Origin of the sequence: Halobacillus campisalis (assembly GCF_030345335.1) — a bacterium.
Classification (GTDB): Bacteria; Bacillota; Bacilli; order Bacillales; family Halobacillaceae; genus Halobacillus_A; species Halobacillus_A campisalis.
The window spans coordinates 1-57,041 of record NZ_JAPVRC010000012.1; the positions used below are offsets into that span (position 1 = coordinate 1).

The window sequence follows — 57,041 nt, forward strand, 5'->3', positions numbered from 1 at the left end:
GAGCGTTAGCTCGAGGAGGCTCACTGCGCTCCCACGGAAAGCGAGTGATTTCCCGGAGCTCTCAACGCTGTCACTCATAACGGAAACAGCCCGAATATCTCGAATCTGAGTCTTCCACTAAAGGGAGTTTTTGCTTGTGAATAGAGTTTCGCCGGTCTTAGCTTCATTAAAACTGTCCGCTATACCAGGAGAAGTAGCCGAATTTCACTGATACTGCTATGAGCAGACCTAGCATAGAAAACATGATGATAGGAAAAATCCAATCTTTTTTTGATATCGTGATTGGGCGGTAGTAAGTTCTATTCCGGTCACCGGTAAAACCCTTGGACTCCATGGCGACGGCTGTTCGCTCGGCTTTACGTATGGCACTGGCCAGCAGTGGTATAGCAAACCTTTTAAATTGCTGAAGTTTGGCTGGAAGGGAGGCCGCCTGATTCATTCCTCGTATACGATGCGCTGACCGTATATGCTGGAATTCATCTTTCATCATAGGTAAAAAACGATAGCCTGCTAGTATTCCATAAGCTAGTTTTGGTGGAAGCTTTAACTGCTGAATTAAACTGAGGATAAATAGAACCATATTCGTTGTGAAAACGAAAAGCAGTGATAGTGTCGCAAAGACTAGTATTCTCAGCGAAAGTGATATGGCTACGAGCAGGTCTTCTTTAGGTACCTCCCAGCCCAGAATCATAACTTGATCAGTTGGATTGTTAGGAACATCTGCAAATATAACTGTGCTCCAAAGCATTCCGAAAGCGAATAGGAGAAAAGAGAGAAAATAGATGATGTAATATTTTTTCCGAAAAGAGCCGAATAAAAATGTAATTAGCAGAGTCCAAGCAATATAGATTAATGGTGTAATCGGGTCAAAAAGAAAGGCGAGAACAAATACGAGACCTACGATCGTTAAAGCTTTTACACTAGGATTTACATTATGAAGGTACATAGGAATCCTTCCTTTTCTCCAGCATTCGTGCAAGATCAATGCGATTAGGATAGGTTAATTGAAAATCTCCAAGGTCGCCGCGTTCCCATAGCTCAGCTGGACTTGCTTCTACTGCAATACGTCCTTCATCCATTACAAGAACTCTTGTGGCAAACTGATCAACGAGATTCATATCATGAGTGATCATGACAATCGATGTTCCTTTGTTGTACTTATTCATTAATAGTTCCATAAGATTGTCTGTAGAAGCGGCATCCTGTCCGAATGTAGGCTCGTCCAGAAAGAGAAGGGACTGATCACTTGCGAGCATTGCCGCTACGCTTAGCCGCCTTTTTTGGCCTTGACTTAAAGCGAAAGGATGGTGATGTTTCCATTGTTCTAAATGAAATTGTGAAAGAACCTTTTCCGTTTTTCGTTCTGCCTCCTGGTTATTTGGGTACTTAATGCGAAGTCCAAAAGCTATTTCTTCATAAACTGAATCAGTTATGAACTGGTGCTCAGGATTTTGGAAAACGTAACCAAGCTTCTCGTATAAATGACGTTCTTTCCACTGGGAAAGAAGTTTTCCTTGAAAGGAAATTTTTCCTTTGGACGGTTTAGCGATACCGGCAAGTAAACGGGAAAGTGAGGTTTTGCCACTTCCATTGGCACCGACAATAGCGATAAACTCATGTTGATGTATTTGGAGAGTGATTGATTTGACTACTTTTTTCCATGAAACATTGTAGGCTTCTAAAAGCACGTCTCCTGGTTTATGCCGAGAAGCTGGATGACTCACATTTAATACCTCAGGTTTGTTTACATTAACAAGCTCTTCTAAATGTAAGGGAAGTCTGTGAAAAGCGATTTTTTTCTTTATGGCGGTCTGGGCAGCGAAGGGCATCCATATTCCCTGCTTTTGCAGCGATGCAGCATGAAGCTCCATCCCTTTACGAAGCGGTCCGTCATAGAGACAGGTTCCATCGCGTTGTAAAATAAACGCACGTTCTAATAAAGTCACCCAGTCGTCAAGCTGATGTTCAATGACAATCAGAGCGAAGTCCCTTTTGCGCTTCAAAGCGGATAATGTGACTACAAAGTCTTTTGAGGCAACTGGATCCAGGTTAGCTGTTGGTTCATCTAGTATAATTACTTCTGGCTCCATTGCTAATATACATGCCAAGGCCAGTTTTTGCTTTTGCCCGCCAGAAAGTTTGGAGATCTGTGCCGACTTGAATTCGAATAACCCTACTGAGTGTAAAACGTCATCGATTATAGCTTCCATCTCTTGCACAGGAATCCTTAGATTCTCTAGTCCAAAAGCAATTTCGTCTTCAACGGTCAGCATACAAAACTGGGTCTCGGGGTCCTGGAATACCACACCTACATGCTTACTTGCTGCGCCTGGTTGGAAATCTCGTGTGCTTTTTCCGTTAACGGTTACACTGCCTTTCATCGTCCCGTCCAGTTCTCTAGGGTAGAGACCGTTGAGACATTGGATCAATGAGCTTTTCCCCGAACCACTGGGGCCTAGAATCAGTACATTCTCGCATGCATGAATTTGAAAAGAAAGATTTATGAAAACCGGTCGTTCCATTTCCTCATAATAAAGGGAAAGGTTCTCGGCTCGAATAATTTCCTTGTTCATGCTGCATGCTTCCTTCGTTTTTCTTTTCCAAGAGCAAAGCTCGAAAGCACACCCGTTTTCGCTAGTGCATCACTCAGCCATTTCCCTAAAAGACCAGCTATCAAAGCACCACTAATCATACGGGTGAGAAGCATGGCGAATACGTAAGATGAGGTTAGTGCAGCGAACCCTGAAGTGAAATATCCCCAAACAAAGCTGAAAAGTGCAGCCATAATTCCCGCGAGCATGAGCACTTGTAGGTTGTAATATTTGTAACGGGTCAGTGCGAATGCCGATTCAGCCCCTAACCCCTGAATAATACCGCTTATGATCAACATAGGTCCTATAGCATTCCCGAGGAGTACTTCGACAGTGGCAGCAATCGTTTCTGATAAAAAAGCTGCTCCAGGTTTGCGTATGATATATGCAGCAATGATTGAGACGATAAACCAAATACCGAAAATCAAATCGTATCCGATAGGTCCAAATAAGCCGGCAAGAATTTTCCCTACAGGTAAAAAGGCTAGATAGACGACAGCAAAAACGACTGATAGCGCTGACATGACAACAATTTCTTTCAACCTCCATTGCTTCATGATGCATCCTCTTTATTCGATGGACTGTTCGCGGAAACCGTGACGGTCATGACCGTGTGAGACGAACCGCTCTTTTCCGTTTCTCTAAAAACATCTTCAAGCCCTGTGAAAATACTATGCGTATCGCCATCGAGACGAGTTGAATAGTGTGCTCTTGAAACGTCCACCCCGTTAGCTTCCATTCTCTCTATTTGACTGTAAATGGTGTCCATATAATCTCCGCCGCCCATTGGGTAGAGGGAGAACTTGGCTGCAATCTTTTGGTCAATTGAAATAGAATTGAGTTCATTCATCCGTTCTCTCGACTCCGTCATGAACGCATCACCCGAAGAATCTCCAGGACATCCTATCGAATACGTCCCTTGAAAAGCAACATGTACACCACGGTCCGCAATCGTAAGCAGGATAGCTTTAGTAACATCAAAAACATGCTCTATTCTTCCTCTTACGGTTGTGGTGACATCGTCGGTTTCCATCCATACTTTCGAAGTATCCACGTGTTCTAGACTTTCCAAAATATGTTCGATAAATTGATCGGACATCGGATGAACCGAAAACGAGCATCCGGCGATCCTTAAATTTCCACATTGTTCATTCATACTGAACCCTCCTTCGATTTTAAAACACAAAAAAACTGCACCCCATGGGAATGCAGTCTCCAATCGAAAAAGGTATAGACCTTCTTAGTTTCATTGAGAGTCGACTGCACTTCCCCACGCTAGTATTATCTAGTTCGGGTAGTAAGGGTCGGAGAATTCTCCTCTCAGCCGCATGATGCAGCTCCCCTAGTGCTTGACGTAACGTTATGCAGTTCGTGTTTCTTCACTATATCATAGAGTAAGTTTTTATTTTTGTAAACCGGTAGAAGGGGACTCATCTGAAGAATAGCCACGAGACATCACAACTAATGATGTTGTAATTTTCTGATTAATCCGTATAATTCTACTAAAATACAACTTGAAGGAGATAGACATATGAACACAACTGAAAACTTATATGAAGAATTACGAAATGCATTGAAGGAGCATCAAGTTTCTAAAAATGAGACTCTGATTGAACAACATAGTCATGATGAGTCTTACCATAAACCAAGTGCACCGGATCTTGTAATTTATCCTGAAAGTACAGAAGATGTCCAATTGGTTGTCAAAATTGCAAGCGTTTACGAAGTTCCTGTTGTGCCCTACGGACTAGGTACAAGCTTGGAAGGTCACACGATTCCATATGACCGCGGGATTACCATCGACTTTTCAGAGATGAATACTGTGATTGAGGTCCGTGAGAGTGATTTTCTCGTCAAAGTACAGCCGGGGGTGACAAGGTCACAGCTCAATAAAGAACTAAAAAAGTACGGCCTGTTTTTTTCTGTCGACCCAGGAGCAGACGCGACGCTCGGAGGGATGGCAGCTACAAATGCAAGTGGCACGACTTCAGTCAAGTATGGGGTCATGCGGGACCAGGTGCGAGATTTAGAGGTAGTTCTTGCTGATGGAGAGGTCATACATACAGGAAGTTTAGCTCAGAAATCTTCTTCCGGCTATAACCTGAATAGTTTGTTTGTTGGTTCTGAGGGCACTCTGGGCTGCATCACTGAATTAACTTTGAAGGTGTATGGCATTCCTGAGCATACAGTAGCGGCTAGGGCCTCCTTCCCGACCGTAGATGATGCTGTAGAAGCAGTGGTTTCCATACTGCAGGCTGGAGTTCCGGTGGCCCGGGTTGAACTTGTGGACGAGCCTTCGATGAAGCAGGCGAACATGTTCAGTGCTACCAATTACAAAGTGAAGCCTACGTTGTTTCTGGAGTTTCATGGCAACGAGCCCGGTCTAAAGCATGATGTTGAATTTACGAAAGAAATCGTTGAGGATCACCGTTGTGATGATATTCATTTTGAAGAAGATAACGCAGCGAGAAATAAGCTGTGGGAGGCGAGACATAATCTCGCTTATGCTTATGTACATGGCAACCCTGGCAAAAAGCTGATGGTGACCGATGTTTGTGTCCCGATTTCCGAGCTGGCTGGAGCTATTAAACACGCAAGGGAACAAGTAGACAAGCTTCAGCTGAACGGTGGAATCCTTGGCCATGTAGGGGATGGGAATTACCACATTCTACTTATGATGGACTTAAGTGACTCACAAGAAGTAAAGAATGCTGAGCATTTAAATGAGCAAATTGTAGAATATGCATTAGCGCGAGGAGGCACATGTACTGGAGAGCACGGTGTAGGGGTAGGCAAGATGAAATATCAGCAGAAGGAACATGGTCATGCTCTACAAATCATGGAAAAAATTAAACTGGCGCTTGATCCCGGCCAAATACTTAATCCGCACAAACTCGTCCATCAGAGGAGAGAAAAATCATGAAAATACTAGGGGCGGTCAGTAATGCAGCAGGCAAGTACTTTGCTTTCTGGGTTATTGGAGTTGCGGTTGTTGCTTATCTCATTCCTGATCCATTCCTGTTTTTAAATGGTTACATCACCATTTTATTAGGGGTTGTCATGTTCGGAATGGGGCTGACGTTAAAGCCGGTAGACTTCAAGTTGGTTCTTAGCAAACCACTTCCAGTCATTATCGGTGTACTGGCCCAATATTTGATTATGCCATTAATCGCCCTTGGTATTGCTTACGTATTAAGACTCCCTGGCGAACTAGCTGCTGGATTGGTATTACTAGGTTCAGTGCCGGGGGGGACCGCGTCAAACGTCATCGTATATTTGGCGAGAGGAAATCTGGCACTCTCTGTAGCGATGACCTCACTTTCTACTTTGCTCGCACCTATAGCAACGCCATTTATTCTACTGGCTCTTGCTGATCAGTGGCTGCCTGTTGACCCTTTAGCTATGTTCCTCTCTATTGTCAATGTCATTATTTTACCTATCACGCTGGGTATTATTATTAGAAGGTTATTTCCTGCAGCTGTTGATAAGAGCACTACGGCCATTCCCCTTATTTCTGTGGTGGCGATCATTGTCATCGTTTCAGCTGTAGTTTCAGCTAATGTTGAAAGCATCGCAACATCCGGGTTACTTATATTCACAGCGGTAATGCTTCATAATCTTTTAGGTCTGCTTCTTGGTTATACAGCGGCAATGCTGATGAGACTGGATGAGAGTAAACGCCGAGCTATATCAATTGAAGTCGGTATGCAGAATTCCGGACTTGGGGTAGCTTTGGCAACGGCTCATTTTGGTCCATTAGCAGCGCTGCCAAGTGTAATAGCGGCTGTCTGGCATAACATTTCAGGACCGATTTTAGCGACGATATGGTCAAAGAAACCTGTTGAAAAAGAGGAGGACACCCCGGTAAATCCGATTGTACCCAACGTCAGAAAAACTGGGAGTAAGTAAATTATATGACGCATCTTCTTATATGTGAGGAGATGGAGCTGTATTAATAATGCAGCAAAGTGACAGGAAATAAAAAAACAGACAAGTTTATACACTGTCTGAGGAAATTTAGCGAAATATAAGGAATGAGAGAAAAATCCCACAAAAAAAGACGGGGTTACCGTCTTGTTCTTACTAAAATTAGTAAGTAATTACCAATACTAATTCATCAATTTTCTGAAAAATGGAAATAATTACACATACTATAATGAACTTGTGCTATACTCTAATCGCAGGTCCTGTATCAGAATGAGTTAAACCTCTTAAAAGGAGGTGATCGCCTGTGAGCCCGTTTGAAGCAATAAGCGTAATGTTAAGCTTTGGAATGCTGATAGCGGTTTTAATTCACCACAAGCAATAGAAAGTATCAACTCATTCTGAATCATCCCAAGGTGTGAGGGCACCTTGGTTTTTATTTTTCATAACAATTATATCTTTAATTCTACATGATATCAAGTAGCTCAAAGTTCATAATTGAAATACATTGATCTATTCTGACTATTATTGAAGCTTGAAGTTGTGATGGATTCAGAGTCTTTGTCTACAGTAATAAGATATGAAAGAAAGTAAGAAAAATACCTATTGTACATAAAGTCTCGAAGAAAGGAGCTTTTTATGCAAGGGGTCATAGTTTCATGGAGCGGCGGAAAAGACAGTGCATTAGCTCTTTATAAGTTATTGAATTCCGATGAATATCGAGTGGAAGGTTTGCTATCCACTACTTCTTCAGAAAGTGAGCGGTTACCTGTTCACGAAGTAAGAAGAGAATTGATTAAAAAGCAAGCAGAATCCTTAGATTTACCGCTTTTTGAGGTCCAATTACCATCAAACGCTGATAATGAAACATACGAACATACTCTTTCTCAACAGTTCGCTAAGTTTAAGGAACAAGACATAGAAATGATCGCTTTTGCCGATTTATTTTTGCAAGATATTAGAGAGTTTAGGGAAAAGCTTCTGGAGCGTTGCGGCATGAAGGGGGTCTTTCCTTTATGGGGGATTGATTCAAGCGACGCAGCTTCTGACATTATTGAAGTAGGAATTAAAACGGTAGTTATTACCGTGGACACAGAGAAGCTTTCACCGAAAATGTTGGGCAGGTCTTATAGCGCCGGTTTTCTTAAAGAGCTTCCTGATGATATCGATCCGTGCGGAGAGAATGGGGAATTTCACACGTTCGTTTATGATGGGCCACTGTTCAATGAGCAAATAAATGTTATTGCAGAAAGCGTGTTTGAAACAATGAACGGACGTTTTGCTCACATAGAATTAAGATACAGGAGTTGAGCTGACTATATCTTGTCTTCATACATTTAGTGTGGTAATATTTTTCCAATAGAGGTGTGTACATTATGAACAAATTGAGAAATTTATCCGTACAATCACATCATCATATCCATTAGCCTTGCTATCCGATTGAAATTGAATCGTTTATAGGAAGGCTATTTATAATGAACCGCATGAATGGAGTTTTAACTCTTAATTCGTGCGGTTCATTTTTTATTTGCAGAGCTCTGTTTAATGAAAGCTATTTTTAAGAGGAGGAATGGAAATGAAGAAGATGGACTATCAAAATGTAAAAGGGACTAAGGATTTTTTGCCGGGAGAAGAAATCGTAAGAAGAAAAGTAAGAAGAACACTGGAAGATGTGTTCATACAATATGGCTGTCAGCCGCTTGAAACACCGATCTTAAACTATACAGATCTCTTGGCTTCTAAATATGCTGGAGGGGCAGAGATTTTAGAAGAAATGTATCAACTGTCAGATCGAGGGGAGCGGGAATTGGCACTGCGATACGATTTGACCGTTCCTTTCGCAAAAGCAGCAGCCATGAATCCCTCTTTGAAGCTGCCGTTTAAGAGGTATGAGATAGGTAAAGTTTTCAGGGACGGCCCTATCAAAACGGGAAGACTTCGTGAATTCACTCAATGTGATGTAGATATAGTGGGAGTAGAAACACAAATGGGCGAAGCAGAGTTAATGATGATGGCTGCAGATTCATTTAAAAAATTGGAAATGAACGTAACGATCGAATATAACAACCGCAAGTTGCTCAATGGACTGCTGAGTTCTTTTGGAATCCAGGCAGACGATCGAGAATCCGTTATTCTCACGCTTGATAAATTGAACAAAATAGAAGTGAAAGGAGTAATAACTGAGTTAAAGGAAAAGCAGGTTTCACCACAGGCCATATCTAAAATTGAAAACTTCTTGAATACAGAAGATAATAAAGAGGTTGGCTACTTTGAGTCTTACACTGGTTTAAATGAAGAACTTGACCAAGGTATCAAAGAATTGAAGGAATTAAAAGGCTTTATCGAATATGCGGGCTTACAAGGGCAATGTATATTCAACCCTTTTTTAGCTAGAGGATTAGAAATTTATTCAGGGACCGTGTACGAAATCTTCATACAAGGTTCAGGATTCACCTCGAGTATAGGCGGAGGCGGCAGATATGATAATGCCATAGGTGGATTAATCGGTACAGAAGAGACTTTTTCTACAGTAGGAATTTCGTTCGGGTTAGATGCTGTTTGTGCCGCAATGAAAGAAGGAGCTTCTTCGGGTATCACGAATGTAGCAGTCATTGATAGTTATGTTATCCCTTTGAGCAGAGAGAAAGAAGCTTTGTTAGTCGGAAGGAATTTAAGAGAAAAAGGTGAAAATGTTGAAGTCGATCTATCAGGGAAAAAATTGAACAAAGCCATGAAAAGAGCGAACGAACTTAAGGTACGTAAAGTAGTAATCGTTGGGGACGATGAAGTACTTAAAAAGCAAATTAATATAAAGGATATGGAGAGTGGGGCAGAGAGAACTGAATCATTTTCCTTTTGAATGAGAGTGAAAGATTCAACAAACCAGAATAGGAAACTTTAGAAGTCCAAATTTTTGAATTTAATAAAAAGGCATGAACCTATAGGCTTCTCTTCATAATAAGAGGGAAGGGAGGCGTAGTTATGGGAAAAGACCGACAAGAGAAAAAGCTGAAGAAATCCAGAAAAGTGGAATCGGATCGCGACCAAAGTATAGCGTATCCAGGGGCCACTAAGATGGAGAGTTCTGATGAAGAGAGAAAAGAAAGGTAACTGAAAAGAGCGGCCTCTACATCACTAGAGGCCGCTCTTTTTAATTGTTTTGTATAGGACAAACTCGGGGCGGGAGATGCTAATGTGTAAGGAGGGATTTCTCATCATGATGGATATTTCTGATGCTTTAACGATAATGATTAATTTCAGCATATTAGTGATTGCCATTTTGAAGTTCCACGACCATGATCAAGGGTGATTAGTGAAACAGCCTGTGCTCCCCATTATCACATTATTATTTAGATTTCGTCCCACCATTTTATTGTTTTTAATTTTTTCTTCTTTGACGGTAAATGAAGTTAGCAATCAAATTAGCAGGTAATATGATATGGTTTCCTTGTAAATGAAAATGAGTCAATTGTGTTCCTAAGGGTTTATCATCATAATATTCCTGCTGGCTCTTCTCACCCACATCCTCCGATAGGTTTTTTTAGTAAATGTATTGTACTGGTATAAATACTAAATTAATAAACCCGAAGATCGCTAAGAGCATTCCGACGACAAGTAAAATAAATAACACTCCTTTTATTCTTAATATTCCCTACAGATGACCAGTATTGAACGTTTCGGTTTCTTATTTAAAGTTCCATTATATTGAACACTCAATTTCGAGACTTTTGCGTGCAGATATGGTGGCTTTAGGAACCGGATCGTTTTCCGTGAAAATGTGGTGAGATCCTGTAAAGCTAAGTCCGAGGAAGCTCACTGCATTTCCTAAAACCACTGTTCACTTATTACGATCACGAAGCTGGATATTATTGAATTTTAACCTTCAATTATTCGGTCGTATATTTGAAAACTCTTTTGTGAAGTCATCATCAACGATAAAAAAAGACCTCCCTGAAAACTTTCAAGGAGGTCTCTTACATTATTTATTCATCATCAACAATCGGGTAAACCCCGTTTTCATCATGAGTTTCTGTACCAGTGATCGGCGGATTGAATACGCAAACCATGCGCATGTCTGTATTTGCACGAAGAAGATGCTCATCATTTTCGTCCAAGGCATAGATTTCGTTGGCTTTGATCGGCCACACCTTTCCGTCTTTTACTGTTTCTACTTCGCCGTCACCCTCAATGCAGTACACAGCTTCAAGGTGGTTTTGATACCAAATGTGAGTTTCAGTTCCTGCTTTGATTGTTGTGTCATGGACGGAATATCCCATACCGTCTTTTTTAAGCAATAAGCGACGGGACGTCCAGTTATCGCCTTTAACTTCGTTCTCTGTACCTAGTACATCTTCTAGTTTTACGACTTTCATGAATATAGCCTCCAATTCCTGTTGTATGGTTTATTGTGATTTAAATTAGGATGATACTAAATCTTTTTCTTTTGCTATAGATTTTACAGATTCTTCAATGATGGTAAATCCTTGTTCTAATGCTTTTTCATCAATATTGATCGGTGGGAAAAGCTTGAATACTTCATCATCTGCTCCAGCTGTTTCCATAATCAAACCTTTTTCAAAGGCCAGCGCGGCTACCTTTTCTGAGAATCCTTCTACAGGAGAAGAAATTCCTTGCATGATCCCGCGTCCTTTACGGTACCCTTCCATTTCAGGATATTTTTTCACTAAACCCTCTAGAAATTCAGTGATTTTCTCTGCTTTATCCTTAATGCTTTTCTCGAAACTTGGATCATCCCAGTAGTTCAGAGCTTCAGTTGCTGTAACGAACGCCATATTGTTTCCGCGGAATGTTCCATTATGCTCACCAGGAGCCCATACATCATGCTCTGGCTTGATCAGTGTAATTGCAAATGGCAGTCCGTAACCTCCGATTGATTTGGATAGACAAACTACATCCGGAGTAATGCCAGCAGGTTCAAAGCTGAAGAACGTACCCGTACGGCCGACACCAGCTTGAACATCATCAATAATGAGGAAGATGCCCCAGCGTTTACAGATGGTATCAAGCTTCTTCAGCCATTCATTACTTGCTGTATTCAGGCCTCCTTCTCCTTGGACCGTTTCTAAAATTACAGCTGCTGGAATTTCCACACCGCTGCCGCCATCTTCAAGGTAACGTTCCAAATAATCGAGAGAGTCGGAAGTTTCATCCATATAATGGTCATAAGGCATAGTTACCGTATTGTGCAATGGTATCCCTGCGCCTTTACGCTTGAATGAGTTTCCTGTAACAGAGAGCGCACCGATCGTCATACCGTGGAACCCGTTCGTAAAGCTAATCACCTCGGTACGTCCAGTCACTTTACGTGCTAATTTAAGAGCTGATTCCACCGTATTTGTACCCGTCGGTCCAGGGAACATTACTTTATAATCCAAATTACGTGGTTTTAGAATGACTTCATTTAGTTTATTCAGAAAGTCTTTCTTGGCTGTAGAAGCCATATCAAGACTATGGGTAATGCCATCATCCGTAATATATTCAATCAGTTTCTTCTTCATGTTAGGGTCGTTATGGCCATAGTTCAATGCGCCAGCCCCACTGAAAAAGTCTAGATATTCTTTTCCATCTACGTCCCACATCTTATGGCCTTGAGCTTTGTTAAAGATGGTTGGAAAGCTGCGGCAATAAGAGCGTACCTCTGATTCAAGTTGTTCAAATACGGTTAAATCGTTTTTCATTTCAAAAAAGCCTCCTTGATTCATTAATTGAATTTTTCCGAAGTTCTATTTGGAAAATGGTCCGATTCTATACGTCAATTCTTCTTCATGTTCATCACCAGGGAAAAGGTCTTCTGAGAAACACTCAGAGACGTTACACTCTGTATCGTGGTCTCTGGCTAGTCGTTTAAATAGTTTTTGAGAAGCTTTATTGGTTGGTGTAACGGTTGCTTCTACATATTGGACATCATTACAGCTCTCTCGCTTCAACAGTTCATTCAATAAGCGAGAGGCAATGCCTTTTCCACGCTGTGATTCATCTGTACCAATCTGCCAAATAAACAATACATCACTTTTCTCAGGTGGAATAAATGCTGTTACAAACCCGACGACTTTCTCGTCTTCTTTGGCGACAATACATGTCTCTGCAAAGAATTCACACATCATTATATATTTATAGGGTGAATTTTGATCGAGGGATGAGTTGTCCACGAGCTCCCACATTGCAGAGCCGTCTTCAACTGTGGGTTTTTGGAAGGTTAACGTTTCATCAATTCTTGTGATTGTAGCTGTATTACGATTCATAGAAGATCACCTGTTTTATATTGAAAGTTTTGATGACAATGGCCTCCTTTTAATTTTCCAATCACATGACAATTATTCCAGACTCATTTTTAGCTAAATCTGGTAGTTGTCAATATTTATATAATAGTGTGGTCTGAGAATATTATCAAACCAGCTTAGTGTCTAAAAAACGGCTTTAAACCCGATAAATGGACTTAGCACACACTCTGCAGGTGTTCCTTCTAGTTTACTTAAGCATTGTTAAGTATCCATAAGATTTTAAATAAATTGGCAATTTTAATTTTTTCGAATTGTTCTACAACCCTATGTGTATCAACGGGTTTGGGAGATTGAGCGACAAAGCGCAGAATGAGAACATTGAAAGCGGTTTTTGGGCACATTCCAGTGTGAATTTAATTTTGGCAACATTCTCTGTGTCAAACATGCATTTAGATTGTATTGATAACAGGTCTGTAACCGCTTTATCATAGAGTTACACAAAGAAAAAACGAAACGAGGAGAGTTAACATGGCTGAACAAAGTCAAAAGTCAGGTGTGAGAGCCAAAAAGTTCGGTACTTTCCTTAGTAGAATGATTATGCCGAACATCGCGGCTTTCAATAGCATGGGGGATTATTACAGCATTATTTATAGAAACAGGCTGGCTGCCAAATGCCGATTTAGCTCAAATGGTTGAGCCGATTTTATTATATTTACTTCCTATTCTTATAGCTTTTACTGGTGAGGAACCGACTTACTTAGCAGAAGTAATAGCAGCAGCCCTGCAGTTTAATGATCCAAATGATGAAGAATCCCGTGAAATTCAGCAATCGATTCAGGAAATTGGTACGATTGATACATTGAAAAAAATCGCTGAACTGCCTGAAGGTCATGCAATTTTAAAACTTGTGGAAAAACAACTGAATTAGAATAGACAGCAAGGGCGGACTTCTCAGGCCCCCTTTGCTTTTTTATTATTTGCTCTATTAGTTGTGATTGTCGTTTTTCCTAAAAAAAGTTATTTAACAATATGGCAGGATAGTTGGAGACTTGAATTCGAGATATCCGGGGTTCGTTGCCATTTTGAGTCTTCAACATAAGGGAGGTTACGTGAATATCGAAAAGGGAAAATTATCAGAGCCTTATTATTTGAAATAGAAGGAAAATACATCATTTATAAAGAATGGTAGTAATAGAGAAGAAGGTAAGTCAATAGAATATAAATGTATAACAAGGTGGAGTACACGTGACAAAAATTGCAGTAATATCTGATATTCATGGAAACAAAACGGCATTAGACGAAGTCCTGAAAGATATTCGGAAAAGAGGAATACAGCGCATTTTCTGTTTGGGAGACTTGATAGGAAAGGGACCTCAAGGTTCGGAATGTATTCAAGCCGTAAAAAACAATTGCGATCATGTCGTCCGCGGAAATTGGGACGTCTTTATACAGGCACCGGCTGAAAATGATTTTATACAATGGTTTCAGGATCGACTGACTAAGGAGGATTATAAATACCTGGCTTCTCTTCCGTTCCATATCGATGTAGAACTAAATGACTGTTTAATACGACTGTTTCATGCTTCGCCCCGAAGTGAGTTTGAAAGGATCCTCCCTTTTCATCCTGTGGAGAAACAGCTCTCATTATTTGAAAATAGTGAACAGACAGGAAACACGAAGGCACCTGATATCGTTTTCTATGGAGACATTCATACGACATTTTTGCGCACCTATAGTCGCGGCATTTTGTGTAATCCTGGCAGTGTGGGAAATTCATTGGATTTAACTTCAGCTTCCTACGCCATTATAGATGCTTCATATGGCCATCCTGCAATTCAATTCATCAGGGTCGACTATGATCAGGACAAGGAACTGGAAATAGCCCGTAAAGCTGACTTACCCGACTATGAGAAATATAAAAATGAGATTGTACATGCTCAATACCGTAATGCTTGATTTCTTATTAAGAGAGCCAACAAATCTATCATATTCCATTCACTCTTATTCTTGGCAGGCACAGGACTTTTCATTGCTGCCATCAACCAGGATAATTTATTAATTATAATTTCGTCTATTTTGGTCATGCTGTCGGCCCTGAAAGACATTATTAGGAAATCGATTCAGAAAAAGGAACAGAACAACGAAGGAAATTATTCTTAGATTTCATTCAAATGGAGGGTGTTTCTATGAGGTTTGCCGTCAACTATTCACCAGAAGCCCAGCGACTAGCTGAAAAATCCTTGATTGATTTTGATCTCTTCAAATGCCCTGACTTTGATGACCAGCTTATTCAAACTGCTGAAAAAAGCAGGCCAGCTTATGTGCATTTTGACTTGAATGCAGGGGAAGATAAGTTAGGGTCGTCGGATTGGAATAAAGTAGAACGATTAGCTGAACAAACGAATACTCCATATATTAATTTACACTTGGTCGCTCATTCAAAAGATTTCCCATCCATTAGCAGCGGCAGTTTAAATAAGCAGGATACCAAAAAGATATTGAATCTAGTGACAAAAGATATAGGGCTGGCAGTAGATCGTTTTGGTGCAGAACGAATTATCCTTGAAAATGTGGTGTACCGCGATTTAAATAGTGATATGCTTCTTGCCATCGTCACTCCCGAGCTTATTTCTGACATCGTTTATGAAACAAAATGCGGCCTGCTTCTGGATATCGCCCACGCGCAAATGACCTGCCATTACTCAGGGGCAGATGTGTATGACTATCTTAGCCGTTTTCCTATGGATCGACTGAAAGAATTACATATTACAGGAATTCAAAAAAAGGACGGAAAATATAGAGATAGTATGCCGATGACAGAGGAGGACTGGAAGCTGGCTGAGTGGACTATGAAAAACATCAAACAAGGGTTGTGGGCGGAGCCATGGGCCGCCTCTTTCGAATATGGAGGGGTTGGTCCTATTTTTGAGTGGAGGACGAATGCAAAAGTCATAGAGGAACAAGTGCCGAGATTGTATGATGTGGTCAAAAAGTAAATCAACAAAATACCAAAAAACAAATACTCAAGTTGTATTTGTTTTTTTGGTATTTTGGTTTGAATGATCAAGATTTAGGGTTTAGTAAAGTATCTAGTTCAATCCCACTAGAAAACCGGTACATTCTTTCCATATTATTTGATGCATTAGTGGAGGAAGTTTGGTCTTATGGTGAAGAACGCGGCAAAGACTTTTTCTCAAATATCGTCGGTGATGCTGATTACCTGCAAAAAACAGGGAACCGTTTAATTACTTCCGGTCATGCATTTGAAGATGGAAACGAGCTGCACAGCCGTATCTTAGAAACGACAGATAATCAAGAAGCGGAAGTTGTTTATGAATTGAAGGTGACTGGTTTCAAAGAAGGTGAAAGCCGACAGGTGTATCGCTCGGAGCGTATGCCTCTTTATCCGGAAAATTGGGAGATCGAATGGAGTGAATGAATTATGTGAACGGAAACGGACGGAAACTTTACACCTTCCTGTTTCATGTAAATATTTACATGAAACAGGAAGGTGGTTAATAATGTGTTGTTAGTATATTTATGTAAGTTATTAACTGGAGGTGCAAATTTACATGAAAAATTGGCTGCTGAAACTAGGTACAATATTGTTTGCTATGAGTCTGCTTGCTGCTTGTGGGGGCGAAGATCAAGAAGATAATGATACGGAAGAAGATATGGAACAGGAAGACATGGAAGACAGCGAATCTGAAGAGGAGGAGGAAGAAGATTAATGATAAAGAAAAAGGACTTGAGCTTTGTATAGCTCAAGTCCTTTTTAATATTATTTGTTGTTCTCACGGTTATCCCATTCTTCATCGGTAGGAGGAGAGGTCCTCTTAATGAAGATGGATAGAATAATAGCGATGAATGAGAGAGCGGTTACGACTAGGAAAGCGACGTTGACACCGTGAATCTCAGGGTTTGAGACGCTTTGCTGCTGGGCAGTTGTTTGAGCGGTTGTCGTCATGACAGTCACTAAAATCGCTGTACCTATGGAAGCTGCGATTTGTCTCATCGTATTGCTCATAGCCGCTCCGTGAGGAATCAGCTTTTGCGGTAATTCATTCAAACCGGCTGTAGTAACCGGCATCATAACCATAGAAAGACCGAACATTCTAATAGCATACATTACGGTTAAGAAAGTCAGCGTTGTCGTCGTATCTAAAAATGAAAGTGCAAGTGACGCTCCCGTAATGAGAATCAGTCCGGTAATTGCCAGGAAACGGGCCCCTATCTTATCAAAAATACGGCCGGTAATCGGTGACATCAATCCTGAAATCACTGCACCGGGAAGTAGTACAAGCCCTGATTCAAACGCAGTGAAATCACGCATATTCTGCATATAGAGCGGAATCAGAGTTTCTGCACCAATCAATCCCATGAATACGATCATCGCTATAATCGTAGTAATCGTAAAGGTGCGTAATTTGAATACCCTGAATTCGAGCATAGGATGATGCATTTTCAGCTGGCGCAGGATGAAGAATAGCAATGTCACGATCCCGAGCAGAAGCACACTGACTGTTATTGGACTTCCCCACCCATTATTGCCGGCGCTTGTAAAACCGTAAAGCAGACTTCCAAAGCCAATAGAAGATAAAATAATCGAGAGAATATCCACTTTTGGTCGTTTCAGTTCAGTGACATTTTTCAAAATATAATAAGCCACGATGATAATGATAATAGCTAGCGGCAGTATAAACCAGAAGAGGTACCGCCACGTGTAATTAGCTGTCACCCAGCCGGATAGAGCAGGACCGATCGCTGGTGCAAAGGAAATAACCAGTCCAATATACCCCATTGCAGCCCCGCGTTTATGGACAGGGAATATCAATAGGAATACAGTTTGCATCAACGGGAGCATAACACCGGCTCCAGCAGATTGAATAACTCTTCCCAACAGTAAAAATTCGAAGTTAGGAGCGATCCCGCCAACAACAGTCCCTACCGCGAAAATACTCATTGCCGTCATAAATAACTGACGAGTGGTAAACCTTTCTATTAAAAAGGCACTGATAGGAATCATAATTCCATTAACAAGCATGAAAACAGTGGTCAGCCATTGACCTGTATTCGCAGATATATTCATTTCTTCCATAATAGGAGGGATTGCTGTAATCATTAAGGTCTGGTTCAGAATAGTGATAAATGACCCGGCAATAAGCAGCCCTGCTATTAGTACTTTATTGTAGTCTTGTGACATGAACAAACCTCCTTTTCAATGTATTCATTTATTGAATGTATTCTTAAATTTAGTTAGAAACCTAATGAAAAATTATACGCCTGCCATAAGCAGGATACAACTATGTTGATTAGAAAAATCATAGGTTCATAGATTAGGAGCTTGAGTGCAGGAATCGTAAAGCGCTGAAACGAATGTTTATATAAATAAGAGGTAGATAAGGAGTGTTCGTGTGGAGTTCTATGGACCAGCTGCATATGAAAATAATAATTTCTTTCAAAACTATTTAAGACGAAGGAATCGCAAAGAAAGTCCGAATAATGCAATAGAAAAACCGATCATTTTTGAGTTGATAAAAGATATTAAGAACAAGCACATATTGGATTTGGGGTGCGGTGACGGCCGTTTTGGAATCGAATTAATAGAAGAAGGGTGTCAAACGTTCAGAGGGATAGACGGTTCATTGAATATGATCGAAGAAGCATCAAATAACCTGAACGGGACGAATAGCATACTCGAAAATAAAAGACTGGAAGAATGGAGGTCTGATGGAAAGAAATACGACATAATCGTTTCAAGGATGGTTTTGCATTACATAGAAACGCTGCCCCTGCTTTCAAACGAAATTAACCGTGCTATGAAAAAAGATGGGATGTTCGTATTCAGTGTCCAGCATCCTACGCTGACAGCTTCCACGAAAAGCGCAAACGAAAACACCCAGCGCACAGACTGGGTGGTGGATGATTATTTTCTTCGAGGGAAACGGGAAGAAACGTGGATGGGCAAAAAAGTCATTAAATTTCATAGACCTTTTGAAGATTACTTCCAAATGCTTTGTAAAAACTGGTTTTAAAATAATAGATGTCAGAGAGGGGACGCCTGAAGCGAACTACTTTGATACCTTAGAAGAATACAAAAGACGAATGAGAGTACCGCTATTTTTAATATTTTCCTGTTCAATAGCATAGTAAATGGCAGGTAATGACTTGATAAGCTGAAGTCAGGGCGGACGGATATGTAGAGCTGGCGGCAGGGAGAGAATTAGTAGAGGAAACCGGATAATTGCAGGGAAGATGGATTTTGCAGGTTAATAGCCTGATAGAAAAAGGGATGTTATTGACTGAATTGTTGAAAATTGAATTTGCGTTTTACAAGAATGAATAAGGAATTTAGAATTTCTTGATAATCGCTTTTTCTAAACCATCTTCCATTAATAAGTGCTTGGCTAAAAAGATGATAGATGACTTACTTTCTTCGAAGATTTACTGCACTTCATTAACGGGCGGCTAAAAGCTGAGGCTGCTGACTGATCTTACGTAAAATATACAACTGTTCCTGCTTAGATAACATCCTCCAATTGCTTACTTTGATTTTCATTTTTAATCTCCTCCATGATGGATTTATTAACTCGTATAGTAGGGTATACCGTCATTTCGAAAAAAATAAACAACAAAAATATCTACATTCTTCTGAAGAAATCGAGTTTGCTTAAGCCTTTTTGTCTTTATAACGTCTGAGGGAATGGATATTGGAGTATTTTGAAAGATGTGAGACTTGAGTAGTGTGAGTGGGAATATACGGCGGTTTTCTTTAAAAGATGAAGGGTGGTGAACGGTTATTATAAGAACAGAAAGGATCATAGTTTTTCAATCATTTTTAACTGAGTTTATAACCTCCAGTAAATGAGGATGTTAACTTTTTGTATCCTTTAATATTGGAAATAGAGACTGTGGAAAAATGATCTTAAACAAACTGGCAGGATACTTTAAGACTCAGTTTCGAGATAACCAGGGTTCGTGTCCGCAATGAGAGTCTGGTGTGGTTGGGAAGCTACTCGCTTTCCTGTGGGGGAAGTGGCGAGCTTCCTCGGGCTTGCAGCCCTGTGGGATCTCGCCTACATCCTTCTCCCACGGGAGTCTCGCAGCTTCCCAACCACACTAGGAGATGAACGAACCCCCTTATACTGTTCTTTGAATTATTTTTATCTCCGCCATCTCAGTCCAGTCCATACGCCGCTGAACGAAGTGCTTCTGCTTTCAAAGATAGGAGCCTCGCAGATTCCTAAAACCCCTAACTTATATCACGGGACGGAACTATGAAATGAGAAGCAGAACCTCTCTTGTACCAACGTTTGCAGAATAATTCAACCGGTTGTTTTAGAAAAACTAACTATCCAATAGGCTTTTCATTTCTATGAAAGTAAGCTAGAAATGAACCTTTTTTGCAAGAAGGTGCGTTTTCTTTATCCATGTTCGTTTTTTGGTGAGCATTTGTTTATAGGGCTAAACCGCTCAATATCAAGTTTTTATCATAACGGTAGCGCAGCATCTGACATCCTGAAACCGGTGTTTCCGTACCCCCTAATCATCGCAAAGAGCTCCGGGAAATTGCGAGACTCCTGTGGGAAAAGAGTGCTTGGTGAGACCCCGGAGAGCGTTAGCTCGAGGAGACTCACTGCGCTCCCACGGAAAGCGAGTGATTTCCCGGAGCTCTAAACGCTGTCACTCATAACGGAAACAGCGCGAATACCTCGAACCTGAGCCTTCCACTAAAGGGAGCTTTAGTGGAGCAACTTGAATTGAACATTTAATAAGCTTGGTTGAAAAAAGGAATAAGCCTTTGAGTATTTTAAAACCAATTCTTCTTCAAAACTAAAAAATGACTATGCACCATAGTATTATTTCGAAAGTAATCCTAACCCGATAGAATTCATTTCCGTTTTTTTTGAGTTCCGGCCGTATATACCCGTATAAATTTCCCTCGCTGAAATGAGCACAGATCAGAAATAAAAACTTCAAGTGATACTCCCCTAAAGGACTGAAATACCTTTATAACCGCGTAAATCCATTAAAAACATAATCTTTGAAAAAAATAATTGCTACCCGTTGACTTCTAAAAATATCTATGTATAATTATAAACAATTAGTAATAAACATACAGTGACAATAAAAAAACAGATTCGAAGACGAAGAGAGTAAATGTGAAGAGAATGTAAGCGAGCCGGGAGTGGTGGAAGCCTGGTATTCAAAACGCATTGAACCGCACTTCAGAGAAGTTTTGGTGAATAAAGTAGCCAGAGCCGGGAGCCCCCGTTAACAGCATCGAGTTGGTCTATTTTCATAGACAATTAGAGTGGTACCGCGGACAAAGGTTATAAAGTCCGTCTCTTACATGGTAAGAGACGGACTTTTTTATTGGAAAATATACGGAAATTACACAAGGAGGCATTTACTATGACAAAACCAAAAGTAGTATTAGCATATTCAGGCGGACTGGACACATCGATTTCGGTGAAATGGATTCAAGAGAAATACGGGTATGATGTAATTGCTCTTGGACTCGATGTGGGCGAAGGGAAGGATCTTGAGACCATTCGCCAGAAAGCGCTGGATGTCGGGGCTATTAAGGCGATCATGGTAGATGCAAAAGAGATGCTTGCTAAAGATTATCTTATGCCAGCTTTAAAAGCGAACGCACTTTATGAAGGTAAATATCCTTTATCCTCAGCATTGTCTCGTCCTTTAATTTCAAAACTTCTTGTCGACGTAGCTGAACAGGAAGGCGCAGTAGCAGTGGCGCACGGATGTACTGGGAAAGGGAATGACCAGGTAAGATTCGAGGTTTCTATCCAGGCGTTAAATCCTGACTTAGAGGTCATCGCACCTGTTAGAGAATGGGGGATGACGCGTGATGAGCAGATCAAATATGCAGAGGAAAAAGGAATACCGATTCCTGTAAACCTTGAGAATCCTTTCTCTATTGATGCGAATATCTGGGGGCGTGCTTGTGAAGCAGGGGTTCTGGAAGATCCGTGGATGGAAGCACCGGAAGCTGCATATGCTTGGACGAATCCGATAGAAAAAACACCAGATACTCCAGATACTATTGAACTGGAATTTGAAAAAGGCGTGCCGGTCGCTCTTAATGGAAAGCCGATGGATCTTGTTGCTCTTATTGAGAAATTAAATGATTTAGGCGGGTTGCATGGAGTCGGCCGTATTGATCATACGGAAAATCGTCTAGTTGGCATCAAATCAAGAGAAGTTTATGAAAACCCTGCAGCGATGATTTTGATTAACGCTCATAAAGAACTTGAATTCCTAACATTAACGAGAGAAGTTTCTCAATATAAAGTCAATGTGGAACAGCAAATGTCCAAGATGATTTACGACGGCTTATGGTATTCACCATTGCAGCCAGCGCTGCAGGCTTTCATTGAAGAGACGCAGGATGTTGTGACTGGAACGGTCAAAGTGAAGCTTTTCAAAGGTCACTACAACGTTACTGGCAAAAAATCCCCTGTCAGTCTTTACAATGAAGAGCTTTCTACGTATTCTAAAGACGATGCCTTTGACCACAATGCAGCCGTAGGATTCATTAAACTATGGGGTCTGCCGACAAAGGTAAACGCTGATGTCCATAAGGCAGAAGCAATTAAAGCAAAGAAAGTGCCGGTGAGTATGAATGAGTAAGCTTTGGGGTGGAAGATTTACAAAACCGACGGATAAACTGGTCGAAGAGTATACCTCTTCGATCGGTTTTGACGTTAAATTAGCATTACAAGATATACAGGGCAGTCAGGCTCACGTGGAAATGCTTGGCAAGTGCGGCATCATCGCGGAAGAGGAAGCTGCTCAAATTAAAGAAGGCCTGCAGATTATACAAAAGAAAATCGAAAATGAGGAAGTTGAATTTTCGGTAGCTCATGAAGATATTCACATGAATATCGAAAAGCTTCTTATTGATGAAATTGGTCCTGTAGGAGGCAAGCTTCATACGGGAAGAAGCCGTAATGATCAAGTGGCTACTGATATGCATTTGTATTTAAAAGAAAAGACGAAGCACTTGATCAGTCTGCTTGAAGCGGTGCAGAAGTCGCTGACAGATCAGGCGGAGCAGCATGTGGATACGATCATCCCTGGTTATACCCATTTGCAGCGCGCCCAGCCGGTTTCCTTCGCGCACCATTTATTAGCCTATTTCTGGATGTTCGAGCGTGATAAGGAGCGTCTGCAGGATAGTATTAAACGGATCGATTGGTCCCCACTAGGGGCGGCGGCTCTTGCAGGAACGCCATATCCAGTCGATAGAAAAATGGCGGCTGAGTCGCTTGGATTTGAGAACGTTTATCCAAACTCATTAGACGCAGTCAGCGATCGTGATTTCATTTTGGAATTTTTGTCGATCTCGTCCATTTTAATCACCCATATTTCAAGACTTTCTGAAGAACTGATTCTTTGGGGAAGCCAGGAATTCAATTTTGTGGAGCTGGATGATGCGTTTTGTACGGGTTCCAGCATTATGCCTCAGAAGAAAAATCCGGATGTGCCTGAGCTGCTTCGTGGGAAAACGGGCCGTATCTATGGAAACCTGATGGGGCTGCTGACGTTGCTGAAAGGTCTTCCTCTTGCGTATAACAAAGATATGCAGGAAGATAAAGAAGGAATGTTTGATACGGTGGAAACACTTGATGGTGCGTTATCACTGCTGGCTCCGATGCTTGCATCTATGGAAGTCAAATCTGACAATATGCGTCAGGCGGTAAATGAAGATTATTCCAATGCGACGGATATCGCTGATTATTTAGCCGTAAAGGGCCTTCCATTCCGTCAAGCGCATGAGGTGATTGGACAGGTAGTACTTTACGCCATCGAGAACAAAAAATATTTGCTTGATTTATCGTTGGAAGAATACAAAAAGTTCTCGGATTTGTTTGAAAGTGATATATACGAAAAGTTAGCCCCAGACAATGTGGTGGCTGCTCGCTCAAGCGAGGGCGGCACTGGATTTGAACAGGTTAAGGAACAGCTTGCGCTTGCTAAAAAGCATTTATAACGATATGGGTCTTTTTGTGGAATAATCTAAATATTGTTGACTTTCCAATTCTTGGTTTGTATCATGACTAATAACTTCATACTCTTGATTTATCTACTCTTATTTAGAGCAGGCTGAGGGAATTGGCCCTTTGACGCCCGGCAACCGGTCTTTAGACACGGTGCTACTTCCAACGGACTTTGATCCGATAGATGAGAAGGTGAAGCATAATCTTCTGCCTCTTTCATGTTGAAAGAGGCTTTTGTGTGGAATGAAAGTTTTTGTTCAATAAGAGGAGGTACCTTTGATGAGTGTTGTTATTTTAGATGGTGTCAGAACGCCTTTTGGTAAATGGAAGGGCGCATTAACTAAATTAAGTGCAAAGGATTTGGGTGTCCAGGCAGTGAAAGAATTGGCTCAGCGTGTTCCGGAAACGAAAGAAGCGGATGGAGTGATTCTAGCTCAAGTTCTTCAAGCGGGGCAAGGGCAAAATCCTGCTCGTGCTGTTGCTGTGCAATCTGACATCTCAGGGTCCGTGCCCGCGATTACCATTAACAATGTATGTTTAGGGGGGCTGGCTTCTGTAGCTGATGCCACCAGAAGGATCCACTTAGGTGAAGGTGAGATATATGTTGTAGGCGGCTTTGACTCTATGACGAATGCTCCCCACGTAAGTACCATCAGAAATGGTTCAGGAGCTGGACCCGTTGAATTTACGGACTCATTAATAAATGACGGACTGTGGTGTTCCTTGACGGATTCGTCTATGGGAGAGCTGACGGATCAACAAAATGAAAAATATGCGGTCACACGTGAAGAACAAGATGAATTTGCTCTGAACTCTCACCTGAAAGCAGCTGATGCTCAGCAAAAAGGAAATTTTGAGGGAGAAATTATCAGTGTGCAAGCGGGGAAAGAGAAAATTTCTGAAGATGAAGGCATCCGCCCAAATTCCAGCTATGAAAAGTTGAGCACGTTGAAACCGGCTTTTCGTAAAAATGGAACGGTCACGGCAGGGAATGCTTCTCAAATGTCCGATGGGGCCAGTGTAGGTGTGGTGGCTTCTGAAGAGTATGCCAAGCAAATTGGAAGGACACCACTTGCTCGTATCATTGGGTGGTCAGAAACAGCGGGCCCGGATTCTAGTCTTCATACGAAACCGTCAGATGCTATTTCTAAGCTGTTAAGACGGAATGGGCTGGGTAAAGATGATATTGACCTTTACGAGATAAATGAAGCTTTTGCGAGTGTTGCCATTGCAAGCATGAAAGAGTTAGAGCTTGATCCTGGCAAAGTGAATGTCAACGGTGGTGCCATCGCTCTTGGACACCCTCTCGGAGGTACTGGTTTCAGGCTTGTGTTAACGGTGGTGCATGAATTAAAACGCCGTGGCGGAGGACGAGGCATCGCATCTCTATGCGGTGGAGGCGGCCAAGGATTCGCTGTGTTAGTAGAAGTGCCTTCGGAATGGAAGTAATATGAGGCTGTCTGTATTTTCCTAATAAGTTATAGTTATGGTGTTTTTGGGAATACGTACTATTAGAGGTATGAAACCTTACACTAACTTTTTTAGGAGAGGATTGAAGTAATGACTAAGCATATTGAAGCATTCTTTCGTACGGAAAATGATGCCGAAAGTGCAAAAGCTGAATTACAAAAGTTATCTACGCAAAACGAAATGGTAGAACCTATTCCTGAACAGTCGCGTTTAACTGGAGTCGTTCCTGTATTGAATCAAAGCCAATCAAGTGGGGGAGTAGCTGCCGGAGGAGTTGCGGGTTTCGGTGATTTTTTGAAATCTGATAAGAATACATCCAGAGAAGATACCCCTTCAGACGTTGAGCATTTGACCCATTTGCTTCATTTTGATGTGAAAGATGACGAGTATCAGGAAGCTCTTTCTATCCTGAAAAATCACGACGGTCATATGGATGAAGAAAAAATTTAAAGTTATTTACAGTGCTTTTAGGCACTATTGAAGCTTGTAGGGAAACTCCGGTTTTTCTATAAGCTTTTTTCTTGTTCCGGCGATCTTCATCGTTGTCATGGTATTTCATATCGCTAAATAAAAAAAGGCTGTCGAGAATTTACTCCACAGCCCGTGACGGTGCAGTAACACTTTTTGAAATGGTTGGGGCCAGTTAGTTCTTTAGTGCTCCATCGCTACATATACATACTTGCCAAAAAAATTCCCAGGGTTTTCTGGTAAATTTCATCGAACTGCCCGATGGGTAAGGGATTGATACCTTGCCCAAGCTCCACAGTGAAACCTGGTTCGCGGAAATCTTGAATGAACCAATCTTTATAACCTGCAAAACTGTCTACATACCGGATGGGTTCGTATCCGCTCACCCTGGAAAATTCATTGACAATCGTACGGGAACGAGGGGGTTCTAAATTTTCGAAGCCCCAAAAGATCACTTCACCTTGCGTATGGAAAGCAAGCATCTTCTCAAAAGAAAGTTCGCCTGCTAATTCTGCCATGGCAATGCTTTCAGGTTCTGTCAGGGGAGCGTAGCCCGGAAAATCACGAGGGGCGGGGGATTTAGGTTTGCGCTCTGCTTCTACTTCCCATTTGGCAGGGAATTGATTATTTAAGTCAACCCCGCGAATGTTCGCTTTCCAACCGCTGAAATCGAGGCTCCCCCCGTTGATATCCAGTGCTTCTTCTCCGAAATTACCTTCAGGTGGTCCATTAAGTACGAGGTCTACACCATCAGGATCTACCATTGGGACAACGGACAATGTGACTTGATCATAAAAAGGCAGCATAGCTCTTCCACGAATCGTTTCATTGTTAGTAAGAGCCAATAAATAAGAATTTACAAATTCCATAATGACAGAGGTAGTGATCCATTCATTGGCATGAAAAGATCCATTCCAGTGAACAATTCTTTCGCCGTTTCCAATTTGTACTTCTATAAGGTCTTTCCCCATCACACTATTGCCGATGGTCCTCCGCCTCATAAATGGATATAACGTGGCTAATGCCTCTAAGTCTGACGCAAGGATGCCAGAGTCGTAATTTTGCCTTGGGTCAATAATTGTCGTAGTGACTCTTCGTGGTATTCTTATCTGCTGACCTATTTGAAGGGCAGTTGGCACCATACCAGGGTTCACCAACATTAAACTGTCTACAGAAATTCTTTCTTTCGTAGCAATTTTGTAAAATGAATCCCCCGGCTTTATCGTATACGTCGTTATACGATAGCCAGGTATTTGTATCGTTTGGCCAATTGATAATGTGTTAGGATTGGCAGTTGGATTTGAGTGAATTATAAGGGGGAGGGGAACGTTGAATGTATTGGATATAGACCAGAGGGTGTCACCTCTACGTATCTGGATCTCCACGAATTGCCGACCTCCTCACGATCAGATTTCTATCTTATTGGCTTTGTTAAAGTCCCGTGTTGATAATCATATAAGCTCCCTCGTAGTGGAAGACTTAGTTTCAAGATGTTAGGGTTGTTTCTGTTACGTTTGACAGCGTTTGGAGGTCCGGGAAATCACTCTCTTCCCGTGGGAGAAGGATGTAGGCGAGATCCCACAGGGCTGCAAGCCCGAGGAAGCTTGCCACTTCCCCCACAGGAAAGCGAGTAGCTTCCCAACAACCCCTCACTCTCAATACGGCAACGAACCCAGACTATCTCGAAACCGAGTCTTCCGCTATCCTGCCATATTGTTGAATCACTCACTTATCAATATCAACAACCACCTTTAACATAGCCATCTTATTATATGGTTTTTAAAAAATAAAAATGTTCATAACATCATCGTTCAGTTACAATAAGAGGATATACGTATTTTTAGAAAGAAGTGAAGAAAATGAAGACATTTAGTGATTTAGGTATTATTGAAAGCTTACAAATAAAATTAAAAAAGCAAGGGATTGCCACGCCGACCCCTGTTCAGGAGCAGACGATCCCACTGTTGATTGATGGAAAAGACGTTATGGCTAAAGCTCAGACGGGCACAGGAAAGACGCTTGCGTTTCTACTTCCGCTGCTGCAAAAAATCGATACGAACAAGCCTGTAGTGCAAGGTTTGATTGTGACGCCTACGCGTGAGCTGGCTTTGCAGATTACAAATGAAGTTGAAAAGCTGCGCCCCGATGATGCAGGAGTGTTAGCAGTGTATGGCGGTCAGGACGTTGCGAAACAAGCGAAGAAATTAGACGGACAAACTCATATCGTCGTTGCCACGCCTGGCAGACTCTTAGATCATCTGCGAAGAGATACAATCTCATTAGAGCAGGTGGAGCATGTCGTTTTAGATGAAGCCGATCAAATGCTCGAGGCAGGATTTCTGCCCGATGTCGCAGACATACTATCTCAAACGCCACCAGATCGTCAGACCAGTGCTTTTTCTGCAACCATTTCGGATCAAGTGAAAAACTTATCTAATAAATATTTGAAAAACCCGGAGAAAATCAGTGTGAAAGCTGAAGCTGTGACATTAACTGAAATTAAACAGCTTGTCTATGAAACGACTGACCGGGCGAAGCAGGATACGTTAATCCAAATCATGAACGAGCATAGACCATTTCTGGCTGTCATCTTCTGCCGCACGAAGAGAAGAGCGATGAAGCTGCACGGGGCCTTGAAGAGTCATGGTTTTGAAGTGGACGAACTACACGGCGATCTGTCTCAAGCGAAGCGTGAAAAGGTCATGCAAAGTTTTCGTGATGCAAAAATTCAATATTTGGTAGCGACGGATGTTGCAGCTCGCGGCCTTGACGTTGAAGGGATCACTCATGTATTCAACTACGATATCCCGCAGGATGCGGAAAGCTATATCCACCGAATTGGCCGGACAGGCCGCGCCGGAGGTAAAGGGTTAGCGATCACTTTTGCCGCCCCTAAAGATAAACAGGCTTTACATGTGATTGAAAAAGGGATTGGTGAAAAGCTCAATCGCCGGTCGTTGGACAAGCTGGCTTCCGGAAAGAGAAATCGTGAGGAAGAACGACCACCGAAGAGATCAAAACCTGGAAATAGAAAAAGAAAAAGGTAGCGGGAAGCGAACTGAGTATAAAACACATATAGTATGTGAAAGCGTTCAGGGAAGACCCCTGGACGTTTTTTTATATTCTTTTATACGTATGTGTTACTAGGAAGATTGGAAAAAAATTACTTTCGCATGGGGGAGAGCAGCTAACGCGATGCAGGGTTCAGCACGTTCAACCTTTCCAGCATGAGCCTCGCCATTTCCAACTTGGATCTTGTGGTTTAAATTTAATGTAAGTATTGGAAATTCATGAACATTGAGCAAGGTTAAGAAATATGATATAGTAACAATGTAATTCCGAGTTTACAGATAGGAATTATTTACAATGAGGGGATGAGTAAAATGGGAGTTGAGTTTGTCGACCTATTTAATCAATGGGCGAGCTCTTATGATGATACGGTTTCTGGAAGTGACCCTGAATATAAGGAAGTATTTGAAGGGTACGATGCAATGCTTCAAGAATTAGCGGACCTTTCCATATCACCTGTACTTGAATTCGGAGTAGGTACAGCGAATTTGACACAGAAAACTGTTGCTCAAAACAAAGTAGTCGTGGGAATCGAACCTTCTGAGGAAATGAGAAGGATTGCCAATGTGAAATGTCCGGAAGCGGCAGTTTATGCAGGAGATTTTATTAATTTTCCTGAACTGGAGATGCCCGTACGATCGATCATCAGTTCATTTGCTTTCCACCATTTAAATGAACAGGAAAAACGATTAGCCTTAAAAAAATATTATGATAAACTGGATACAGATGGAGAAGTCATTTTTATAGATACTCTTTTCAAAGATGAAGTATATAAACAGCAATTGATTAAGGATGCTGAACAAAAGGGCTTTCTTAATTTAGCTCAGGATTTAAGCGAGGAGTATTATCCTTATTTAGAGGATCTAGAACAAATGTTTCTCCAGCTGGGTTTTGAGGTATCTTTTAAGCAACTCAACAAATTTGCTTGGTTGATTCAAGCTAAAAAAGGAGAATGATGTATGCCAAAAATGAACGTAGAAAGCTTTAATCTTGACCATACGAAAGTAAAGGCCCCTTATGTGAGACTAGTAGGTGTAACGGAAGGTCAGCACGGCGATAAAATTTATAAATATGATATCCGTGTAAAGCAGCCTAACAAAGAACACATGAATATGCCTGCGCTTCATTCCCTTGAGCATCTTATGGCTGAAAAAAGTCGTGATCACCACGATCGTATTATTGATATCGGCCCAATGGGGTGCCAGACAGGATTCTATTTAGCCATCCTGAATGATGATAGTTACGATAATGTACTACAAGTAGTAGAAAACACACTTAAAGATGTACTTGAAGCTGACGAAGTTCCTGCCTGCAATGAAGTTCAGTGCGGGTTTGCTGCCAGCCACAGCTTAGAAGGTGCGCAGGAGTTAGCGAAAGAGCTGCTTGATAAACGAGATGAATGGACAGAAGTCTTTTAATTTTAGAAGGCGGGGAAAATTTATGGGATACGTGAAAAATGTTCAATCTTTAGTCGGTCAAACCCCGATGATTGAACTTACTCATTCAGCGATTCCAAATCAAGTGCGGATTTTTGCGAAGCTTGAATTCATGAACCCAGGCGGCAGTGTTAAAGACCGGCTGGGTTTAAAACTGATTGAGGATGCTCAGGAACGCGGTTTATTGAAAGCTGGCGGTCACATCATTGAACCTACTGCCGGGAACACTGGTATTGGAATAGCTCTTGCGGCCATCGGAAAAGGTTTTAAAGTCACTTTTGTCATACCGGAAAAATTCAGCCAGGAAAAGCAGTCGCTTATGAAGGCTCTTGGTGCAGAGGTCATTCATACTCCAACTTCAAAAGGAATGCTTGGAGCAATAAAGAAAGCGAATGAGCTCTGTGAAGAAATTCCTGATGCATTCAGTCCCGAGCAGTTTAATAATATCGCAAACCCTGATACGTATTACGAGACGCTGGGTCCTGAAATCTATGAAGATCTAAACGGTGAAATTGACATATTTGTAGCTGGAGCTGGAACTGGAGGAACGTTCATGGGCACGGCTCGCTTCTTAAAAGAAAAAAACTCTGCGGTGAAAACAGTAATAGTGGAACCTGAAGGCTCTATTTTAAATGGAGGGGAATCAGGTCCGCACCGGACTGAAGGAATCGGCATGGAGTTTTTACCGTTTTACATGGATGAGAAATATTTTGATGCCATTCATACAGTTACAGATGCTGTAGCTTTTCAACGTTTAAAGGAGCTCGCATTAAACGAAGGACTACTGGTAGCGAGTTCATCTGGAGCTGCGTTTGAAGCGGCATTGCGAGAAGCGGAGCAAGCTAAACCTGGAACGAAAATAGTCACTGTTTTTCCAGATAGTAGTGAACGGTACTTAAGTCAAGGGATTTATGAGGAGTGGAATGAATGAGGAAAAAAACTCAATTGATTCATGGTGGTATTACTGGAGATGAGAAGACAGGGGCGGTTTCTGTCCCTATCTATCAAGTAAGTACGTACAAGCAAGAAGGCGTCGGAAAGCACTCTGGGTATGAATACTCCCGTACGGGTAATCCGACTCGGTTTGCTTTAGAAGAACTAATAAAAGAGCTTGAGGGCGGTCACTCTGGCTTCGCTTTTGGTTCGGGCATGGCAGCCATTACAGCCGTTCTTATGACATTTAATCATGGAGATCATGTCATATTTACTGATGATGTATATGGAGGAACGTACCGTCTCGTTTCCAAAGTCATTAACCGCTTTGGATTGGAGGCAAGCTTTGTCGATACAAGTGACGTGGAGAATATCGAAGCAGCTCTTACGGATCGAACCAAAGCGATTTATGTGGAGACACCTACGAACCCTTTATTAAAAATAACGGACATGAAAAAAGTCTCCGCACTTGCTAAAGAGAAAAACCTGACATTCATTGTAGACAATACATTCAGTACGCCTTACTGGCAGAATCCAATTGATTTTGGAGCTGATATTGTCCTGCATAGTGCGACTAAATATTTAGGTGGTCACAGTGATGTTGTGGCGGGCCTTGTTGTTGTGAACTCCGAGCAGCTTGCGGAAGATGTTCATTTTGTATTGAACTCATCGGGCGGAATCCTGGGACCGCAGGATTCCTGGTTATTGATGCGAGGAATTAAGACGCTAGGTATCCGCATGGAGGAAATCGAGAATAATACGAAAGAATTTGTAGAGTTTTTACAGGGACTGCCTGAAGTGAGCAACATCTACTACCCAGGTCTTAAAAGCCATAAAGGTCACGATGTTCATGCGAATCAGGCGCGTGGGAACGGAGGAATGATTTCTTTCGACGTAGGCAGCGGTGAAAAAGCGGATCAAGTGCTTCGTAATGTTAAGTATTTTACGCTTGCTGAGAGTCTTGGGGCCGTGGAAAGTTTGATTTCAGTTCCTGCCATGATGACCCATGCTTCGATTCCTGTTGATCGAAGAGGAGAGCTTGGGATTACAGATGGATTAGTACGTGTGTCCATCGGTCTTGAAGACATAGAGGATTTAAAAGAGGATTTTTTAGAAGCATTGCGGAAATAAGTTTGAAAAAGGCAGCCATAGGCTGTCTTTTTTTATGAATATCTTCAGCTGTGACGAGTTCCATATCACTTATGAATATATCCATCCATCATAGCCAAACTAAAATTAGAACAAAGTAATAGGAGGGAAATGCGATGGATTACGCTCATTTAAAGGCTCAGCTGGAAGAAAGAAAACGTGAAATTGAGCAGAAGTTGATTGATAATAATTCTTATGGAGTTAAGCAGGGTTTCGCCAGTGACATAGTATCTGGGGAATTATCACAGTATGATAATCATCCGGCCGACTCGGGAACAGAATTGTTTGAAAGAGAGAAAGACATGGCTTTGCTTGATCACACAGAGCAGGAGCTTGAAGATATCAATTCTGCGTTGAAGCGTTTAGAGCGCGGAACGTATGGTATTTGCGAAGTGTCGGGTAAACAAATTCCTAAAGAGCGGCTGGAAGCTGTACCGACAGCAAAGACTTTAAAGGAATACGCTGCACCCCGTTATGTACCAGAAGATCGCGGTGTTGAAGAAGAGGTTTTAGAGGAAATCGATTTAGAGGATAATGTGGAGAGAAGTGCTTATCAGCAAGTAGCTTCATTTAATGATAGCAGTATGACCTATGATGATTCTTCCATTCAGGAAGATGACGAAGGTTCAGGTTATACGGAAGAGTTTGAACCGTTTGTATCAACGAATATCCATGGATATACTGGACAGGATCATATTCAATTAGAACATAATATCCATTATAAAAAATATAAAGAAGAGCATGACGAATTAGATTCTTAAATAAAAGTCTGCCGGGATTCTGACTCCGGCAGACTTTTATTTTAATATCCTACTTCGACAGAAGCATTGACAATATACATTTGATCATTTTTATCGTTTTTATCTTCCAGCACTATGCCGCTTGTTGTAAGCATTCCACCCTGGACCTTTTCAATTTCTACCTCTCCATAAGGGATAACATTTTTAACTTCCTGCTCATCAAGTAAATCATGGTCCGTCGGCAGAGCAAGCTTCACTCGTACCTTCATATTGTTCAAGTCTTCCTCAGGGAGTGCTTCACGAATTCCTGGCATAGAGTTTGAGTTAATGGCATTTTGTGTAGCTCGCACTGATGCGTGAGTAATGTTTTGTCCGTGTACATCAATTCCCATACCTGTTTGGATAAACATCAATTTGTCCATAAAATAAACCCTCCTAAATCATGTTTATAGATCTATTCCCTAAATTTAACATTATTAAAAGTTTAATTCATTGAGGTTGCATGAATTATAAAATATAATTAACTTACTAAATGTAACCTTAGGAGGTTAAAATATGAACGCATCTACATCCGAATCCCCGTATATCAAATCTGTAACGATTTAAGTGACTGATTTAATGGCAGCTACATCTTTCTACACAGAGAATCTCGGTCTTTCAATCGTTAAGGAAGAACAGAATGAAATTCATTTAGGCGTCCAGCAAACCGTTCTCCTCATAGTAAAGGCGGGCGCAAAAATAGAAAAACAATCAGGTAGAGCGGGGTTGTACCATTTTGCACTTCTCGTCCCTGCTCGAAAGGACTTAGGAACTATACTTCAGCATTTGTTGGCTTCTAACACACAGATCCAAGGCGGTGCGGATCATTTATTCAGTGAAGCCGTTTATTTAAGTGATCCTGACGGAAATGGAATAGAAATTTACTGTGACCGCCCTATAGAGCGCTGGAACGTGGGAGAGGATGGTTCATTTCCTATGGTTTCTCACCCTCTGGATAAAGAAAGTTTGCTGAAGGAAGCTGGTGATTGGGAGGGACTTCCTGATCATACAGTCATGGGGCATATTCATTTGCACGTCAATAACTTAAAGCAGGCGGCTCATTTTTATTTAGATTTATTAGGATTTCTGAAAAAAATTGAATTTCGTAATCAGGCATTGTTCGTAGCTTCTGGTGATTATCATCACCATATCGGATTGAATACATGGGCGGGAGAAGGAGCGAGGCAGAGTGACCCTGAGGCATCGGGATTAGTTGAGTACGAATTGCAGGCGACAAAAGGTGAGGTAATGCAGATCATTCAACGGTTGGAGGAAGCTGATTATCCATTCAGTAAGAATATAAACAGGGTTTCTATCATGGATCCTGCAAAAAATAAATTGGTGCTAGTATACTGATGGTTCAGGAGCTGTTTCCCCTCAGGGAGCCAGCTCCTGATTTTATAGAGAGGAAGGCTGCGGTACATCTTCGTAAATATGCATCGTCCACATTCCGATATCTTCAAAACCGAGACGCTTATAAATAGTTCCAGCCTCAGGATTATCATAAAACAAACAAAGCATTTTCCCTTCCGCAAGTAAGTCATTGCACAATTGCTTCATGCACGCACTGGCATATCCCTTCTTTTTATAGCCGGGGTGCGTACAGACTCCTACAATCATGGCAGACATTGAATTTTCTGCAGTTGTCGAAGCGCTTGAAACCATCTCTCCATCTTTCTCAACAAAATAGATCCTTGCTGATTTTTGTTCAAGGCTTTTTCTGATACTGCTTTCCCTGCTGTCATCTTGCTCGAATTCCTCAATTTTGTCTTGAAGTGTCACTAACCGAGGAACATCATGGATTGAAGCCAGCTTAACTTTAGATGTATCTATATTTTGATCCAGCTTTCGGCTATCTTCACATTTCGCATAGTGTAAGGAGCGTGACTTTTTATGGGAATGAGCGATGAAAGGAAGGACTTGGTCTGTGATAGCTGCAATCCCTGAAAGTTGCTTAAATTCCCGGTCCGTGTTGATGATATTTGCGAATCCCTGTGCGTCAAATTCTTCCTCGGCAAATGCAATGTAATTATTATGATATTTCAGCAAAATAGCCTTTAAGCGTCCGTCCTCAGTGAAGTCTCCCCAAAGCTTTTGAAAATCCTGCTCGTAACCGAAATTTTCGATATCTCCTATGATGAATAAGTTTTCTGCTGGTTTTTTGGATAGCAGGATTTGGCAGGATGAGTCATCTTGTTCAGTCAACCTTCGTATCATTGCAATTGCCTCCTTTTAATAGAAATTGTACTAATTTTACCAAAATGAAAAAGGAAAGCAATGGATTTTATGAAAATTATTACAATAAAATAAAAAATATTTTCTTTCCCATAAGTTTGGTGGAAGTGGTCAAACTACAAAGGAGGCATGTTAAATGCCGGAGGAGGGGAACATTTGTGAAAAAGTTATTACTGTTAATATGTTTATTAGGATTATTGCCGACAATTACTTACGCAGACAGTGCATATAGTATCCGCCATAAGGATCACATACGGCAGGATTACGAAATACATGTAGATTTTCCTAATTTTGATGGATTAAAGAATAAACATCTGGAGGAAGAAGTCAACGAAGAAATCAAAAGCGTATTGGAGAAATCAATAAATCAAACACAAAAAGCAGGGGAAGAGTCAGTTGGGTTCCCTGTTTTGTACTATGGTGAATCCATTGTAGTAGAAGAAGAGCAATTCTATTCTGTTGTCATGACAGCGAATATTACACGAGGCAATCAATATCACTCGACTGTCCGATCGATCAACTTCGAAAATGAAAAGGATGGCGTGTTTCTGACCCTTGATGAAGTGGCACACTTGGATAAGCTGAACGAGCAGGTGAAGAAAAAATTAGTGAGTGATCCTGAAACTTTCAACGCCCAGGGTTTTCAAGGTATCCGTAAAGACACGGCTTTTTACATTAAAGGCAAGAAGCTCACATTAGTATTTGATAAGTATGAAATCGCTTCAGGAGTATTTGGTACTCCAGAGATTACAATCCCTTACGATTTAGTGGAAAAAGATAAACCTCTTCACAAAAAAACAGTTCCAGTCCCAAAAGTAGTATAAAAAAAGGAAGCATAATTATTATGCTTCCAATACTTCTTCTTCGGATGACTGATCTCCATAATAATGAAACATATATTGTTCTTTAGAAATCATGTAGAGGTCATAAATATCATCTTCACCGTTGATCCATTGGTGTACTTCGGGGTATAACTCATTTGCGTTTATTACATAAGGGATTTTCAATGCAGCCTTCAACGATCTTACGTTGGAGTGGCGAATTTTCATAAAGATCCCGTCAACATCTAAATGGAAAAACAATTCTTCAAAGAAAGCTTCTTTCGCAAGTTTATTATAACCTTTGCCAAAGTATGGCTGCCCAATCCAAGTGGCTAAAAACCCTTTGTTCTCCTGAATATCAAATAGGTTGATGGTGCCTATGGGCTGCCCCCACTCATCAAGGATCGTACGGGATATCAACTCACCGCGTTCTTCAGCTTCTAACGTTTGTTTAGTCACAAAGTAAAACTCGTCACTGGTCGACGCTTTATGGCGGATGTAAGGGAAAACTTCTGGGTGTATCATCAATTCAAACAAAGCTGGAACGTCATGCAAGTCACGCTTTTTCAGCATAAAAAATCCCTCCTTATGGGTAGAGGAGGGTAGTCTGACCGTAGGAAAACAAACCTCAGCAGATTCAAACCACCCTCGAATTTTCATCAATTACACACAAAAATTCGGGGTGGGAATCGAACCCACTAGAACCAGCCAAAACGGCTGGTGGCGCACCATTTGCCTTCCCTTTAACTTCAATCAATAGAACGTAAGATAATTTTAATTGATTTTTTCGTAAAAAGGAATAGGCATTTTGTAAATTTTTATTATTTAATTTTACAGTGATCATGCACCTTTGTGGTCGGTTAATTCTGTGTAAACAACGAGCCTGTCCTGATGAGTTTGGGCCTCAGAATCGAACAAGCCCGTACATGTGATCAAATTCAATGAACGAGAATCTGAGGAACCGAATATAGTTTCAATCGGTGCTTCATTTCTCGGGTAAGCTATCACTTCTCTTACTGTGAACGTAAGGACAGATCCGTCAGTCCCGGTGAGGATAACTTCATCACCAGCCTTCAGCTCATCCAATTCAAAAAACACGGCAGGACCTTGATAGCTGTCCACATGACCTGCCAGCACAGCATTTCCTTTGTTTCCTGGTTTCGTTCCTGGTTCAAACCAACCGACATCTACATCATTGTCAGGTACTTCCATGCCTCCGCTATTTGTTAGTCCTTCAGGGGTAATAGAAGCAGATACATTGATAGAAGGTATTTCCAGCGAGGCAGGCACAACCCCTTGAGCAGGCTGGTTATTAATATGTGGTTCAATATTTGTCGTTTCAATATTATCAACTACAGGCTCGTTCTTTTCCGCTTCGATTTTTGATGACTCTTCACTAGAAAGAACCCTGGCCCCCTCAGAGGGTTCATCCTGTAATAACTGATGACTAATGAAGAATACTAGGAGGCCTAGAGCTATAGATGCTAAAAATGGTTTCATTTTCTAAGCTTCTTGACGTTTGCGGAAAACGATGAAACCTGCACTCATGGCCATGATTCCTAAAATACTGGCATATAGAAGCGCATTCGTTCCTGATTCAGATGCTCCACCAAAACCGGTAGCTGGCATTTCACTAGGCATCGTTTGATTATCTTGAAGAAGTAAAATCTCCGGTGATTCAGCAGTACCTACGGCAAAAGCACTATAAACATTTCCTTCTTCAACTTCAGTCCCGGAAAGGTCGATCAACTGGTCTCCTTCAGTCGTACGAACCTCCAGGTCGTATGATCCGGCTTCCACACTTTCGTAGTCAGTGACCATCGGGAATTCGGCTCCAGAGAAAATGGCATCCCCTTCAATCGCTCCAACATCAACGGCTGGTCCATCAGGAATGAAATGTCCAACACGCAGGTCGGCCATGCCTTCTTCAGCTTCCATAGAATCCCCAAAAGCTTCCAACTGTAGGTTTTCTAATGTATTGACCGCAGCTACAGTATAAGCTTGTCCGCTTTCGACACTTACTTCACCGGAAAGCACAGGATCCTCATCTCCCATTGTTCCAGCAGCGTAAATATCAACTGTATGTTCTCCAGCAGGTAACTCCAAATAATCCGTAGCATCTTTAAACTCAGCACCTTCAACAACAGCTTCATCATTAACAAAAACATCGACTCCTGGCGCGTCAGGCGAGGCATGTAGTACACGGACCTTAGCCATTTCTTCATGATCATCTGCTAAAGCAACAGGAACAAATGCACCAAAAATTAAAACGGACATAGCCAGCAAAGAAAATAATTTTGACATGTTTCCACTCCTTTTGTAATTTTAAATTTATATAAATTGCTGAAGGTGACTTCAAGCAATAAATATCAAAGTATACAAGTTGTTTGAATTTTGTGTAAGTTTTGTATACCTCTAATATACACGATTTTAAGAAAGTGAAAACTCTTTTTACACATTGAATGTGTTGTGGTAAATATTAACTGTAATCTGTACATGGGAAATCGCGGTTATTAAATAAAAAAAGCTCGACATTAGTCGAACTTTTATCAAGTGGCTTCTATTGAGTATAGACTATTTCTCCATTGACCATTGTCCAGAGGGGGACTGACATGAATTCGAATGGATGGCCGCTCCATAACACTAAATCAGCATCTTTTCCTTTTTCTATAGATCCTACTCTGTCATCGACACCTAGATTCTTAGCTGGTGTAATCGTAATGCCTCTCATAGCATCATCGATAGGAAGACCTTCTCGAACGGTCAGCGCTGCGCAGATGTTTAAGTATTGTATAGGGGTGTAGGGGTGATCCGTCATAATAGAAACCTGTACACCATGTTCGTGCAATATTCGATAAGTCTGCCATGTTTTATTTCTCAACTCTATTTTAGACATGCGTGTAAATGTAGGACCAACAGATACTTGTAACCCTCTCCCTGCAAGTTGATCTGCAATTAAATGACCCTCTGTACAATGTTCAATCCGTAAATCAAGCTCGAACTCATCGGCGAACCTGAGTGCAGAAACGATATCGTCAGCACGATGAGCATGAATACGTACAGGGATTTCGCGATTCAATGCTTGTAATATCGGTTGTACACGCAAATCTTCAGGGTCTCCCTTTTTAGCCGCGTAGAAGGTTTCGCGTAAAGTCCCCATAATTCCTAAACGTGTAATCGAGGCATTTTTTGACTGAGAGTGAACACGCTTAGGGTTTTCTCCTAATGCCATTTTCAAACCTGCTGTTTCTTTGAGCAGCATCCCTCCAATGGAGTGACCTACTGTTTTAATCACTGCTGTTTTTCCTCCTATGATATTGGCGCTCCCAGGCATAATATGTGCGGTAGTGACACCAGCTTTTCTTGCATGATAAAAAGCCGGGTCAAACGGATGAGCTCCATCAATAGCCCGCAAATGAGGGGTAGTAGCTTCAATTGTTTCATTTGCATCACTTCCGGCCCATCCTGTTCCTTCATCGTATAAACCTATGTGGGTGTGCACGTCTACAAAACCGGGAAACAGCATTTTTCCTTCTCCGTCGATAATCTCTGCGTCAGGTGGAGTGGGCAAGTCTTTGCCGAAATCGTGAATTTTATGATCTTTGATATGAACACTCCCATGTTCGATGGGAGCAGAAGTAATTGGGTGAATTTTTACGTTAGTAACTACTGTATACATTGTATCTCGAACCCCTTTAAATAATCTTTATAGTTTATTATACTTCGAATCCAGAAATTGAGGGCAAAAAAATACGAAGAGTTTTTTAACTAGTTCCGTTTTTTTCTATTAAAAAATGTTCTTAAACAAACGGGCAGGATAGGGGAAGACTTGAATTCGAGATAGCCGGGGCTCGTTGCCTAAATGAGAGCCAGGGGGTTGTTGGGAAGCTACTCGATTTCCTGTGGGGGAAGTGGCGAGCTTCCTCGGGCTTGCAGCCCTGTGGGATCTCGCCTACATCCTTCTCCCACCTCTTACGCCTAAATAGTCTAGGGCGTGAATCAGTTCATAAACCTCATGGGCGACTATCCAGCTCCAGCGCTTAGCGGCTACTGAGACTTCCTTCACTTCTGTACGATAATGAAACATCGAATCCCTCCGCTCTTCGTGTTTCCTTTATCTCCACCAGCTCAGTCCTGCCCATACGCCACTGAACGAAGCGCTTCCCCTTTTACAAAAGGAGTCTCGCCCATTCCTAAAACCACCTAACTTATATGAAGGGACAGAACTAAGAAATGAGAAGCAAAAAACTCTCTTGTACTAACGTTTCTGCCGCCCCTTACTATAGATGTGCTTCTCGAAATCGATTGGATATGAACTTTCTTACTTATAGTGGGAGCATTAAACTTCAATTCTCACTCTGGTTATAGCATTTTAGTTTTAAAACTTCCTGCCCTTTGAGGTAGTTACAAGCGTTATCTTGCATACAGAAGTTCAGCTGGTTATCACTTAAAAGCAGTTATTTTTTATGTAAAGCACCGCATAAGATGTGTCCGTGATCCTCACAAAAGCAAGAAGGTCCGATAAATGGCGATTCTCATGGGATCCAAGGTATTTTCTAACACTTTCAAGCATTGGTTAATATTTCTTTGCTGGTAGTTTCGAGCACCGTCCGATTGGAGGGTGGCTTTAGAAAACGGTGAGACTCCTGTGGGATGTACATGGTAGGTGAGATCCCGGAAGGCGAAGCCTGAGGAAGCTCACCACATGCCCACGGAAAGCGATCCGTTTTCTAAAGCCACCATATCCTCATACAAAAGTCTCGAAACTGAGTACTCCACTAAAGGGGCAAAGATGGAACACATAAAATTAACATGTTTAAAGGCTCGGTCGAAAGACGACAGAGCCTTAAGTTATATTATGGTGAAAGCTTCCTCATATTTTAAAGCGGCTTACTCTACAAATCATACAAATGGATAATTAAATAGCAGTCACTATAAAAGGTAGTTAGGTAAGAGTTTGTTCGTCCCTTTCATTAATCCAGTATAGACTGTAAGGCAGGTTCTAATTCAGGGTATTTAAACTCATATCCATATTCTATCGCTTTTTTAGGCACGACAGATTGACCTCCTAACAGCATAATACTCATTTCACCTAAAGCGGTCTTCAAAGCAAAGGCAGGGGCAGGAATCCAGTGGGGACGATTGATCACATCTCCTAAAGTCTGTCCGAAATCCTTGTTACGCTTTGGGTTCGGAGCAGTACCGTTGACTGGGCCTTTAACATGTGAATGTTCGATAGCATATCGGATTAACCCGACTACATCATCAACGTGGATCCACGATATCCATTGTTCGCCTGAACCTATTCTGCCGCCGATCATCAATTTATAAGGAATCGCCATCTTAGGCAGTGCACCCTGTTCACCAAGTACAATCCCAAAACGGATATAAGCTGTACGTACACCGAGGTCAGCGGCCTTGGCTGCCCGCTTTTCCCATTCCACCACTACATTAGCTAGAAAATCGTCACCGGGTTCAACAGTTTCTTCAGTAAACGTTTTTGTTTTGGACTGACCATAATATCCGACAGCAGAAGCATTGATCAAAGCTTCTGGCTTTGTCTTTAGCTTCTGTATTAATTCAAGGACGCCTTCCGTCGCATCAATACGGCTCTGCATAATCGATTGCTTTTTTTCTTCAGTCCATCTGCCGCTGTTTAATGATTCACCAGCTAAATTGACGATAGCATCCACAGAAGGAAGCTCCTCCCAAGGAGAGAACTCATCTTTTAACCAGCCGACAAAAGTGGTAGAAGCCGTGTTTTCATGTCCGTCGGGGTTTCTCGTCAATATGTATACATGGTGTCCGCTTTGAACGAGCTCTTCCGTCAGCTTAGAGCCTACAAATCCAGTTCCGCCAGTCACAACTATATTCATTGGAATCCTCCTCATAAAATCTTAATGAAACGATTCTTAATCGTGACCGAATGATTGTAAGCCATGCTACAATATTGGAAAAGGGGTGAACGACATGGCAAAAATCACTCGGATCACGACGCAGAAGAAGCAAAAGAATCGGTATAATATCTTTTTAGATCGAGGTCAAGGGGAGGCCTACGGTTTCAGCGTAGATGAAGACATCTTAATTAAGTACAGGCTCCAGAAGTCGTTAGAGCTTGAAGAGTCTACCATCGAAGCTTTAATTCAAAAAGATACTATACATAAGACATATACCCAGACAATCAACTTTTTAAGCTATAGAATGCGTTCAGAGAAAGAAATCCGTGATTATTTATTTAAACATGAGGTGGACGAGGAGCATATAGATGAAATTGTACAACGCCTTTACAGAGAAAAATTATTAGATGATTTGGAGTTTGCAGTCGCTCTTGTGAGAACAAGAATTCAAACATCAAGCAAAGGGCCGCTTTTAGTAAAAAAAGAACTGGTTGAAAAAGGTGTAGATGCTCCTAAGATTGATGCGGCACTAGAACACTACAGCTTTGATGCCCAATTAGAGAAGGCTGTAAAATTAGCAGAAAAGAAATTAAAGAGCACCAGCAAAAAATCCCACAGAGAGCAAATTCAAACCATTCAGCAGAATTTGATGCAAAAAGGCTTTTATGGTGATGTTGTTAAAGAAGCGATCAGTCAGCTGCCGGAGGAGGAAGGCGATCAAGAGTGGGAAGCCGTAGTTTTCCAGGGGGAGAAGCTATTGCGTAAATTTGAGCGAAAGACGGAAGGCTATGAATTGAAACAAAAGCTGAAATCAGGACTATACCGTAAAGGGTTTCCTATTGATTTGATAGATCGCTTCATTGAAGAGTATTTAGTGGATGAGGGATAGTTACAGTGGAAATACTTATGCTATCTCACAAGCTAATGAAACAGAGGAAAAGGTTCATAAACTGTGCCGTGTTCATAAACCATTTTCGAATGTTCATAAGCAATTTTTCTAAAATAAATTCTCTAAATTATTTTGAAAACAAAAGATAAGCTATTATAATAATCCTTTATTTTTTAAGTCTTCGACAGCCTCATATACATGGTCCACTACGTATTCCGCCTTTTTCTGCACATCAGGGTGGGCTGTAGACATGGCATAACTGTGAGGAGTGACGGCAAACATCGGCAGGTCATTGAAGGAATCACCGACACATGCAACTTCATTAGGTTCCAGTCCAACTATTCCTAGTAAAGCTTTAATCCCATTTCCTTTGTTGATCATCTTCGGCATAATATCCACACAGGATTCATGGGAAATGAAACTGTCAAATTCCTCGTCGAACTTCTTACTGACACGGTTGTATGCAAGTACGACATCTTCTTCTTTCCCGTGTAAAGTGATTTTCGCTGGAGTGAGTGTATTTCCGAATTGTTCTATTAATTTTGGTTCAATGATGACGTCCTGAAATAACTGAGCTGAAATCAGGTCAACCCATTCGTTATGCTCAGAGGTGAATATCTTATCTTCCGTAGACACGGTTTTGACCATTGGCTCATCTTTTACGAATTCCATAACTTGTTTTGCATGTTCAGCATCAAAAAATTTTGAATGGATTCTTTGGTTATCCATTCCGTAAACAAAAGCACCATTTTGACTGATACGATGTCCATCTACTTGCATCTTACTTAATACTTGTTCGATATCATGATCCATTCGCCCGGAAGCTACAGCAAAATCTGTTTCGTTGCTTTTGAGTGTTTTAATTGCTTGTATATCTTCATCTTTTATAGAATGATTCATACCTAGAAGCGTTCCGTCCAGGTCACTGATAAAAAGTTTAATCATAATCGTATCCCCTTTCTTAAGGTCACGATAACGATTTTACACCTATCAATATCGTTAGACAAAGGAAATACCTATAAATTCCTTGTAGAACGGTTGTAAAAGTTAAAAGTGAATTATACGATAGGAGATACTAAGATGATGAAACCGTTTTTATTAAATGGGGTGCGCCATAAGTGGGGGAACATATATGGATGAAATGTTGACGATAGATAAAGTGTTGAATAATAATGTATTGATTGCTAAACACCCCTCCTACGAGGAAGTGGTTCTTATTGGAAAGGGGATAGGGTTCAGCAAGAAGAAAGGCGAATCAATTTCATTTAATAAAGCTGACAAAACGTTTTTGTTGAAAAACGAGAACGAAAAGGAGCAGTATGTGAATTTACTGCCTCATATTGAAGAAGGATTTATAGATTTTATGAATGACCTCCTTCACCATATTGAAAGCAGGATGGGACAGGGGTTGAATGAACACATTCATGTTGCCCTGACTGACCACCTGGCGTTCGCTTTAAAAAGAACCCAGAAAAATATGCAGTTCGCAAATCCTTTTCTTCCTGAAATTGAATCCCTCTATCCTAAGGAATATCAAATAGCTTTAGAGGTAGTGACCATGGTGTACGACCAACTGGGTGTTCAATTTCCTGAAGGGGAAGTCGGCTTTATTGCTCTGCATATCCATAGTTCCGTTACGGATAAGACACTTAGAGAAATAAACCGTCATAATCAGCTGATTACCCAATTAGTTGAAATTGTAGAAGAAACTATGCAGGTCAAAATAGATAAGCAAAGTGTGGACTATCATCGGCTTGTTCAACACTTGCACCGAGCGATCGACCGTGTCTATCAGGATGAAAATGTAGGGGATGAAATTCGTCTCGCAAAGATGTTGAAAGAAGAATATCCTGTGTGTTATAATTTATCATGGAAGTTAATCAAAGTGATGCAAAAACAACTTAATAAACCAGTAGATGAGTCCGAAGCTATTTATCTAACGATTCATTTACAACGACTAACTAATAAATCTTAACGTTACGTGTTACTGATACGATCAGGCATGAGTATCGAAGGAGTAATAGTTACGAAGTGGGTGAAGTATACCCATTAGTGCTATTGAACCTTTATACTCATGCCTTTTTTAGTGTCTTTTTTCGTAAAAATGTAACCGTTTTATTATTCTGAAAATTGTTGTTTTTGCATTGCTAATCTAAAATTAGGGAGGAATTACTTATGTTTAAGAATGCTTTTGGTACTTTACAAAAAGTCGGTAAAGCTTTGATGACACCAGTTGCTTTATTGCCAGCGGCGGGTATTTTGCTGGCATTCGGTACAAGTTTTGCTCAAGATGACTTTACTGATAGAGTACCGTTTTTTACAACTCCATGGATCATGACATTACTTGAAGTAATGGCCGAAGCCGGCGGAGTGGTCTTTGACAACTTACCTTTACTTTTTGCCGTAGGGGTTGCTATTGGTTTAGCTAAAGGTGACGGGGTTGCCGGTTTAGCTGCTATTATTGGTTACTTAATTATGAACGTAGTTATGGGTGTTTTAGGCAATGTTGATGCTGAAATGACCTCAGATCCAGCCTATGCGGAAGTTCTCGGGATACCTACACTTCAAACCGGAGTGTTTGGCGGTATTATAGTAGGTATAATGGCCGCGTCCTTATATAATAGATTCTTCAAAATCGAACTGCCTCAATTCTTAGGATTCTTTGCTGGAAAGCGATTTGTACCAATTGTTACAGCCTTTTCTGCGATTTTCTTAGGTATGGTCATGCTTGTATTGTGGCCTTTTGCACAAAATGGATTAAATGCACTTTCTCATTTGATGCTTGAAGGAAATCAAACGATTTCGGCTTTCTTCTTCGGTGTAATTGAAAGATCACTGATTCCATTTGGTTTGCACCATATCTTTTATTCTCCGTTCTGGTTCGAGTTTGGAACGTATGAGAATGCTGCGGGTGAGATCATTCGTGGCGACCAAACGATTTTCTTTGAACAGCTTTCTGATGGTGTTGAATTTACAGCGGGAACCTTCATGGTTGGTAAATTCCCATTCATGATGTTCGGGCTTCCAGCTGCAGCACTTGCGATATATCATACGGCTAAACCTGAACGTAAAAAAGTAGTCGGCGGAATTATGCTTTCAGCTGCTTTGACTTCTTTCCTTACAGGGATTACTGAGCCGCTTGAGTTCTCATTCTTATTCGTTGCACCAGTATTATTTGGAATTCATGCTGTATTTGCGGGATTATCATTTATGACGATGGAAATTCTGAATGTTAAGATTGGCCAAACCTTCTCAGGGGGTCTGATCGACTTCATCTTATTTGGTATTTTACCTAACCGTACCGAATGGTGGTGGGTAATCATCGTAGGTTTGATTTTCTCTGTTATTTACTACTTCGGTTTCCGCTGGGCTATTCTTAAGTTCAACCTTGCCACACCAGGTCGTGAAGATGAAGCAGCCGACGCAGGTGGCGATAGTGGAGAAGTGGATGATAAACCATTCGAAATTTTAGAAGCGATGGGTGGAGAAAAGAATATCAGCTACCTTGATGCTTGTATCACTCGTCTAAGAGTGTCTGTCCATGATAAAGAGAATGTTAATAAAGATCGTTTGAAGAAGTTAGGTGCTTCTGGAGTTATGGAAGTCGGAAATAATATTCAGGCAATTTTCGGACCGGTTTCTGATACATTACGCGGTCAAATGCAAGATATTATCGACGGAAAAACTCCTCGTAAACGTGAAGAGAAAGTTGATGAAAGTACGAAAGAAGCGGGTGCTGTAGCACCAGTTGCTGAAGGCGATTTGGAGTTTGTAAGTCCGATCAAAGGTAAAGTACTGCCAATCACTGAAGTGCCAGATCAAGTATTTTCAGGTAAAATGATGGGGGATGGCTTTGCAATTGAGCCGATTGATGGTAAAATTGTTTCGCCTATAAATGGTAAGGTACTTAATGTATTCCCAACTAAGCACGCCATCGGTCTTCAGGCGGATAATGGTATGGAGATTCTGATTCATATTGGAATTGATACGGTGAAGCTAAAAGGTGAAGGATTTACTTCTTATGTGGAAGAAGGATCTGAGGTAAAACAAGGACAAACTCTTATGGAAGTTGACCTTGATTACGTAAGCAAAAACGCTACGTCAATCATTACTCCAATCATCTTCACTAACCTGAATGAAGATCAAAAAGTAGAAGTGACTGCAGCGGGCGAAGTTGATCACAATACAGAAAATATTGTTACCATCACGAAATAAAAAGGAGAGATTCACTATGGCAGAACAAACAATGAAAATTACAGCTGCAGACGGCGTACACGCTCGTCCAGCAACAGCTCTTGTGCAAGTAGCTGGAAAGTACGAGGCTGACGTTAACATCGAGTACAAAGGTAAATCTGTGAACATGAAGTCCATCATGGGTGTCATGTCTCTAGGAATTCCAAATGGCGCTGAAATCAAATATACAGCTGAAGGTTCTGATGCTGATGAAGCTGTAGCGGCACTTGTAGCAAAAACTAAAGAAGAAGGTCTTGGTGAGTAATTTATCATCAGGAAAGGAGCAGGCTGTCACAGTCTGCTCCTTTTTTTGTGTCAAAAACACTTATTTTGAAACGGAGAATTGGATAGTTGTGCCATCCACAGGAAAACTGTGGCTTATAAGCTGGCTAGGTGGCAGTCTCATTAAATTCACCCCTAGGAAGGAGGGCCATAACACTGAATTTTCATAAGAGAGTTATTAAGTGATATGGCAGGACAGTGGAAGACTTGATTTCGAGACATAGGGTGAGTAGATCAGGGAGGCGGGGAATGGCTCGCTTTCCGTGGGAGTGCAGTGAGCTTCCTCGGGCTGTGGGTTACCTGCTGTTCCGTCATCATGATGAGTGGAAGGTGGTTTTAGGAATGGACTCGCTTTCCGTGGGAGTGCAGTGAGCTTCCTCAGGCTGCCGCCTTCCGGGATCTCACCAATCACTCTTATCCCACAGGAGTCTCGCCCATTCCTAAAACCACCTAACTAATATTAAGGGACGGAACTAAGACATGAGAAGCAAAAAACCCTCTTGTACTAACGTTTCCCAACCACCCTTTCATTATGAAGCGACTGCCGTGATCTCATCTCACCCGCGTATTTGAGCTTCGACGCTTAGCGGGTTAACGAGACTTCCTTCACTTCTGTACGATAAGTCAACATCGAATCATTCTGTTCTTCGTGTTTCCTTTGTCTCCGCCAGCTCAATCCAGCTGAACGAATCGCTTCCGCTTTTTACAAAAGAAGTCTCTAAAGCTTCCCAACAACCCCATTCGATGAAGGTGAGAAACGCCCCCCATAAGGAAAGGCTTCCGTCATTCCTGTCCTATAGTTAGAAAACGCTGTATAGCAAGTCTTTCGAACACATGCTTACATTGAGGTTGCTGCTTTCCTTGAAGCGGTTTCGAGACCTTATATGGAAAGGGGCGGAAGGAAACGGTGAGACTCCTGTGGGATGAGCGGGACAGGTGAGACCCCACAGAGCGAAGCTCGAGGAGGCTCAGCGCCCGCCCCACGGAAAGTGAATCGTTTCCTGCAGCCCCATACTCCCACTATGTCTCGAAACTGATTCTTCCTAAAGGGAGCTTTAGTTTAATAACTACAATAGGCTCAGTCGAAAGACGACTGAGCCCTTGTATAAAACATTTATAACTTTTACTTATCGATAAATATTTCCGGCCGGCCATCATCTTCGTCAAAAATCTGCTCAGCCACTCCTTCGGGTCCTTTTAGAGAAGCAGGGTCGCTGACATGGTCACTTTCATCCCAAAAAGGTGTATTCATTCCGCCCATGTACACAGCGGTTGCTTTCATCGGTTTGTTTTCCCACTCTTTGTGCAGACTTTCTGTGAAGCCTCGAACAGCAAACTTAGAAGCACAATATACGGCTTCATTGCTTTTGCCACGTAAACCTGCTGTGGAAATAATGTTCAGCACACGGCCATGCGATTGTTTAAGCAAAGTGGAAAATCGCTGTGTCATTAAAATAGTCCCTTTAACATTCGTGTTCATGATTTGCTCGATATCTTCCGGTGTATACGAACCTAGTTCTCCGAATATGCCAATACCTGCATTATTGATCAAAACATCAAGGTGATCCAGCTGTTTCAGCGCTTCATTGACAGAGGCTGGCTCAGTAACATCGCAAATAAGTATTTCTGCATCTCCGCCCCTTGCTTTAATTTCTTTTTGGACAAGTAGCAGCTTTTTCTCGGTTCTGCCAGTCAGAATAACGTTGTAGTCATATTTAGCATAATGTAACGCTAATGCCCGTCCAAGCCCGGTGCCTGCTCCTGTTATCAATACTTTTCTCAAAAAAATAACCTCCCCTGTCTTTATAATCATCGTCATATCTATTGTGACAAAAGACTGATAAAATGGAAACACATAAGATATACAAGAGGTGTTTGACAATGGAGAAAAGATACAGTGAATACAGCTATGGGGAGCTTCGCAGCGAAGTGGCCCTGCTGAAAGAAAAAGCGTTGAAAGCTGAACAATTAGGTATGGTCAATGAATACGCCGTGTACGAAAGAAAAATCACGATGGCTAAGGCCTACATGCTTGATCCTGAGGACTTTGATCCGCAAACGGAATATGAAATAGAGGGAGACCCTGCTCATACATTTTACATTGAATACTTAAATGGAGTATTCGCGTGGGGGTATAGAAAAGGAATTACTGGAGAGCGTGCCGGTAAGAAAGAAGAAGCTCTACCTATTTCTATGATTGGAAAGCGAATAAAAGAGTGAAAGAAGCGCAGCCATGAGCTGCGCTTTTTTAATTAAGACCTTTTTCTCGCTTGTACTTCCGTTATTTGTGCGGATTGAGTTTGTTCTGTTTCACCGTTTACTCGCTGATTGAGATGTTTCGACCCTCTGTGGAGGTTTTTTAAGGATTTATGTCCTTTACCCATTTAATATTTTCCTCCCTGGTTTACTTCTCTTTCTCTTGAGTGCAGCGCTCGTTCCTGTGGTTTAGAGTTGATTTTACCATCAGGTTTCAAGGCTAGATATTCACTTTGATCGTCTGGCGATGAAGTCATTTTTCTATTGGGAAATCCTTTTGCTTTATTTCGCATCCGTGACCCTCCTAAGCCCGGCTTTTTGCGGGCAAGTTTAGTATGTGTGTACGAGAAAAGTTTATGTGGTACACTAGGGTGAAATCATTCCCATACTTGGAGTTGATAAAAATGGACGGAATCCATCAGCGTCTGGCTGAGCAGTTATATGAAAAGAATGAACGATTGACGATCGATGAAGCACGAACGTGGGTAGAACTACTCTGGGAAGACTTTGAAGCGACTAGGGCAAAAGCAGGCCGCAAATATCAGGGCAAACAAGTGACTGAACAGATCGTCACTCAATGGATCAACCATTATGGTCCGAACTTACACGAATTCATTGCCACTAATCCCAAATTCAAAGAACTTCTTAAACGAAAAGGGTACTTGCATTAAAAAAGGATCCGTGCCACGTTAGCACGGATCCCTTTATTTTGTATCGGTGGCAATTGTCATTTTGTCTTGTAATTTCTCTTCTGTGAAAACCCAGCCCGTATACGAATTCAGTATAGTTAACTCTTCCCCATGTTCATCATCGATTTGCACAAGAGCAACAAAGGGGTAGCGGTCTTTTGAGTAATATCTTAAATCAGTGAAACGAACTTCTGTATATTCATCAAAGACATTGATATCATAACGATACACAGGTGAGAAAGACAAGAAAGCTTTGATATTGTGATCGGTCAATGCTTTTTGAACAACAGGATCTTCGTAATCAATGTCCTTATAGATATATTCATCTAAAATAGTGATATGTCCATCTTCAGCACGAGCAACGTAATAATTTGTTTTCGTTTCAATAGCAATTCTCCATACGTTTTGTTTCATGGTAGGAGAGGTTGCGACTTGGACGATGTCATCGAAATATTCATCGATCAGCTTAACAAGTTCACGTTTGTCAAAATATCGTTTAACATAGTATAAAGCGATGACGAAATAGATGAGAAGCCACATATATCCAGGGTTAGCCCCTAAGTTCCATGCGACAATCCCTGCGATATGCATCATAAAAATATACGGATCAAACGTATTGATGAACCCATAAGCTACCCATCTTTTTGTAAAAGGACGGTAGGCTTGAGTACCGTATGCATTAAACACATCAACAAAAACATGCAGGATGACTGCGAGAAATGTCCATAGCCAAAGATGCAGAAAGTTGACATCAGGGGTGAATAATTGAATGATCGAAGCAATTCCAATGCCCCATAAGATCACAGCAGGAATCGAGTGAGTGATTCCTCGGTGGTGACGGATATATACAGCGTTGTTTTTAAGTTTTAAGACGGTGTCAAAATCTGGTGCTTGGGATCCAGCTAATGTTCCTATAAGAACGGCATTGAACAATATAGGGTCAGACTGGACGACAGGATCTAACGTAGCTAGCCCGCCAAGTGCCACACCCATGACCACATGAGTGCCAGTATCCATGAATGCTTCCTCCTTTAGCCCGACAACAATTTTACAGATGATGAAGGATGATTGAAATTGAAAAGACAAGAACGTGCAGAAACTATATTAAACAATTTTAACAGAAATGCGTTTCAAAACCAGTTAATTGATTGGTTTAAGAAAGAGCAGCGAATCTTACCATGGAGAGAAAACCAGGACGCGTATCGTGTATGGGTCTCAGAAATAATGCTCCAACAAACTCGCGTGGATACGGTAATCCCTTACTTTAATAATTTTCTAGAAAAGTTCCCGACTCCTGAAGCTCTAGCCGAAGCGGAGGAGCAAGAGGTTTTAAAGGCGTGGGAAGGCTTAGGTTACTATTCCCGAGCACGCAATCTGCAAAACGCTGTTCGAGAGGTTGTGGAACAATATCAAGGAAAAGTTCCAGATAACAAAGAACAATTAGGAGCTTTAAAAGGGGTGGGCCCATATACGAAGGGAGCAATTCTCAGTATCGCCTTTGATCAGCCTGAACCAGCTGTAGATGGGAATGTAATGAGGGTGTTATCCAGAATTCTTCTAGTAGAAGATGATATAGCCAAAGCAAGCACAAAAAGCCTGTTCGAATCGCTGGTTTTAGAGCTGATATCAAAAGAAGACCCTTCCGCATTTAATCAGGGGCTGATGGAGCTTGGGGCCATTATTTGTACACCTAAATCCCCTTCCTGCTTATTGTGTCCGGTTCAAAGCGAATGCAGAGCATTCATGGAAGGGAAAGAAAGAGAACTGCCAGTGAAAGTTTCCAAAAAGAAACAAAGAAAACAACCCTTCATTTCCTTGTTTATTGAGAATGATAAAGGAGAAGTCCTTATTGAAAAGCGGCCTTCAGAAGGGCTGTTAGCTTCCTTGTGGCAATATCCAATGGTACCGCTGGATGCCATCGATGAACAAAATCTCCCTCACTGGTTCTTAGGTGAGTACGGTATAGAATTAGAATTAGGGTCTACTATTGACAGGGTAAGACACGTCTTTTCCCACTTGATTTGGGATATGGAAGTGAAAAAGGCAACTATCCAAAATGGTAAATTAGATAGGGAAAACGCCAGATTCGTCAAAAAAGAAGACGTTTCTTCATATCCTTTTTCAGTTTCTCATCAAAAAATCCATAAACACTTAAATTGATTACATCTCCCAGGAAGCTTCGCGCTGTTTCAAACCGCCGCGGAGCTTTATTTCATTATTGATCTCTCTCAATATGCTAACACCTTCCTGATTCAAGTAAGGTGCTATTTGTGATAATGAGAAGTGAAAATAACTTAACTCCAGATTTTCCCACTCTTCTTTTGACATCATATTCAGTTCTGATAAATCTCTTCCTGCATACATAAAAAACCTCCTATACCTTGTTATTATAGGCTTTCAAGCATTTTTTATGTATGGAAAAATCCATAAAAATCAGCTATTTTGAGCTTTTGTAACCGAACTGTAACCGAACTGTAACGAAGCATGGTGAAGCTTGTCATATCAATTGTTTTCATAGTTTCATAGGGCGGATTCTATGTTTAGCCATATAGACAACCTATCAGAAAATATGAATAATAGGAAACAGAGCAAACGACATACCAATCACATACTAATCATTACATTCATTTTTTACTACATAGATTTTTTTACAGACAAATTAATTTCACGTGATTCATAAAAAAATTAAAAAAGAGGGGTTACATACGATGAATAAGAAACAAATTGCAACTACGGTATTCGGTACGATTGTTGGTGCATCACTTTTTGGAAGTACAGCCATGGCAGATGAAGCACATAAGGTTAAATCCGGAGATTCTTTATGGGCATTAGGGAAAAAATATAACACAAGCGTATCTGACCTAAAATCATGGAACGATTTGAACAGCGACATAATCAGAGTGGGACAATCTCTAGTCGTCAACAAGGATAGTTCATCTAATAACTCTTCAAGCAGTTCAAGCAAAAGCAGTACATACAAAATCAAAAGCGGCGATACGCTATCTAAGATTGCGTCTAAACATGGTGTATCTGTAAGCAATTTAATGGACTGGAACAACTTGAAGTCTTCTTTGATCATTACTGGAAAAACCTTGAAGATTAATGGGTCAAGCAGTTCATCCAGTTCAAGTTCTTCTAAGTCAAGCAGCTCATCCAATTCCAGCTCTTCTAAGTCGAGTGCTTCCACCTACACTGTTAAATCCGGAGATACACTTTCTAAAATTGGAAGCAAGTATGGTGTGAGCGTTTCAAACCTTCAAAGCTGGAACGGGATTTCAGGTCACTTGATTTATGTAGGGCAAAAGCTGGATCTTAAAAAATCATCAAGTTCAAGCAGCAGTTCAAGCAAAAGCTCGAGCAGCAACTCCAGTTCAAGCAAGAGTTCAAACAGCAGCTCAAGCTCAAAAAAGGAATCTGTTAAAGGTACTTCCACATCTTCAAACAATTCAAACCTGGTTAGTGAAGCTAAAGATCATATCGGTACTCCATATAAGTGGGGAGGAACGTCTACATCTGGATTTGATTGCAGCGGCTATCTTCAGTATGTTTTCGCTGAAACAGGTACAGATCTTCCGCGTACTGTAGCTTCTATGTATGCTGACAGCCGTATGGATTCTGTAAGTCGTTCTAATCTGCAAAAAGGCGATTTGGTTTTCTTTGAAACGTATAAGCCTGGTGCTTCACATGCCGGAATTTATGTTGGGGACAACAAATTCATTCATGCAGGATCATCCCGTGGTGTAGAAATCAGTTCACTGTCAAACAGCTACTGGAACCCGCGTTACATCGGTGCGAAACGCATGTAAACTTGGAACAATAAAAGACGCTTCCTTTTTTAACAAGGAGGCGTCTTTTTGCTTGTTTTAGACTTTTAAAAATTTTAATAAAAACGATGAATGAAATTACGGAACCTGTGCAAAATAATCTTTGCGGAGGTGATATTGATGGCTAAGCAACCGAAACAAGGTAAAACTGCAGCTGGTACAGATATGAACAAAGTAAGACAACAAAACCAACAAGCTGCTCAGCAGAACGCTCAGCAAAATGCTCAACAATCTGCTAAAGGTCAGAACCAATACGGTACTGAATTTGGTCAGGAGCAAACTGACGCGCAACAAGTTCGTCAGCAAAACCAAAAATCTCAGGCTAAGAAAAAGTAGCATTTGATTGGTTAATCTGTACAGACTGTACAATTAGCCTGCATCAAACTCCCAGGAGCCGCCCGAATTCGGGCGGCTTCTTACATATTGAATACTATTGTTTTCATTCAGGCGGATAACTCGTTATAATAGGGAAAGATGATGAACGGGATATTGTAAGGGGAAGGGGAGATGAATATGCCCGGCCCGGAATCAGGATTACGTACAGAAATACAAAGTTATAAGCATAATGGAAAGCTGCATCGCGTTTGGGAAAGCACCACAGTGTTAAAAGGAACGAAAAATGTAATTATTGGTGCAAATGATCGGACGAGAGTGACAGAAAGTGATGGACGAACTTGGATAACAAGGGAGCCCGCCATTTGTTACTTTCATTCGAAACATTGGTTCAATGTTATCGGCATGTTAAGGATGGACGGAGTTTATTACTATTGTAATATTAGTTCTCCGTTTATATACGAAAACGGGATCATCAAATACATCGATTATGACTTGGATGTAAAAGTCTTTCCGGATATGACATATAAGCTGCTCGATGAAGATGAATATGAATTGCACAAAAAAATGATGAATTACCCTCACGTTTTGGATCGTATACTTTATAACAACGTAGAAACCTTACTTCGCTGGATCAGACAGCGAAAAGGACCTTTTTCACCGGAATTTATTGACCAATGGTATGAACGATTTTTGACTTATAGGTAATCGATCTTGCGCACCGACAGAGTGCGCTCGATTATTTTTTTGAGTTTTTTATTTGCAAAAGGGGAAGTAGGTGGTGCGTTTTGGGAAGTATTAAGCGTTATCTGAAGTTTGTTAAACCTTATAAAGGAAAAATCATTTTAACGATAATGATAGGGATTGTTAAGTTTTCAATTCCTCTATTAATGCCATTGATCATCAAATATGTCATTGATGATATCATCAATGCTGAGTCGTTGGCCCAGTCAGAGAAAATTGACCAGCTTCTATTATTGATGGGCGGAGCGTTTTTTATATTTATGATCTTGAGGCCGCCGGTTGAGTATGCTAGGCAGTATTTAGCTCAATGGATAGGAAGTAATATTTTATATGATATTAGGGATAAATTATTTGATCATATACAAAGACTGAGTCTCGGATTTTATTCTCGTACGAAAACAGGGGAAATCATTTCAAGAGTCATTCATGATGTTGAGCAGACGAAAACGTTTGTCATAACTGGCTTAATGAATATCTGGCTTGACATGTTTACTATTGTTATTGCAATTATAATTATGTTGACAATGGATCCTTGGCTTACATTAGTTGCTGTGGCATTATTCCCATTGTATGGTTTCGCGATAAAGTATTTTTATGTAAGGCTGAGGGATTTGACGAAAGACCGCTCCCAGGCTTTAGCAGAAGTTCAAGGTCACTTGCATGAAAGAGTACAGGGGGTGCCTGTAACTCGAAGTTTTGCTTTAGAAAACCATGAACAAGCCCAATTCGATACGAGGAATTCTAATTTCCTTGATAAAGCAATCAAGCATACGAATTGGAATGCTTATACGTATTCGATAACTAATACGATTACCGATCTTGCACCTTTGCTCGTTATCGGGGTTGCGGGGTATTTAGTTATTAACGGTTCCATGACAGTGGGGACCCTGGTTGCTTTCACAGGATATATGGATAGAGTTTATAGTCCTCTGCGTCGTCTGGTAAACTCCTCAACGGTGTTGACCCAGTCGATTGCTTCCATGGATCGAGTATTTGAATTTTTGGATGAGAAATATGACGTCATTGATAAAAAGAATGCAAAACCGCTTAAGGATGTAAAAGGCGATGTTACTTTAAACAACGTATCTTTCAGCTATGGTGAAAACGAGCCGGACGTACTGAAAAATGTTGATCTTCAGGTACAAAGAGGAGAAACGATCGCTTTTGTAGGTATGAGTGGAGGCGGAAAGTCTACATTGATCAGTCTGATTCCGCGTTTTTACGATGTGACGGGTGGAGAGATCTTGATTGACGGTACGGATATCAGAGATCTGGAAGCGAGAACTTTACGGGATAAAATAGGGATGGTGCTTCAAGATAACATCTTGTTCAGTGACTCCATCGAAATGAATATTAAGATGGGGAACCCTGAGGCATCTGATGAAGAAGTTATTGAAGCGGCCAAATCGGCGAATGCGCACGAATTTATCATGAGCCTGCCAGAAGGATATGACACCTTAGTAGGTGAGCGAGGAGTCAAGCTATCTGGAGGACAGAAGCAGCGTATTGCTATAGCTCGTGTTTTCCTGAAAAATCCTCCGCTGCTTATTCTGGATGAAGCAACATCAGCACTTGATTTAGAGAGTGAAAACCTTATTCAGAATGCCTTAGAGCGATTGGCACACGACCGTACGACTTTCATAGTAGCTCACCGGCTATCTACGATCACTCATGCAAACCGCATCGTTCACATTGAGAATGGAGAAATTGTAGAAGTCGGATCACATGACGAACTGATGCGTCAAAAAGGTCA

Annotated in this window: 59 protein-coding genes, 1 pseudogene, 2 riboswitches and 1 other annotated feature (1 of these 63 running past the window's edge); of the genes and pseudogenes, 36 read left to right on the forward strand and 24 right to left on the reverse strand. The window is 41.2% G+C overall.

Translation table 11 applies throughout. From position 1 onward, the window contains the following. Positions 1 to 166: 166 nt before the first annotated feature. From O2Q26_RS17370 to O2Q26_RS17385, 4 genes are read right to left on the reverse strand one after another with little or no spacing between them, the layout of a single operon-like run. Positions 167 to 946, reverse strand: a complete 780-nt coding sequence (locus O2Q26_RS17370) for an energy-coupling factor transporter transmembrane component T family protein (RefSeq protein WP_289217092.1) — start codon at positions 944 to 946, stop codon at positions 167 to 169. Beyond that, a complete protein-coding gene (locus O2Q26_RS17375) occupies positions 933 to 2,573 on the reverse strand; it encodes an ABC transporter ATP-binding protein (RefSeq protein ID WP_289217093.1) in 1,641 nt (546 codons plus the stop codon). Before O2Q26_RS17375 ends, O2Q26_RS17370 begins: the two co-directional genes overlap by 14 nt. Further along, positions 2,570 to 3,148: an ECF transporter S component gene (locus O2Q26_RS17380; RefSeq protein WP_289217094.1), complete on the reverse strand. Its 579-nt coding sequence runs from the start codon at positions 3,146 to 3,148 to the stop codon at positions 2,570 to 2,572. Before O2Q26_RS17380 ends, O2Q26_RS17375 begins: the two co-directional genes overlap by 4 nt. After that, positions 3,145 to 3,747 carry a YkoF family thiamine/hydroxymethylpyrimidine-binding protein gene (locus O2Q26_RS17385; protein WP_289217095.1) on the reverse strand — a complete coding sequence of 201 codons (603 nt, stop codon included), beginning with the start codon at positions 3,745 to 3,747 and terminating at the stop codon, positions 3,145 to 3,147. Before O2Q26_RS17385 ends, O2Q26_RS17380 begins: the two co-directional genes overlap by 4 nt. Positions 3,748 to 3,841: 94 nt before the next feature. Then, positions 3,842 to 3,945, reverse strand: a riboswitch (TPP riboswitch). 177 nt (positions 3,946 to 4,122) lie between these two features. Between O2Q26_RS17385 and O2Q26_RS17390 the strand changes: the two genes are divergently transcribed. The 7 genes from O2Q26_RS17390 (at position 4,123) to O2Q26_RS17415 (ending at position 9,825) form a co-directional block, all read left to right on the forward strand. Then, complete coding sequence (locus O2Q26_RS17390) at positions 4,123 to 5,514, forward strand: FAD-binding oxidoreductase (protein WP_289217096.1); 1,392 nt, start codon at positions 4,123 to 4,125, stop codon at positions 5,512 to 5,514. Next, positions 5,511 to 6,500 (forward strand): bile acid:sodium symporter family protein, encoded by a 990-nt coding sequence (locus O2Q26_RS17395; protein ID WP_289217097.1) that lies wholly within the window; start codon positions 5,511 to 5,513, stop codon positions 6,498 to 6,500. The genes O2Q26_RS17390 and O2Q26_RS17395 overlap by 4 nt, the downstream gene beginning before the upstream one ends. A 322-nt stretch (positions 6,501 to 6,822) precedes the next feature. Continuing rightward, positions 6,823 to 6,900, forward strand: a complete 78-nt coding sequence (locus O2Q26_RS19110) for a putative holin-like toxin (protein ID WP_352232265.1) — start codon at positions 6,823 to 6,825, stop codon at positions 6,898 to 6,900. A gap of 254 nt (positions 6,901 to 7,154) precedes the next feature. Further along, on the forward strand, positions 7,155 to 7,826 hold the full coding sequence (locus O2Q26_RS17400; protein ID WP_289217098.1) for a Dph6-related ATP pyrophosphatase: 672 nt from the start codon (positions 7,155 to 7,157) through the stop codon (positions 7,824 to 7,826). Between the two features lie 265 nt (positions 7,827 to 8,091). Then, positions 8,092 to 9,375 carry a histidine--tRNA ligase gene (locus O2Q26_RS17405; RefSeq protein WP_289217099.1) on the forward strand — a complete coding sequence of 428 codons (1,284 nt, stop codon included), beginning with the start codon at positions 8,092 to 8,094 and terminating at the stop codon, positions 9,373 to 9,375. Between the two features lie 122 nt (positions 9,376 to 9,497). Next, positions 9,498 to 9,626 carry a YpzI family protein gene (locus O2Q26_RS17410; protein WP_289217100.1) on the forward strand — a complete coding sequence of 43 codons (129 nt, stop codon included), beginning with the start codon at positions 9,498 to 9,500 and terminating at the stop codon, positions 9,624 to 9,626. A gap of 106 nt (positions 9,627 to 9,732) precedes the next feature. Beyond that, positions 9,733 to 9,825, forward strand: a complete 93-nt coding sequence (locus tag O2Q26_RS17415) for a putative holin-like toxin (RefSeq protein ID WP_289217101.1) — start codon at positions 9,733 to 9,735, stop codon at positions 9,823 to 9,825. A gap of 69 nt (positions 9,826 to 9,894) precedes the next feature. Here O2Q26_RS17415 and O2Q26_RS19115 read toward each other — a convergent pair whose 3' ends face one another. The 4 genes from O2Q26_RS19115 to ectA all read right to left on the reverse strand — a co-directional run bounded on the left by O2Q26_RS19115 (position 9,895) and on the right by ectA (position 12,778). Further along, positions 9,895 to 10,038 carry a DUF3949 domain-containing protein gene (locus O2Q26_RS19115; protein ID WP_352232263.1) on the reverse strand — a complete coding sequence of 48 codons (144 nt, stop codon included), beginning with the start codon at positions 10,036 to 10,038 and terminating at the stop codon, positions 9,895 to 9,897. A gap of 460 nt (positions 10,039 to 10,498) precedes the next feature. After that, complete coding sequence (locus O2Q26_RS17420) at positions 10,499 to 10,888, reverse strand: ectoine synthase (protein ID WP_188377659.1); 390 nt, start codon at positions 10,886 to 10,888, stop codon at positions 10,499 to 10,501. Between the two features lie 45 nt (positions 10,889 to 10,933). Beyond that, entirely contained in the window at positions 10,934 to 12,214 is a 1,281-nt protein-coding gene (gene ectB / locus O2Q26_RS17425; RefSeq protein ID WP_289217102.1) for a diaminobutyrate--2-oxoglutarate transaminase, read from the reverse strand. Between the two features lie 45 nt (positions 12,215 to 12,259). Continuing rightward, entirely contained in the window at positions 12,260 to 12,778 is a 519-nt protein-coding gene (gene ectA, locus O2Q26_RS17430; protein ID WP_289217103.1) for a diaminobutyrate acetyltransferase, read from the reverse strand. A gap of 507 nt (positions 12,779 to 13,285) precedes the next feature. On the opposite strand from ectA, the pseudogene O2Q26_RS17435 reads away from it, so the two are divergent. The 5 genes and pseudogenes from O2Q26_RS17435 to O2Q26_RS17455 form a co-directional block, all read left to right on the forward strand. Beyond that, positions 13,286 to 13,514, forward strand: a pseudogene (locus tag O2Q26_RS17435) (PTS mannitol transporter subunit IIBC); the annotation flags it as partial. A 488-nt stretch (positions 13,515 to 14,002) separates the two neighbouring features. Beyond that, a complete protein-coding gene (locus O2Q26_RS17440) occupies positions 14,003 to 14,713 on the forward strand; it encodes a metallophosphoesterase family protein (protein ID WP_289217104.1) in 711 nt (236 codons plus the stop codon). Positions 14,714 to 14,943: 230 nt separating this feature from the next. After that, positions 14,944 to 15,753, forward strand: a complete 810-nt coding sequence (locus tag O2Q26_RS17445) for a multinuclear nonheme iron-dependent oxidase (RefSeq protein ID WP_289217105.1) — start codon at positions 14,944 to 14,946, stop codon at positions 15,751 to 15,753. Positions 15,754 to 15,812: 59 nt separating this feature from the next. Continuing rightward, positions 15,813 to 16,196, forward strand: a complete 384-nt coding sequence (locus tag O2Q26_RS17450; RefSeq protein ID WP_289217106.1) for an aryl-sulfate sulfotransferase — start codon at positions 15,813 to 15,815, stop codon at positions 16,194 to 16,196. Between the two features lie 133 nt (positions 16,197 to 16,329). Further along, on the forward strand, positions 16,330 to 16,488 hold the full coding sequence (locus O2Q26_RS17455) for a hypothetical protein (protein ID WP_289217107.1): 159 nt from the start codon (positions 16,330 to 16,332) through the stop codon (positions 16,486 to 16,488). A gap of 50 nt (positions 16,489 to 16,538) precedes the next feature. On the opposite strand, the gene O2Q26_RS17460 is transcribed toward O2Q26_RS17455, so the two are convergent. Further along, the gene (locus tag O2Q26_RS17460; RefSeq protein ID WP_289217108.1) at positions 16,539 to 17,960 is read right to left on the reverse strand and encodes an MDR family MFS transporter; all 1,422 of its coding nucleotides are present in this window, start codon (positions 17,958 to 17,960) and stop codon (positions 16,539 to 16,541) included. Positions 17,961 to 18,171: 211 nt separating this feature from the next. Between O2Q26_RS17460 and O2Q26_RS17465 the strand changes: the two genes are divergently transcribed. The 5 genes from O2Q26_RS17465 to O2Q26_RS17485 all read left to right on the forward strand — a co-directional run bounded on the left by O2Q26_RS17465 (position 18,172) and on the right by O2Q26_RS17485 (position 25,701). Continuing rightward, positions 18,172 to 18,792 carry a class I SAM-dependent DNA methyltransferase gene (locus O2Q26_RS17465; protein ID WP_289217109.1) on the forward strand — a complete coding sequence of 207 codons (621 nt, stop codon included), beginning with the start codon at positions 18,172 to 18,174 and terminating at the stop codon, positions 18,790 to 18,792. Between the two features lie 2,100 nt (positions 18,793 to 20,892). Continuing rightward, positions 20,893 to 21,110: a binding site (T-box leader), on the forward strand. Positions 21,111 to 21,172: 62 nt separating this feature from the next. Beyond that, positions 21,173 to 22,411: an argininosuccinate synthase gene (locus O2Q26_RS17470; protein ID WP_289217110.1), complete on the forward strand. Its 1,239-nt coding sequence runs from the start codon at positions 21,173 to 21,175 to the stop codon at positions 22,409 to 22,411. Next, positions 22,404 to 23,774: an argininosuccinate lyase gene (gene argH / locus O2Q26_RS17475; protein WP_289217111.1), complete on the forward strand. Its 1,371-nt coding sequence runs from the start codon at positions 22,404 to 22,406 to the stop codon at positions 23,772 to 23,774. Before O2Q26_RS17470 ends, argH begins: the two co-directional genes overlap by 8 nt. A gap of 96 nt (positions 23,775 to 23,870) precedes the next feature. Further along, positions 23,871 to 23,972, forward strand: a riboswitch (SAM riboswitch). An 88-nt stretch (positions 23,973 to 24,060) separates the two neighbouring features. After that, on the forward strand, positions 24,061 to 25,230 hold the full coding sequence (locus tag O2Q26_RS17480) for a thiolase family protein (protein WP_289217112.1): 1,170 nt from the start codon (positions 24,061 to 24,063) through the stop codon (positions 25,228 to 25,230). Between the two features lie 111 nt (positions 25,231 to 25,341). Beyond that, entirely contained in the window at positions 25,342 to 25,701 is a 360-nt protein-coding gene (locus O2Q26_RS17485) for a hypothetical protein (RefSeq protein WP_289217113.1), read from the forward strand. Between the two features lie 215 nt (positions 25,702 to 25,916). On the opposite strand, the gene O2Q26_RS17490 is transcribed toward O2Q26_RS17485, so the two are convergent. Further along, a complete protein-coding gene (locus tag O2Q26_RS17490) occupies positions 25,917 to 27,104 on the reverse strand; it encodes a M14 family metallopeptidase (RefSeq protein ID WP_289217114.1) in 1,188 nt (395 codons plus the stop codon). Positions 27,105 to 27,578: 474 nt separating this feature from the next. Here O2Q26_RS17490 and O2Q26_RS17495 point away from each other — a divergent pair, with 474 nt between their 5' ends. The 6 genes from O2Q26_RS17495 (at position 27,579) to O2Q26_RS17520 (ending at position 33,067) form a co-directional block, all read left to right on the forward strand. Continuing rightward, positions 27,579 to 28,766 (forward strand): DEAD/DEAH box helicase, encoded by a 1,188-nt coding sequence (locus O2Q26_RS17495; protein ID WP_289217115.1) that lies wholly within the window; start codon positions 27,579 to 27,581, stop codon positions 28,764 to 28,766. A 336-nt stretch (positions 28,767 to 29,102) separates the two neighbouring features. Next, the gene (locus O2Q26_RS17500) at positions 29,103 to 29,744 is read left to right on the forward strand and encodes a class I SAM-dependent DNA methyltransferase (protein WP_253936080.1); all 642 of its coding nucleotides are present in this window, start codon (positions 29,103 to 29,105) and stop codon (positions 29,742 to 29,744) included. A 3-nt stretch (positions 29,745 to 29,747) separates the two neighbouring features. Further along, positions 29,748 to 30,206 carry an S-ribosylhomocysteine lyase gene (locus O2Q26_RS17505; RefSeq protein WP_253936081.1) on the forward strand — a complete coding sequence of 153 codons (459 nt, stop codon included), beginning with the start codon at positions 29,748 to 29,750 and terminating at the stop codon, positions 30,204 to 30,206. A 22-nt stretch (positions 30,207 to 30,228) separates the two neighbouring features. Then, entirely contained in the window at positions 30,229 to 31,155 is a 927-nt protein-coding gene (locus tag O2Q26_RS17510; RefSeq protein ID WP_289217116.1) for a PLP-dependent cysteine synthase family protein, read from the forward strand. Continuing rightward, positions 31,152 to 32,288 carry a bifunctional cystathionine gamma-lyase/homocysteine desulfhydrase gene (locus O2Q26_RS17515; RefSeq protein WP_289217117.1) on the forward strand — a complete coding sequence of 379 codons (1,137 nt, stop codon included), beginning with the start codon at positions 31,152 to 31,154 and terminating at the stop codon, positions 32,286 to 32,288. The genes O2Q26_RS17510 and O2Q26_RS17515 overlap by 4 nt, the downstream gene beginning before the upstream one ends. A gap of 134 nt (positions 32,289 to 32,422) precedes the next feature. Then, positions 32,423 to 33,067, forward strand: a complete 645-nt coding sequence (locus O2Q26_RS17520; protein WP_289217118.1) for a TraR/DksA C4-type zinc finger protein — start codon at positions 32,423 to 32,425, stop codon at positions 33,065 to 33,067. 41 nt (positions 33,068 to 33,108) lie between these two features. On the opposite strand, the gene O2Q26_RS17525 is transcribed toward O2Q26_RS17520, so the two are convergent. Continuing rightward, a complete protein-coding gene (locus O2Q26_RS17525; RefSeq protein ID WP_289217119.1) occupies positions 33,109 to 33,468 on the reverse strand; it encodes a Lin0512 family protein in 360 nt (119 codons plus the stop codon). Positions 33,469 to 33,664: 196 nt separating this feature from the next. Here O2Q26_RS17525 and O2Q26_RS17530 point away from each other — a divergent pair, with 196 nt between their 5' ends. Beyond that, a complete protein-coding gene (locus O2Q26_RS17530) occupies positions 33,665 to 34,441 on the forward strand; it encodes a VOC family protein (protein WP_289217120.1) in 777 nt (258 codons plus the stop codon). 42 nt (positions 34,442 to 34,483) lie between these two features. Here O2Q26_RS17530 and O2Q26_RS17535 read toward each other — a convergent pair whose 3' ends face one another. Beyond that, entirely contained in the window at positions 34,484 to 35,302 is an 819-nt protein-coding gene (locus O2Q26_RS17535) for a GNAT family N-acetyltransferase (RefSeq protein ID WP_289217121.1), read from the reverse strand. A gap of 176 nt (positions 35,303 to 35,478) precedes the next feature. Between O2Q26_RS17535 and O2Q26_RS17540 the strand changes: the two genes are divergently transcribed. Beyond that, positions 35,479 to 36,144, forward strand: a complete 666-nt coding sequence (locus tag O2Q26_RS17540; protein ID WP_289217122.1) for an RsiV family protein — start codon at positions 35,479 to 35,481, stop codon at positions 36,142 to 36,144. A gap of 18 nt (positions 36,145 to 36,162) precedes the next feature. On the opposite strand, the gene O2Q26_RS17545 is transcribed toward O2Q26_RS17540, so the two are convergent. The 6 genes from O2Q26_RS17545 to O2Q26_RS17570 all read right to left on the reverse strand — a co-directional run bounded on the left by O2Q26_RS17545 (position 36,163) and on the right by O2Q26_RS17570 (position 42,017). Beyond that, positions 36,163 to 36,714, reverse strand: coding sequence for a GNAT family N-acetyltransferase (locus O2Q26_RS17545; RefSeq protein WP_253936088.1), 552 nt, complete (start codon positions 36,712 to 36,714; stop codon positions 36,163 to 36,165). A gap of 267 nt (positions 36,715 to 36,981) precedes the next feature. Beyond that, positions 36,982 to 37,641 (reverse strand): class F sortase, encoded by a 660-nt coding sequence (locus O2Q26_RS17550; protein ID WP_289217123.1) that lies wholly within the window; start codon positions 37,639 to 37,641, stop codon positions 36,982 to 36,984. Between the two features lie 3 nt (positions 37,642 to 37,644). Continuing rightward, positions 37,645 to 38,445 carry a DUF4397 domain-containing protein gene (locus O2Q26_RS17555; protein ID WP_289217124.1) on the reverse strand — a complete coding sequence of 267 codons (801 nt, stop codon included), beginning with the start codon at positions 38,443 to 38,445 and terminating at the stop codon, positions 37,645 to 37,647. Between the two features lie 256 nt (positions 38,446 to 38,701). Beyond that, on the reverse strand, positions 38,702 to 39,820 hold the full coding sequence (locus O2Q26_RS17560; RefSeq protein WP_289217125.1) for an amidohydrolase: 1,119 nt from the start codon (positions 39,818 to 39,820) through the stop codon (positions 38,702 to 38,704). Positions 39,821 to 40,093: 273 nt separating this feature from the next. After that, complete coding sequence (locus tag O2Q26_RS17565; protein ID WP_289217126.1) at positions 40,094 to 40,228, reverse strand: hypothetical protein; 135 nt, start codon at positions 40,226 to 40,228, stop codon at positions 40,094 to 40,096. Between the two features lie 886 nt (positions 40,229 to 41,114). Continuing rightward, a complete protein-coding gene (locus O2Q26_RS17570) occupies positions 41,115 to 42,017 on the reverse strand; it encodes a TIGR01777 family oxidoreductase (RefSeq protein ID WP_289217127.1) in 903 nt (300 codons plus the stop codon). A 94-nt stretch (positions 42,018 to 42,111) separates the two neighbouring features. On the opposite strand from O2Q26_RS17570, the gene recX reads away from it, so the two are divergent. Further along, complete coding sequence (gene recX, locus O2Q26_RS17575; RefSeq protein ID WP_289217128.1) at positions 42,112 to 42,927, forward strand: recombination regulator RecX; 816 nt, start codon at positions 42,112 to 42,114, stop codon at positions 42,925 to 42,927. 153 nt (positions 42,928 to 43,080) lie between these two features. Here recX and O2Q26_RS17580 read toward each other — a convergent pair whose 3' ends face one another. Continuing rightward, entirely contained in the window at positions 43,081 to 43,872 is a 792-nt protein-coding gene (locus tag O2Q26_RS17580) for an HAD family hydrolase (protein WP_289217129.1), read from the reverse strand. A 187-nt stretch (positions 43,873 to 44,059) separates the two neighbouring features. On the opposite strand from O2Q26_RS17580, the gene glcT reads away from it, so the two are divergent. The 3 genes from glcT to O2Q26_RS17595 all read left to right on the forward strand — a co-directional run bounded on the left by glcT (position 44,060) and on the right by O2Q26_RS17595 (position 47,425). Further along, a complete protein-coding gene (gene glcT, locus O2Q26_RS17585; protein ID WP_289217130.1) occupies positions 44,060 to 44,902 on the forward strand; it encodes a glucose PTS transporter transcription antiterminator GlcT in 843 nt (280 codons plus the stop codon). Between the two features lie 200 nt (positions 44,903 to 45,102). Continuing rightward, on the forward strand, positions 45,103 to 47,142 hold the full coding sequence (gene ptsG / locus O2Q26_RS17590; RefSeq protein WP_289217131.1) for a glucose-specific PTS transporter subunit IIBC: 2,040 nt from the start codon (positions 45,103 to 45,105) through the stop codon (positions 47,140 to 47,142). A gap of 16 nt (positions 47,143 to 47,158) precedes the next feature. Next, complete coding sequence (locus tag O2Q26_RS17595) at positions 47,159 to 47,425, forward strand: phosphocarrier protein HPr (protein ID WP_253937369.1); 267 nt, start codon at positions 47,159 to 47,161, stop codon at positions 47,423 to 47,425. Between the two features lie 1,140 nt (positions 47,426 to 48,565). Here O2Q26_RS17595 and O2Q26_RS17600 read toward each other — a convergent pair. Next, complete coding sequence (locus O2Q26_RS17600; RefSeq protein WP_289217132.1) at positions 48,566 to 49,225, reverse strand: SDR family NAD(P)-dependent oxidoreductase; 660 nt, start codon at positions 49,223 to 49,225, stop codon at positions 48,566 to 48,568. 98 nt (positions 49,226 to 49,323) lie between these two features. On the opposite strand from O2Q26_RS17600, the gene O2Q26_RS17605 reads away from it, so the two are divergent. Beyond that, positions 49,324 to 49,662, forward strand: coding sequence for a YfhH family protein (locus O2Q26_RS17605; protein WP_253937367.1), 339 nt, complete (start codon positions 49,324 to 49,326; stop codon positions 49,660 to 49,662). Positions 49,663 to 49,694: 32 nt separating this feature from the next. Here O2Q26_RS17605 and O2Q26_RS19120 read toward each other — a convergent pair whose 3' ends face one another. Both O2Q26_RS19120 and sspK read right to left on the reverse strand, forming a co-directional pair. Next, a complete protein-coding gene (locus O2Q26_RS19120) occupies positions 49,695 to 49,826 on the reverse strand; it encodes a YpzG family protein (protein ID WP_352232264.1) in 132 nt (43 codons plus the stop codon). Further along, positions 49,827 to 49,991, reverse strand: a complete 165-nt coding sequence (gene sspK / locus O2Q26_RS17610) for a small, acid-soluble spore protein K (protein ID WP_253937365.1) — start codon at positions 49,989 to 49,991, stop codon at positions 49,827 to 49,829. A gap of 111 nt (positions 49,992 to 50,102) precedes the next feature. On the opposite strand from sspK, the gene O2Q26_RS17615 reads away from it, so the two are divergent. After that, positions 50,103 to 50,369: a YfhJ family protein gene (locus O2Q26_RS17615; RefSeq protein ID WP_289217133.1), complete on the forward strand. Its 267-nt coding sequence runs from the start codon at positions 50,103 to 50,105 to the stop codon at positions 50,367 to 50,369. 33 nt (positions 50,370 to 50,402) lie between these two features. Here the strand turns inward: O2Q26_RS17615 and O2Q26_RS17620 are convergent, their stop codons facing one another. After that, on the reverse strand, positions 50,403 to 51,404 hold the full coding sequence (locus O2Q26_RS17620) for a metal-dependent hydrolase (protein WP_289217134.1): 1,002 nt from the start codon (positions 51,402 to 51,404) through the stop codon (positions 50,403 to 50,405). 57 nt (positions 51,405 to 51,461) lie between these two features. Here O2Q26_RS17620 and mutY point away from each other — a divergent pair, with 57 nt between their 5' ends. After that, positions 51,462 to 52,547, forward strand: a complete 1,086-nt coding sequence (gene mutY / locus O2Q26_RS17625; RefSeq protein ID WP_289217135.1) for an A/G-specific adenine glycosylase — start codon at positions 51,462 to 51,464, stop codon at positions 52,545 to 52,547. On the opposite strand, the gene yfhS is transcribed toward mutY, so the two are convergent. Next, positions 52,548 to 52,751, reverse strand: coding sequence for a mother cell protein YfhS (gene yfhS / locus O2Q26_RS17630; protein ID WP_289217136.1), 204 nt, complete (start codon positions 52,749 to 52,751; stop codon positions 52,548 to 52,550). 344 nt (positions 52,752 to 53,095) lie between these two features. Here yfhS and O2Q26_RS17635 point away from each other — a divergent pair, with 344 nt between their 5' ends. From O2Q26_RS17635 to O2Q26_RS17650, 4 genes are all read left to right on the forward strand, one after another. Continuing rightward, entirely contained in the window at positions 53,096 to 54,193 is a 1,098-nt protein-coding gene (locus O2Q26_RS17635) for a C40 family peptidase (protein WP_289217137.1), read from the forward strand. 138 nt (positions 54,194 to 54,331) lie between these two features. Continuing rightward, a complete protein-coding gene (locus O2Q26_RS17640) occupies positions 54,332 to 54,547 on the forward strand; it encodes a gamma-type small acid-soluble spore protein (RefSeq protein ID WP_253937359.1) in 216 nt (71 codons plus the stop codon). A gap of 177 nt (positions 54,548 to 54,724) precedes the next feature. Next, positions 54,725 to 55,252, forward strand: a complete 528-nt coding sequence (gene ntdP, locus O2Q26_RS17645; protein ID WP_253937377.1) for a nucleoside tri-diphosphate phosphatase — start codon at positions 54,725 to 54,727, stop codon at positions 55,250 to 55,252. An 80-nt stretch (positions 55,253 to 55,332) separates the two neighbouring features. Continuing rightward, positions 55,333 to 57,041, forward strand: the 5' portion of a protein-coding gene (locus O2Q26_RS17650; protein ID WP_289217138.1) for an ABC transporter ATP-binding protein. 64 nt of this gene lie beyond the right edge of the window; only the first 1,709 of its 1,773 coding nucleotides appear in the window; the start codon lies at positions 55,333 to 55,335; its stop codon lies beyond the right edge, outside the window.

Bases quoted from the DNA above. Each gene is read 5' to 3' on its own strand.
- O2Q26_RS17370 (WP_289217092.1), bottom strand. From the start codon at position 946: ATGTACCTTCATAATGTAAATCCTAGTGTAAAAGCTTTAACGATCGTA.
- O2Q26_RS17375 (WP_289217093.1), bottom strand. From the start codon at position 2,573: ATGAACAAGGAAATTATTCGAGCCGAGAACCTTTCCCTTTATTATGAG.
- O2Q26_RS17380 (WP_289217094.1), bottom strand. From the start codon at position 3,148: ATGAAGCAATGGAGGTTGAAAGAAATTGTTGTCATGTCAGCGCTATCA.
- O2Q26_RS17385 (WP_289217095.1), bottom strand. From the start codon at position 3,747: ATGAATGAACAATGTGGAAATTTAAGGATCGCCGGATGCTCGTTTTCG.
- O2Q26_RS17390 (WP_289217096.1), top strand. From the start codon at position 4,123: ATGAACACAACTGAAAACTTATATGAAGAATTACGAAATGCATTGAAG.
- O2Q26_RS17395 (WP_289217097.1), top strand. From the start codon at position 5,511: ATGAAAATACTAGGGGCGGTCAGTAATGCAGCAGGCAAGTACTTTGCT.
- O2Q26_RS17400 (WP_289217098.1), top strand. From the start codon at position 7,155: ATGCAAGGGGTCATAGTTTCATGGAGCGGCGGAAAAGACAGTGCATTA.
- O2Q26_RS17405 (WP_289217099.1), top strand. From the start codon at position 8,092: ATGAAGAAGATGGACTATCAAAATGTAAAAGGGACTAAGGATTTTTTG.
- O2Q26_RS17410 (WP_289217100.1), top strand. From the start codon at position 9,498: ATGGGAAAAGACCGACAAGAGAAAAAGCTGAAGAAATCCAGAAAAGTG.
- O2Q26_RS17415 (WP_289217101.1), top strand. From the start codon at position 9,733: ATGATGGATATTTCTGATGCTTTAACGATAATGATTAATTTCAGCATA.
- O2Q26_RS17420 (WP_188377659.1), bottom strand. From the start codon at position 10,888: ATGAAAGTCGTAAAACTAGAAGATGTACTAGGTACAGAGAACGAAGTT.
- ectB (WP_289217102.1), bottom strand. From the start codon at position 12,214: ATGAAAAACGATTTAACCGTATTTGAACAACTTGAATCAGAGGTACGC.
- ectA (WP_289217103.1), bottom strand. From the start codon at position 12,778: ATGAATCGTAATACAGCTACAATCACAAGAATTGATGAAACGTTAACC.
- O2Q26_RS17445 (WP_289217105.1), top strand. From the start codon at position 14,944: ATGAGGTTTGCCGTCAACTATTCACCAGAAGCCCAGCGACTAGCTGAA.
- O2Q26_RS17455 (WP_289217107.1), top strand. From the start codon at position 16,330: ATGAAAAATTGGCTGCTGAAACTAGGTACAATATTGTTTGCTATGAGT.
- O2Q26_RS17460 (WP_289217108.1), bottom strand. From the start codon at position 17,960: ATGTCACAAGACTACAATAAAGTACTAATAGCAGGGCTGCTTATTGCC.
- O2Q26_RS17470 (WP_289217110.1), top strand. From the start codon at position 21,173: ATGACAAAACCAAAAGTAGTATTAGCATATTCAGGCGGACTGGACACA.
- argH (WP_289217111.1), top strand. From the start codon at position 22,404: ATGAGTAAGCTTTGGGGTGGAAGATTTACAAAACCGACGGATAAACTG.
- O2Q26_RS17480 (WP_289217112.1), top strand. From the start codon at position 24,061: ATGAGTGTTGTTATTTTAGATGGTGTCAGAACGCCTTTTGGTAAATGG.
- O2Q26_RS17485 (WP_289217113.1), top strand. From the start codon at position 25,342: ATGACTAAGCATATTGAAGCATTCTTTCGTACGGAAAATGATGCCGAA.
- O2Q26_RS17495 (WP_289217115.1), top strand. From the start codon at position 27,579: ATGAAGACATTTAGTGATTTAGGTATTATTGAAAGCTTACAAATAAAA.
- O2Q26_RS17500 (WP_253936080.1), top strand. From the start codon at position 29,103: ATGGGAGTTGAGTTTGTCGACCTATTTAATCAATGGGCGAGCTCTTAT.
- O2Q26_RS17505 (WP_253936081.1), top strand. From the start codon at position 29,748: ATGCCAAAAATGAACGTAGAAAGCTTTAATCTTGACCATACGAAAGTA.
- O2Q26_RS17510 (WP_289217116.1), top strand. From the start codon at position 30,229: ATGGGATACGTGAAAAATGTTCAATCTTTAGTCGGTCAAACCCCGATG.
- O2Q26_RS17515 (WP_289217117.1), top strand. From the start codon at position 31,152: ATGAGGAAAAAAACTCAATTGATTCATGGTGGTATTACTGGAGATGAG.
- O2Q26_RS17520 (WP_289217118.1), top strand. From the start codon at position 32,423: ATGGATTACGCTCATTTAAAGGCTCAGCTGGAAGAAAGAAAACGTGAA.
- O2Q26_RS17525 (WP_289217119.1), bottom strand. From the start codon at position 33,468: ATGGACAAATTGATGTTTATCCAAACAGGTATGGGAATTGATGTACAC.
- O2Q26_RS17530 (WP_289217120.1), top strand. From the start codon at position 33,665: ATGGCAGCTACATCTTTCTACACAGAGAATCTCGGTCTTTCAATCGTT.
- O2Q26_RS17535 (WP_289217121.1), bottom strand. From the start codon at position 35,302: ATGATACGAAGGTTGACTGAACAAGATGACTCATCCTGCCAAATCCTG.
- O2Q26_RS17545 (WP_253936088.1), bottom strand. From the start codon at position 36,714: ATGCTGAAAAAGCGTGACTTGCATGACGTTCCAGCTTTGTTTGAATTG.
- O2Q26_RS17550 (WP_289217123.1), bottom strand. From the start codon at position 37,641: ATGAAACCATTTTTAGCATCTATAGCTCTAGGCCTCCTAGTATTCTTC.
- O2Q26_RS17555 (WP_289217124.1), bottom strand. From the start codon at position 38,445: ATGTCAAAATTATTTTCTTTGCTGGCTATGTCCGTTTTAATTTTTGGT.
- O2Q26_RS17560 (WP_289217125.1), bottom strand. From the start codon at position 39,820: ATGTATACAGTAGTTACTAACGTAAAAATTCACCCAATTACTTCTGCT.
- O2Q26_RS17565 (WP_289217126.1), bottom strand. From the start codon at position 40,228: ATGTTTCATTATCGTACAGAAGTGAAGGAAGTCTCAGTAGCCGCTAAG.
- O2Q26_RS17570 (WP_289217127.1), bottom strand. From the start codon at position 42,017: ATGAATATAGTTGTGACTGGCGGAACTGGATTTGTAGGCTCTAAGCTG.
- recX (WP_289217128.1), top strand. From the start codon at position 42,112: ATGGCAAAAATCACTCGGATCACGACGCAGAAGAAGCAAAAGAATCGG.
- O2Q26_RS17580 (WP_289217129.1), bottom strand. From the start codon at position 43,872: ATGATTAAACTTTTTATCAGTGACCTGGACGGAACGCTTCTAGGTATG.
- glcT (WP_289217130.1), top strand. From the start codon at position 44,060: ATGGATGAAATGTTGACGATAGATAAAGTGTTGAATAATAATGTATTG.
- ptsG (WP_289217131.1), top strand. From the start codon at position 45,103: ATGTTTAAGAATGCTTTTGGTACTTTACAAAAAGTCGGTAAAGCTTTG.
- O2Q26_RS17595 (WP_253937369.1), top strand. From the start codon at position 47,159: ATGGCAGAACAAACAATGAAAATTACAGCTGCAGACGGCGTACACGCT.
- O2Q26_RS17605 (WP_253937367.1), top strand. From the start codon at position 49,324: ATGGAGAAAAGATACAGTGAATACAGCTATGGGGAGCTTCGCAGCGAA.
- O2Q26_RS19120 (WP_352232264.1), bottom strand. From the start codon at position 49,826: ATGGGTAAAGGACATAAATCCTTAAAAAACCTCCACAGAGGGTCGAAA.
- sspK (WP_253937365.1), bottom strand. From the start codon at position 49,991: ATGCGAAATAAAGCAAAAGGATTTCCCAATAGAAAAATGACTTCATCG.
- O2Q26_RS17615 (WP_289217133.1), top strand. From the start codon at position 50,103: ATGGACGGAATCCATCAGCGTCTGGCTGAGCAGTTATATGAAAAGAAT.
- O2Q26_RS17620 (WP_289217134.1), bottom strand. From the start codon at position 51,404: ATGGATACTGGCACTCATGTGGTCATGGGTGTGGCACTTGGCGGGCTA.
- yfhS (WP_289217136.1), bottom strand. From the start codon at position 52,751: ATGTATGCAGGAAGAGATTTATCAGAACTGAATATGATGTCAAAAGAA.
- O2Q26_RS17635 (WP_289217137.1), top strand. From the start codon at position 53,096: ATGAATAAGAAACAAATTGCAACTACGGTATTCGGTACGATTGTTGGT.
- O2Q26_RS17640 (WP_253937359.1), top strand. From the start codon at position 54,332: ATGGCTAAGCAACCGAAACAAGGTAAAACTGCAGCTGGTACAGATATG.
- ntdP (WP_253937377.1), top strand. From the start codon at position 54,725: ATGCCCGGCCCGGAATCAGGATTACGTACAGAAATACAAAGTTATAAG.